This is a genomic window from Brevundimonas sp. DC300-4 (assembly GCF_049897365.1).
In the GTDB taxonomy this organism is placed as follows: domain Bacteria; phylum Pseudomonadota; class Alphaproteobacteria; order Caulobacterales; family Caulobacteraceae; genus Brevundimonas.
In genome coordinates this window covers 386,880-442,129 of sequence record NZ_JAFCWC010000002.1, presented here as the reverse complement: position 1 = coordinate 442,129, position 55,250 = coordinate 386,880, and the positions used below count along the sequence as shown (strand labels likewise).

The window sequence follows — 55,250 nt, the reverse complement described above, 5'->3', positions numbered from 1 at the left end:
GGGCGACATCGTCCGTCACCCGCTGGTTGCGAGCATGATCGGGGTCCTCTGACCTCACCGACCGGACAAGGAAAAGGCCGGCGGATCGCAGGATCCGCCGGCCTTCTTCATTTTAGACTGCCGTTCAGCGCTTCTTCACGCCGTCCAGGCTCCAGGCGCCGGGGCCCGAGGTGACGAGGTAGAGGAAGATGAAGCTGAACAGGATGGCCGCGTCACCACCGTTGACGGCGGGAAGCCGAACAGTTTGATGACGCCATGGGCGAGGAAGGTCAGACCCGTGACGATGCGGAGGATCGCCAGGCCTTCGGGTTGCCAGCGGGAGGCGCCGTTGAAAAAGTTCATGTGTTTCATGCCTGTCTGTTCAGGAACGCTTTGAAACACGCGGTCCGTATAGCAACGCTACGCCAAACGGACCGTCGGACAAGTCAGCCCTTGGTATTAGGCCGCGTCGACCAGGACGATCTCTGCGTCGTTGACGGCCGTGACCGTGATCGTCGCCTCGTTCGAGATGGCGGCGCCGTCGCGAGCGTTCAGACGAACGCCGTTGACCTCGACCTCGCCGATCGCCGGCACCAGATAGCCGCGACGGGTCTCCCCCAGCGGATAGGTCGCGGTCTCGCCGGCCTTCAGGGTCGCGCCGACGATGCGGGCGTCGGTCCGGATCGGCAGGGCGTCACCGTCGCCCTCGAAGCCGGAAGCCAGGACGACAAACTGACCGGCGCGGTCACCCTTGGGGAAGGGTTTGGCGCCCCAGGCCGGGGCTTGGCCGCGTTTTGTGGGCTCGATCCAGATCTGGAAGATGCGGGTCAGGGTCGGCTCGGCATTGTACTCGGCGTGACGGATGCCGGTGCCGGCGCTCATCACCTGAACGTCGCCCGCCTCGGTGCGGCCCTTGTTGCCCAGGCTGTCCTCGTGGGTGATCGCGCCTTCGCGGACGTAGGTGATGATCTCCATGTCCGAGTGCGGATGGGGCGGGAACCCCGAGCCGGCCGCGATCTCGTCGTCGTTCCAGACGCGCAGATTGCCCCAGTTCATACGCGAGGGGTCATAGTAGTTGGCGAAGGAGAAATGGTGTTTGGCGTTCAGCCAGCCGTGGTTGGCGCCGCCCAGGCTCTCGAACGGTCTGCGCTCGATCATTGAAGTCTCTCCGGCCGCAGGACGTCCCGCAGCGCTGTTGCTAGGACGCTAACATAGGGGGTCGGAAGAGAACTGCAACAGTTGTAGTATCAGAAAAGATCTCTTCCTCTCCCGGTGGGAGAGGGAGAGCGCGCACGGCGGCGATAGCCGCCGTCCTGGCGCGGTCGGGTGAGGGGCGTGAGTCGCCGGGAACGCACGACCCTCACCCTTTCGGCTTCGCGCATCGCTGCGCTCCGCGAGCCTCAAGCCCTCTCCCGACGGGAGAGGGTTCAGTCCTTACCGACCCAGATCATACGTCCCGGTGATGTCGATCCGTACGGTCATCTCGCCAGCCGCGACCGGGGTCGAGGCGCTGTCGGCCATCTGCATACGGGCCGCGTACATCGGCATCGGCGGCTGGGCCGTGTAGCCGCCGCCTTCGTTCAGGGAGCGGATGGCGCCCAGTTCGACGCCCAGGGCCTGGGCGTAGAGGCTTGCCTTGTCCTGCAGGGCGCGTACGGCCAGGACGCGCGCCTGGTCCTCGGCGGCCTTGGGATCCTTCAGGCCGAAGGCGATACCGTTGATCTGGTTGACGCCGGCGGAGACCACGGCGTCGGCCGTGGCACCGACCTTCGTCAGGTCGTTGATGATCACCGTGACCTGATTGGAGGCCTGGTAGCCGCGCAGACGGGGCGGCTGGTTCTCGACGTAGTCGTACTGGGCCGCCAGGTTCAGGCCCGAGGTCTGGATATCGCGGTCGGCGATGCCGGCGCGGCTCAGGGCGGCGAAGACCTCCTGCATGCGGCGTGCGTTGTCAGCCATGGCGGCCTGGGCAGTCGTCCCCTCCGTCGTGGCGCCGAAGGTGATGGTGGCCATGTCCGGCGCGACCCGGACCTCGCCATAGGCGGACAGGTTGAGAGCCGGTTGAGCAGCCATCGCATGCACCTGCATCGGAGTGGCCCCTCCCGACGAAGATTGGGCGAAGGCGGCGGGGGCGGCGAACGCGGTCAGCGCCGTGGCGGCCATCAGGGCCTTGAGCGTGCGGGTCATGGAAGAAATCCTCATCGAGAACGAAACCTGGGACGGCCCCCGTTCTCTGCGGAGGCCGTGGTGGAACCTTGGCCTTGAACGCCTGAACGGCGGGAGCGGCCGCATCGGCAGAAACCGTTCATCGGGATGAAATCGCCGACAGGGTCCGGGCTCTTTCCCGGCGCGGCCTCCCCTGCTAGGCCGGTTGCCCGCCCCAGGTCCTGCGGTTTGGGGGCGCGTAGCTCAATGGTTAGAGCCGACCGCTCATAACGGTCTGGTTGGGGGTTCGAGTCCCTCCGCGCCTACCACCCTCGCCTATCTGCGCCAGCGATCCTCGCCCCGGACCCGGCCGCCGTCGACATAGCGGCCGTTGGAATCGTACCAGCCGTCGCCTTGCTGGAAGCGGCCGTAGTTGTCAGGCATGTAGGAATATGACTCGTAGGGATCGCCGTAGGCGCCGTCCATCTCGTCCCACCAGTCGCGGGGATAGGCGGTGAACTGGCACTCGTAGCCCTGATCCGGGCTCTGGTACCACTGGGGCGCATAGCGATCGCGGTAGCGCGGCTCCCAGCGCGGCCGGCACAGTTCATCGGACCAGACACGGTTGCCCGAGGCGTCCAGAGTGGCCCGGTACTCCCGATCGAAGACCTTGCGCATGCCTACGAAGGTGTTGTTGGTGACAATGGCCCGGCCGGACTGGACCGCCACGCCGACCGAGCCGGCGCGGACGCGGCTGTCGGTCAGGGTCAGTTCGCCGTTGTAGAGGACCGCGCCCTTGTCGGCCCGGCAGATCTTGGAGCCCGAGACCGTGACCGAGGCCCCCTCGACCGCCACGCCCTCGGAGAAGCCGCATATCCTGGTGTTGACGACCTCCACCCGGCCGTAGTCACGGCGCGACCGCACCGCCAGGCCGATGGAGCGCGGGCCGAAGTTGTTGGGCGTCTCGGTCCCGCTGAGGGTCACCGAATCGATGCGCGACGGATCGGCGTTGCCGGGCACGATCTCGATGCCAGACTGGGAACCGGAGATGACCGTCTCCCACAGGTTCAGGGTCGCGCCGTCGGCGACGATGGCCGGGGCGATGGTCTGGGCGTCAATGATCGTGTCGCGCAGGTCGACCGCGCCGCCGTCGGCATAGATGGCCGCCTCGTCGCCTGCATGACGAATGCCGAGACGGTTGGCGACGATCTGACCGCCGTAGCTGACGATACAGGCCGCGTCCCCGCCGCGCGGCGAGGCCAGGACGACATCGCGCAGCTCCAGCCGCACGCCGGACGCTACGGTGATGCAGGGCAGGCCGTCAGGGGCCTGAAGGGTGATGGCCGAGCCTTCGTTCCAGCGGCGCGGATCGAAGCCGCCCTCCCCGATAATGGTCATGGGCTTGTCGACGTTTAGCCAGCCGACGCAGGCCCCGCCCCGCGCGCGGATGACAAGAGTGCCGCCGGGGCGCACGCGCTGGACTGCCGCCTCGACGCCGCCTGTGCCCGGATTACCGCCGCAGTCGACCAGGACGATCTCCTCGCCGCCGGGAATGATCGGGCCGCCGTAGGGGGGCTGATGGCCCGGCCGCCAGTCGGGGCGGTGCGTGTCGTAGTTCCAGCGGCGCGGCCGGTGCTGACGCCGGCTCTGGCTCGCTGGCGGATCCAGCAGCAGGCCAAAGTTCGGGCGGGTCTGGCTTTCGACCCGCGCGGCCGTCTGGGCCTGTGCGTCAGGGGCCGCGACCGTCAGGCCGGCGGCGATGGCCAGGGCGGAAACGGCGATGGTCAGCGTCTTCATCGGATCAGCCCCTCCTTAGCGGCGCTGCGAACGGGAAACCTGGGCCAGGACGGCCTGCAGGCGAGAGGCGGACGGGCCGAAGCCGGCCAGCGCAGAATCGATGCGGGCGGCGACCGCCTCCGCCTTGTCCTGATCCGCGACCCCGGCGACGCCGAGGGCGAAATAGGTCGAGATGGCGAACTTCGCTTCGGGGCTGCCCTGTTTGTCGGCCTGGGAATACCAGTGGAAGGCACGGGCGTAGTCGGGAGGGACGCCGATGCCTTCGGAATACATCACCGCCAGGACCAGCTGGGCCTCGGACGAGCCGTTGACCGCCGCCAACTGGATGGCGCGCACCATCTCCAGATACGACAGCCGCGATTCCATGTTGTGGCCGAGCATCGCCTCCAGCGTCTGGATCTGGCGCGCCGACAGGTCGTTCGGCGCGTTCGCCACGGCCTCGGTCACGCCGAGATAGCGCAGGGCCCGCCCGACGTGGACGAACGGCAACTCCGTCATCCGGCCGAGCGCATATTCGTAGGCGTCGCCGCGCGGACGGCTCTCGTCCGAGAAGGGCACGCCCGAGGCCGGGGCCTGGTTCGGATAGAATTCGTAGGGCGGCACCCACTGGCGCGCCTTGGCCTCGACGAAGGCGCCGTAGCGCGACCGGCCGGGCGAGGACCGTTCGAAATCCTTCAGCAGGACATAGGCCCCGACGTCGCCCGTCTGAACCGCGAGGTAGTTGTAGAGATAGGCGTCGACGTCGTTGCGGGGGAACAGGCTGACGGCCGCATAATAGCCGGTGCGACGGCGATCAGTCTGGCCTCCCGAATTACGGCCCCAGGCCTCGCGCGCCTGGGCGTTGTCCTGGGGCTCGCCGAACGGTCCATAGAGGGCGTCGTGCAGGCGAGCCAGGGCGCGGAACCCCTCCGCATCCTGGGTCGACAGGACGTAGATGATGCGGTTCCGGACCTCGGACTGCTCCTCCATCGTCATGCGGGACAACTGGTTGTCCAGCCGCTCATAGGCGACGTGGCGTTCCCAGGCCCGGCAATCATCGTAGCGCGACACATTGCGCAGGCCGCCGAAAAAGCCCCCACGATCCGTCCGGTTTATCGGGGCGTAGCCCTCATCATTGGCCAGGGCCATGCCGGTCCAGACCGCGCTCTCGATCGGGTCCTCGATATTCTTGTCGGTGGCTCGCAGCGCCGCATAGCGCGCGCCGAGCTCCAGCTGGGCGAAGAAGTCGCCGCGGAAGGCCGCCCGTCGCAGCTGGCGCATGCCGGCTTCCTGGGCGTTGAACTCGGAGCCGGTGACGGACTGGGGCCGGGGGCAGGCGTTGGCGGTCGCGTTGTCATCCTTGCGCCAGAAAGCCACACCCGGGTCACTGCAACTGGCGACGGTGCCGGCGGTCACGGCCAGGGCGACGATAACGGCGACGGCCGTGATCGGCCCCCGCAGGCGCGAGCCTCGCGAGCGGTCGTCATCTCTGGCGTCGCGTTCGCGCATCCCTCACCCCGTTCCCACGCAGCCGTACAGCGGCTTGGCGTTAACCATTTCCCAAACCATCGGTTTGGTCCAGTGAACTTCCGACCATGGTTAACGCTGTTTTGCGACAAAGCGTTGCCGCAACGGGGACAGAATCCCGTGCGCTCACAGTTAGTTCAAAGACAACATCGACTTACGCCTGATTGGCAGACTCTCCCTCGCGCTCGCCTACCCCGCGGCCTATATGCCGTGCCCGCCCATCGCACCCGCTGGAGCCCGCATGTCCCACGTCGCCCGCGACGACCGCCCCGCCGACAAGGCCGCACGTTATGCCGAGGTCGAGGCCGAGATCCTGGCGGTGCTGGATGGCGAGCCGAACACAACCGCTCGGATGGCCACCGTGGGGTCGATGCTGGCCGACGCCTTCGAGGACTATTTCTGGGCCGGATTCTATGTCGTCGACCCGACGAAGGCGCGGGAGCTGGTGGTCGGGCCGTATCAGGGGACGTTGGGTTGTCTGCGAATCGCATTTGGACGTGGGGTCTGCGGGACGGCGGCAGAGACGCGCCAGACCCAGCTGGTTGAGGACGTCCACGCCTTCCCCGGCCATATCGCCTGCGACGGGCGGTCGGAAAGCGAGATCGTGGTGCCCGTGATCGACCGTTCGGGCGAACTGATCGCCGTGTTCGACGTCGATGCGACTCGCAAGGCGGCGTTCGACGCGACGGACGCCGAGGCTCTGGAACGGTTGCTGGGGAAGGTGTTCGGCTGACAGTCCCTCTCCTTCCGGCAGAGGGTTCTGGTAGATGAGTCCCATGCGTATCGGGATCGACTTCGGCGGAACCAAGATCGAGGCGGTGGGCCTGGGCGCTGAGGGCGCGATCCTGGCCCGGAAACGCGTGCCCAATCCCGGAGCCTATGACGCCGCCATCGACGCGGTCGCCGGGCTGGTCGCCTTCATCGAGAGCGAGAGCGGGCGCACCGGCACCATCGGCATGGGAACCCCGGGCTCGAGGTCGCCTCGCACCGGGCTGATGCGGAATTCCAACTCCACCTATCTGAACGGGCGGCGGTTCGGCGACGACCTGGAAGCCCGGCTGGGGCGGCCGGTTCGTCTGGCCAACGACGCCAACTGCCTGGCCCTGTCGGAGGCGACCGACGGCGCGGCGGCGGGGGCCAAGGTCGCCTTCGCCATCATTATCGGCACCGGCTGCGGCGGCGGGCTGGTGGTCGACGGATCGCTGGTACAGGGCGTGGGCGGGGTCGCGGCCGAGATCGGCCACATCGGCCTGCCCTGGCCGAGCGCCGAAGAGGCGCCTGGGCCGAAATGCTGGTGCGGCCTACACGGGTGCCTCGAGACCTGGGTTTCAGGATCGGGCCTTCAGCGGGATCATCTCGAGCGGACGGGCCAGGCGCTGGATGCGCCGGGGATCGTGGCGGCCGTGCGTTTGGGCGAGGCGGCGTCGGTGGAGAGTCTGGACCGCTACGTCGATCGGCTGGGCCGGGCGATCGCCATGGTCACCAACCTTGTCGATCCCGATGTGTTCGTGCTGGGCGGGGGAATGTCGAACGTCACCGAGCTGTACGAGCGGCTTCCGGCGGTCGTGGAGCGCTACGCCTTTTCCGATCAGTGGGCCGGGCGGATCGCGCCGGCGGTCTGGGGCGATGCCTCCGGCGTGCGCGGGGCGGCGCGGTTGTGGGCGCTCTGATTTCCCTCTCCCGGTGGGAGAGGGGGCGCGCTAAGTCACCTCCAGGGAGACACTCATGACCAACCGCACCCTCGTCGTCACCGGCGGCCACGGAATTCTGGGCAGGGCCGTCGTCGAGGCCGCGCTGGCCCAGGGGCTGAACGTCGCCCTGATCGACCACGCCGCGGGCAAGGCGCCGGACGGGGCGCTGGAGATCGGCGGGGTCGACCTGACCGACGCGGGTGCGACCGGCGCGGCGATCGCAAAGGTCGTGGAGCGGTTCGGCGGCATCGACGCCCTGCTCAACATCGCGGGCGGCTTCGTCTGGCAGACCACCGACGACGCCCATCCGGCCTGGGACAGGATGTTCGCCCTGAACCTGACCACCGCACTGAACGCTTCGCGGGCCGCCCTGCCCCATCTGAAGGCGTCGGCGGAGGGCCGGATCGTCAATGTCGGGGCCAACGGCGCGCTCAAGGCGGCGGCGGGAATGGGCGCCTACGGGGCGTCGAAGTCGGCGGTACACCGGCTGACCGAGGCCTTGGCCGAAGAGCTGAAGTCGACCTCGGTCACCGTCAACGCCGTCCTGCCCTCGATCCTCGACACGCCGCAGAACCGCGCGGACATGCCCGACGCCAATCCGGCGAACTGGGTTCAACCCTCCGATCTGGCCGAGGTGATGCTGTTCCTCGCCTCGCCCGCCTCACGCGCCATGACCGGCGCGCTGGTGCCTGTCACCGGCCGGGTCTGAGCGTGGACGCCCCCCGCAGCCTGCTGTTCCTGCCCGCTTCCAATCCGCGCGCCGTCAAGAAGGCGCGCGGCCTGAGCTGTGATCTGGCGGTTCTGGACCTGGAGGATGCGGTCGCGCCGGAGATGAAGGCCGAGGCGCGGGCCGCTGCGGTCGCCGCCGTGAAGGCCGGCGGCTTCAAGGGCGCGGTCGGGGTGCGGGTCAATGCGCTGGGGACCGACTGGGGCGAGACCGATCTGGAGGCTCTGGCCGGGCTCCCTCTGGACTGGATCATCGCACCCAAGGTCGAGGAGCCGGGCCTGATCGACGCCTATGACGCGCGCATGGATGAAGGCGTGCGGCTGTGCGCCATGATCGAAACGCCCCGGGCGCTGCTGAATTTCGCGCACATCGCGGCGGCGGGAGGGCCATTGAAGGCGCTGATGCTGGGGGCCAACGACCTCGCGGCGACGCTGGGGACCGGGCCTTCGCAGGATCGCGAACCCCTGAAGCCCTGGCTGGCGGCGACGGTGGCGGCGGCGAGGGCCAACGGGCTGGCGGCGATCGACGGGGTGTTCAACGGTCTGAGCGACCCGGAGGGGCTGGCGGCCGAGTGCGCTCAGGGCCGCCTGTATGGTTTCGACGGCAAGAGCCTGATCCACCCGAACCAGATCGAAGCGGCCAACGCGGCCTTTGCTCCGAGCCCGGACGAGATTACGCAGGCGCAGGCTATCGTCGATGCCTTCGCCGCTCCGGGGGCGGAGGGATCGGGCGCGATCCGCCTCGCCGACGCCATGGTCGAGCGCCTTCATCTCGCCCGCGCACAGGCGCTGCTGGCGCGCGCCGCCGCGAGCCGATAGAGCGATAGCCGAGCTCGGCGAAAGCGTAACGGTTGCAACACCCTGTCCCCCTCAGCACTGACGCACGCGGCGGTTCGCCCCGGCGGGCCTGGGTCTGTTCTCCGGGCATCCTTGACGTTCCATTCCTGCGGACCTTCCTGCCTGAGCTCGATCTGAAGGCCAGCCCGTTCGCGGCCGTAGACGCCATCGTGGGCTGGGGCCTGAAGCCGACGTCGACCGTCGGCCGCAAGCGGGCCGAGAGCCGGAACCTGCCCTATCTGGCGCTCGAGGACGGGTTCCTGCGCTCCATCGGCCTGGGCGAGACCGGGGCGGCGTCACTGAGCCTGATCGCCGACGACATCGGGGTCTATTACGATGCGACCCGGCCCTCGCGACTGGAACGGCTGATTGAGACGGCGCCGGAGTGGTGCGACGCCGGGATGCGCGCGCGGTCGGCGGCGCTGATCTACAAGGTGGTGGCCTCAGGCCTGTCCAAAACCAACATGGGCGGCCCGCTGGACCGGTCGATTCTGAAGCCCGGGCCCCGTATCCTGCTCGTCGATCAGACGGCGGGCGATGCCTCGATCGGCTATGGGCTGGCGGGGCCGCAGAGCTTCGCCGACATGGTGCGAACGGCCAGGACGGAACGGCCCGACGCCCAGCTGATCGTCAAGCGTCACCCCGCCGTGGCGGCGGGAAAGAAGAAGGGCTGTATCGCCGAAGCGGACCTGACCGGCGTGACCTTGCTGGATACAGACGTTCGGCCGGTTGAGCTTCTGGCCGAGGTGGATGAGGTCTGGTGCGTGACCTCCGCATTGGGATTCGAGGCCCTGTTGCGGCGCCTGCCTGTCCGCTGTTTCGGCGCCCCCTTCTATTCGGGATGGGGGCTGACGACCGATGAGGTCCAGACCGGACGACGCGGGGTCGCGCGCGACCTGGAGACCGTCGCCGCCGCCGCCCTGATCGCCTACCCCCGCTACGTCGACCCCGTGACTGGCCGACGCTGCGAGGCCGAGGCCGCGGTGGATCGGCTGATTTCGTTGCGGGACCGGGCCGAGCGGCTGGCGGGCTACTGGGCGGGGGTCGGTTTCTCGCCGGCCAAACGCCCGCCGATCCGGCGGCTGCTGAACGGCCCGCGCACGACGATGAAGTATTTCTCCTCCGCCAGCAGAGCGGCGGCGAAGGCCGAGGAGAACGGCGGGCGGCTGATCTACTGGGCGGGCAAGGAGACGCCGGAGATCGCGGGTGTCGCAGAGACCACGACCGCGCCCGTCGTGCGGATGGAGGATGGTTTCATCCGCTCGCGCGGGCTGGGCTCGGACTTCTTCGGGGCGCTCAGCGTCGCCCTGGATGACGAGGGCGTCTACTACGACCCGAGCCGGCGCTCGCGGCTGGAGAGCCTGATCGAGGCTGGCGCGCAGTCGCCCGTTCTGGAGGCGCGCGCGGCCGCCCTGCGCCGGCGCGTCGTCGAGGCCGGCCTGTCGAAATACAATCTCGCGGGCGGTTCTGCGCGGCCGGACTGGCCGAAGGACCGTCGCAAGGTGCTGGTCGTCGGCCAGGTCGAGAACGACAAGTCGATCCTCAAGGGCTGCGGCGACATCCGCACCAACTCCGGCCTGGCCGAGGCGGCGCGGGCGGACTTCCCTGACGCCTTCCTGATCTATCGCAACCATCCCGACGTCATGAGCGGCAACCGGCCCGGAATGCTGGAAGCCTCAGCCATCCATGCCGTGGACGCGACGGCGGACGGCTTCGACATCATCGACTGTCTGGAAGCCTGCGACGTGCTGGCGACCCTGACGTCCCTGTCGGGGTTCGAGGCCCTGCTGCGCGGCAAGACCGTGGCGACCTATGGCCGACCCTTCTACGGCGGCTGGGGACTGACGCAGGATCGGATGACCTACGAGCGCCGGACGCGCCTGGCGAGCCTGGACGCACTCGTGGCCGCCGCCCTGATCGAGTACCCGATCTATGTCACGCCGGAGGGCTGGCCCTGCGAGGCCGAGGATCTGGTGACCGCCTTGATCGCCGCCCGAAACGACCCTCCGCCAGAGGCGCCGCCGCACCAGATCGCGCGCTGGTGGAAGGGCATCCTCGCCAGTCTCGACCGACGCCCCCCACCGGCCTATTGAAGGTTCACGCAGAGGCCCAATCTACATTGGGTCCCTTCTCACCGTGCACCCCGGCGAAGGCCGGGGTCCAGATGGCATTCCCGGTTCCAGGGTCAGTGTTTCCAATGCTGCTCCAACCGTTCGAGCCTGTGATCTGGACCCCGGCCTTCGCCGGGGTGCACGGGGGGATGAAACAGGAAACGCACCACTCGTGACCCACGCCGTCATCGCCGCCACCGGCCTGTTCACTCCTGAACAGTCGATCTCGAACGCCGAACTGGTCGAGGCCTACAACGCCTGGGCCCAGCGCTGGAACAGGGATCATGCCCTGCAGATTGCCGAGGGCGATGTCGCCGCCCTGACGCCCTCCTCGGTCGAGTTCATAGAGAAGGCGTCCGGGATCAAGAGCCGGTTCGTCCTCGACAAGACCGGCGTACTCGACCCCGAACGGATGGCGCCGCGCATCCCCGAGCGTGGCAACGACGAACTGTCGATCATGGCCGAAATGGCCGTCAAGGCCGCGCGTCAGGCGATCGAGGCCTGGGGCAAGCCGGTCTCGGAGATCGGCGCGGTCCTGTGCGCCGCCTCCAACATGCCCCGCCCCTATCCGGCCCTGGCGGTCGAGGTGCAGCAGGCACTGGGCATCGAGGGCTTCGGCTTCGATATGAACGTGGCCTGCAGTTCGGCGACCTTCGGCATCAAGACGGCGGCGGACTTCATAGCCGGCGGCTCGGTCAAGGCCGTCCTGATGGTCAACCCCGAGGTCTGTTCGGCGCACCTGAACTTCACCGACCGCGACAGCCACTTCATCTTCGGCGATGTCTGCACCGCCGTAATCGTAGAGAGCTCGGACACCGCCGGGCCCGGCGGCTGGGACGTTCTGGGCACGCGGCTGAAGACCGTCTTCTCAAACAACATCCGCAATAATTTCGGCTTCCTGAACCGCTGGGCGCTGGAGACGGGCGCCGCTTCTGGGGGCGACCGGACCGCCGGCCAGCAGGACGACAAGCTGTTCATCCAGCAAGGCCGTAAGGTCTTCAAGGACGTGGTGCCGATGGTCTCGGAGATGATCATCGACCACGCGGGAGACCTGGGCATCGAGCCCACCGGCCTGAAGCGGATGTGGCTGCACCAGGCCAACATCAACATGAACCAGATGATCGGCCGCAAGGTCCTGGGCCGCGACCCCGCCGAGGACGAGAACATCATCATCCTGGACGAATACGCCAACACCTCCTCGGCGGGATCGATCATCGCCTTCCACCTGCATCACGACGGGATCGCGGCGGGGGAGACGGGACTGATCTGCAGCTTCGGCGCGGGCTATTCGGCCGGGACCGTGTTCGTCAGGAAGCGCTGATCACGAAGTGATGACCCGGCGAACATCGGCATAGCTTGCGCCTGCTGCGGGAGTCTGGGAGGTATTCGCAACCAGACGCCGAGCGGCACGGAGTCCCCGATGAGCCAAGCGCCCGCCAAACCCAATTTCCTGGAAGCCCTCGCACGAGACGTCGCGATGGTGCTGAAATCGCTCGGCGGTTCGGCGCACCAGAACGTCGTCATAGACTGTGTCGCGGCCCTGAAGCGTCAGCGCGGCGAACCCGTGACCCAGGACCTGAGGCAGGCGGTGGTCGAGGCCTTCGAACGTTATTCGGAATGGTTCACCCGGCCGTTTGGCGACGGGTCGATGCGCTGGGCGCTGATCGCAGAGCCAGGCTGACGCCGATTGTCTCCTCCCTGTCGCGCAGCGATGGAGAGGTGGCAGCGAGCCCCTTGCGAGCTGACGGAGGGGTTCTTCGCACCGCAAGATCCCCTCCGCCTCTCCGCTTCGCTGCGAGCCACCTCCCCACGCCTTCGGCGCAGGGAGGAGACGGCCTTTTATTAGAAGCGACGCACGTAGCTGACGCCGTAGGTGTCGATTTCGCCGCCGTTGTCGTCGGTGAAGTCGCGGCGGGTCCAGTCGGCGCGCAGGCCGTTCTGGGCGTTCAGATAGTAGGTGCCGCCGACGCCGTAGTTGACGCTTTCGCCGTCTTCCTGGGCGCTGACGCCGGCGATGTCGGCCTTGATCGAGGTGGTGCCGTAGCCGACCCGGCCGAACAGTTCGAAGTTCGGGCTCACCGGCACGACGCCCACGGCATAGAGGGCGGCGTCATAGTCATGTTCCACCGAGCCGTTCACGCCGGCCACGGTGATGTCGTCGTCCTTGACGCCGATGGAGGCTTCGCCTTCGACGGCGAAGTTCGGGTGCAGACGGGCGGTGGCCCGACCCGTGATCGCGCCGAGATCGACGTTGTCGCCGTCCAGCGCGGTGTATCCGACCGAACCCGACCACTGAGGCGAGGAAACGGTCTGGGCCATTGCCGGAACAGAGAACAGTGAAATGGCGGCGGTTGCGAGAAGAATGTTACGCATAGTTTCTTTAACTCCGAGATGCGGGACTGTTGTCCCGGCCCCATCCAGCGAGAGCTCAAGTATGTATAGAGCAGGGCCGTTCCAAGGCCCGCTCATTACACGATGGCAACTGTGCGCGCCGAAGCACAGACGGCGTTATACTGGCCGCTTTGCTGCCCTATTTCGTCGCTGACAGCAGGGTCGCGGCCATGGCGTTCAACGGAGCGGGGATGCCATGCGCCGCGCCCAGACGGGCAATGACGCCGTTGCGGGCGTCCCACTCCATCGGCCGACCCGCCAGACGATCGCCGAGCAGGGAGTTCACGGAGTCCGGCGGGGAGGTCTCGGCCCGCTCGACGACCCAGTCGGGAATATGGTCGCCCAGATCCGCCCCGACCGCCCGACCGACCAGGACGCATTCGCGCACCATGGCCCGGATGAGGTCGGCGACGCCCGCCTCGCGCACCACCCCGCCCGGCAGACCGGTCAGGGCGTTGACCGCGCCGGCGCAGTTCAGGGCCAGCTTGGTCCATGCGACGGTGGTGAAGTCGTCGGTGGTCGAGGCGGCAATGACGCTTTCGGCAAACAGGGCGGCGAAGGCCTCGCCCGCCTCCCCGGCCGGGACGACGATCGTTCCGTCGCGGCGGTGCTGGATGCGGCCAGGGGCGCTGCGCTCGGCCGGAATATCGACGACGACGGGCACGATCCGGTCGGCGGCGATGAACGGGGCGAACCGTTCGACGTGTTCGACGCCGTTCTGGAGCACGGCGACATGGGTGTCGGGGCCGACCAGCGGAGCCAGCCAGCGTGAGGCGGCGGCGACGTCATAGGTCTTGGTGGCGACCATGACCCAATCGACGGGGGCGACAATTTCAGAGGGTTTGATGACGACGCGGGGGCTGGCCTCGATCAGGCGCCCGTCGGGGGCCTCGACCACCAGCCGGTCGAGCGGGGTGCGGGCGCACAGGGTGACCGACGAGACGAACGGGCTGTGAGACAGCCAGGCCGCGACCGTGCCGCCGATGGCGCCCGGGCCGACGACGGCGATTCTCACGCTTCCTTCTCCCCTTGCGGGAGAAGGTGGCAGCCGAAGGCTGACGGATGAAGGGTCACACAGACGGTCGGGATGGGATTTGGCAACTCTGACCTCCAGTGTTGGAGTGACCCCTCATCCGACCTCGCTGCGCTCGGCCACCTTCTCCCGCAAGGGGAGAAGGAAGCGTCTACCGATCCTTTTCGCGGGCCTCGGCGCCGCGCGCGACCAGGGCCGCCTGGGCCGCCGCCAGACGCGCGATCGGCACGCGATAGGGCGAACAGCTGACGTAGTCGAGGCCGACGGTCTCGCAGAAGGCGATCGAGGACGGGTCGCCGCCGTGCTCGCCGCAGATCCCCATCTTGATGCCCGGACGCGCCGCCCCGCCCCGCTCGGCGGCGATACGGATCAGGTCGCCGACCCCGTCCTGGTCGAGGCGGACGAAGGGATCGGTCTCGAAGATGCCCTTGTCCATATAGGCCTGCAGGAAGCGGCCGGAGTCGTCCCGGCTGATGCCGAAGGTCGTCTGGGTCAGGTCGTTGGTGCCGAAGGAGAAGAACTCGGCGTGTTCGGCCAGGTCCCCGGCGCGCAGGGCCGCGCGGGGCAGTTCGATCATGGTGCCGACCAGATAGTCGACGCTGTCGCCGGCCTTGGCGAAGACATCGCGGGCCACACGGTCAGTCAGCTCGCGGAGATATTTCATCTCCAGACCCATGGCGACCAGCGGGTGCATGATCTCCGGGATCGGGGCCTCGGCGGCGGTCTTCTTCACCTCCAGCGCGGCCTCGAGGATGGCCCGCACCTGCATCTCGTAGATCTCGGGATAGGCGACGCCCAGACGGCAGCCGCGGTGGCCGAGCATCGGATTGGTCTCGTGCAGTTCGCGGGCGCGGCGCTTCAGCTTGGCGGCGTCGATGCCCGAGGTCGCCGCCAGGGCGTCGATGTCCTCGTCCGTGTGCGGGATGAACTCGTGCAGCGGCGGGTCGAGCAGGCGCACGGTGACCGGCAGGCCGGCCATGATGGTGAACAGCTCGACGAAGTCCGACTTCTGGAACGGCTCGATCTTGTTCAGCGCCGTGCGGCGGCCGGCCTCGTCGTCGGCCAGGATCATCTCGCGCACGGCGGCGATCCGGGCCTCGTCGAAGAACATGTGCTCGGTCCGGCACAGGCCGATGCCCTCGGCCCCGAAGCCCCGCGCGGTGCGGGCGTCCAGCGGGGTCTCGGCATTGGCGCGCACCCGCAGGCGACGGACCTTGTCGGCCCAGGCCATTAGGGTCTGGAAATCGCCGGTCAGCTCGGGCTCGATCATGGCCACGGCGCCGTCCAGAACCTCGCCCTTCGACCCGTCGATGGTGATGATCTCACCCGCCTTGAAGACGCGACCGCGCGCAGTGAAGGTCTGGGCCTTCTCGTCGATGTGGATCTCGCCGGCGCCGGAGACGCAGGGGCGGCCCATGCCGCGAGCGACCACAGCCGCGTGGCTGGTCATGCCGCCGCGCGCCGTGACGATCCCGCGCGCTGCATGCATGCCGTGAATGTCCTCCGGCGAGGTCTCCTCACGCACCAGAATCACGGCGTCGCCGAGCTGGTTCAGCCGTTCGGCCTCGTCGGCGTCGAAACAGACCTTGCCGGTGGCGGCCCCCGGGCTGGCAGGCAGACCAGCGGCCACGACGTGGCGGGTCGCGTTGGGATCGAGCGTCGGGTGCAGCAGCTGGTCGAGCGCCGAGGGCTCGACCCGGCTGATGGCCTCTTCCTGGGAAATCACCCCCTCGGCAGCGAGGTCGACGGCGATCTTTAGCGCCGACTTGGCGGTGCGCTTGCCGTTGCGGGTCTGCAGCATCCACAGCCGGCCCTGTTCGACCGTGAACTCGATGTCCTGCATGTCGCGATAGTGGCGTTCCAGGGTGCCGACCACATCCACGAACTGGGCGAAGACCACGGGCATGGCCTCTTCCATCGAGGGGGCGGTCTCGCCCATTTCCTCGCGGCCGGCGGTGGTCAGGGACTGGGGCGTGCGGATGCCGGCGACGACGTCCTCGCCCTGGGCATTGATCAGGAACTCGCCGTAGAGTTTCGATTCGCCGGTCGAGGGGTTACGGGTGAAGGCGACGCCTGTGGCCGAGGTCTCGCCCATATTGCCGAACACCATCGACTGGATGTTGACGGCCGTGCCCCAGCTTTCGGGGATGTCGTGCATGCGGCGATAGAATTTCGCCCGGTCGTTCATCCAGCTGGCGAAGACGGCCGAGACCGCGCCCCACAGCTGTTCGTGCGGGTCCTGCGGGAACGGCTTGCCCAGCTCGCGTTCGACGACGATCTTGTATTCGGCGACGACCTTTTCCCAGTCGGCGGCCGACAGGTCGGTGTCGACGGTGACGCCCAGACGGTCCTTGTGGTCGTCCAGAACCTCCTCGAAATCGTCGTGGGACAGGCCGAGGACCACGTTCGAATACATGGCGATGAAGCGGCGATAGGAGTCGAAGGCGAAGCGGCGATCGCCCGACAATCTGGCCAGGCCCTCGACCGTCTCGTCATTGAGGCCGAGGTTCAGGACCGTGTCCATCATCCCCGGCATGGAGGCGCGGGCGCCGGAGCGGACCGAGACCAGCAGCGGGTTCGAGGCATCGCCGAAGGTCTTTCCGACCACCGATTCTACGGTCTTCAGACCGGCGGCGACCTGTTCGGCGAGATCGGCGGGATAGGCATTGGCGTTCGAGAAATAGTGGACGCAGGCCTCGGTCGTGATGGTGAAGCCCGGCGGCACCGGCAGGCCCAGCCTGGCCATCTCGGCGAGGTTTGCACCCTTGCCGCCGAGCAGGTTCTTCATCGACGCATCGCCGTCGGCGGACCCGCCGCCGAAGCCGTACACCCACTGAGTCATCGGTAGTCCTTTGAAGTCGTGTCGTGACCGGCGGGTTGACCCCGCTCGCGTGCGGCCTTGACTACAATGCTGCGGACGCGAAGGCGAGGCCGGGCTGTAACAAAGGGTGATGGGTTGTTTGGGTTCCGGCGTCTCCCGGGCAAGAGACGCCGGAATCCAACATCAGGCCAGCATGCGGACCTTGGGCTCGCGGTCCCACTGGCGCGTGGCCGCAGGAGCCAGCCAGGCCTCGGCGCCATCCGCCAGATCGACGACGCCGTCGTCCGCCTCCACATTGGCCTTGTCCAGCAGGGCCTGAGCCTCCGCCGTGAACCCGATGGCCTTCAGGTGGCCGAAGGCGTGGGCCACGAAGTCGATGGCGGCCCCCTCCTTCGCCAGTTCGGCGCAACCGGCCTCGGACAGGACCAGAGCCACGGCGTCGAACACCACCGAAGGCGTGCCGGCCAGCTGGCCGTCGGCCTTGAGCTTCTTGCCGCCTTTCAGGGTCACGCCGCCGATCTTGGGGGCCACGATCTTGACCGTCGCGCCCGCGCCTTCGGCCGCTGCCTTGACGGCGTCGATGACTGCGCCGTCCGCGCCGTCGGTGACAAGGATGCCGACTGCACGGCCTTTCAGGGTGTCCGGATATTTGCCGACGATCCGCAGGGCCGGCGAGGCGTCCATGTCATAGGGCGCGCTGGCGGCCGGATTGGCGGCGGGCAGTTTGACGTTCAGGCCGTCGGCGACGCGTTGGGCCAGGGTCGCGTCCACGTTCTGGAGGTTGCCCAGCACCCGGTCGCGGACATGGTCCATCGTCACCTTGGACAGTTCGAACACCAGGGCGCTGGCGAGGTGGGCCTGTTCGATGTCGGTCTGGCTGAGGAAGAACAGCCGCGCCTGCGAATAGTGATCGGCGAAGGTCTCGGCGCGGATTCGGACCTTGGTCCCCTCGACCGGCTGCTCGAACGAGCGGAAGCCGCCCTTCGGATCCTCGCGCGGACCGCCGTCCTCTCCGGCCTGCGACAGACTGTTGGGCTCGTAGTTGGCGCGGCCCTTGGGCACGGCCATCTGCATCTGTCCGTCGCGCTGCATGTTCTGGAACGGGCAGCCCTTGGCCTGATTGATCGGCAGCTGGTGGAAGTTGACCGTTCCCAGACGCGACAGCTGGGTGTCCTGATAGGAGAACAGCCGGCCCTGCAGCAGCGGGTCCTCCGAGAAGTCGATGCCCGGCGGGATGTTGGTGGGCAGGAAGGCGACCTGTTCGGTCTCGGCGAAGAAGTTGTCCGGGTTGCGGTTCAGCGTCATCTTGCCGATGACCCGCAGGGGATACAGTTCCTCGGGGATCAGCTTGGTAGAATCCAGCACGTCGAACGGCAGGGCGTCGGCCTGTTCCTGCGTCAGCAGCTGGACCGCCAGATCCCAGTCGGGGAAGTCGCCCGCGTCGATGGCCTCGAACAGGTCGCGGCGGTGGAAGTCCGGGTCGGCGCCGGCGATCTTGACCGCCTCGTCCCAACAGGTCGACTGCGTGCCGAGACGCGGCCGCCAGTGGAACTTGACCAGGGTCGCCTCGCCCGCCGCATTGACCAGCCGGAAGGTGTGGACGCCGAAGCCCTCGATCATGCGCAAGGATCGCGGAATGGTCCGGTCCGACATGGCCCACATGATCATATGGGTGCTCTCGGGCATCAGGCCGATGAAGTCCCAGAAGGTGTCGTGAGCCGACGCCGCCTGCGGATAGCCCCGGTCGGCCTCCATCTTCACCGCATGGATCAGGTCGGGGAACTTGATGGCGTCCTGAATGAAGAAGACCGGGATGTTGTTGCCGACGAGGTCCCAGTTGCCTTCGGTGGTGTACATCTTGACCGCGAAGCCGCGCACGTCGCGGGGCGTGTCGACCGAACCGGCGCCGCCGGCGACGGTCGAGAAGCGGGTGAACAGCTCGGTCTGCTTGCCGACCTCGGTCAAGATTTTCGCCGTGGTGTAGTCGGCGAGGCTCTCGGTCAGTTCGAACACGCCGTGGGCGGCCGAGCCGCGCGCGTGGACGATCCGCTCGGGGATCCGCTCATGGTCGAAATGCTGGATCTTCTCGCGCAGGACGAAGTCTTCCAGCAGATGCGGCCCGCGCGGACCGGCCGACAGGGTGTTCTGATTGTCGCTGACGGGGACGCCGTGATTGGTCGTAAGCTGGGTCTCCGGCGTCGAGGCGGTCTGATGGGTCTCGCCGGCGGCGCCGGGGATGGTGGAGGTTTTGGTCGTGGGCATGAGGGCGTCCTGACTGCGGGTTGCCGTCGGAACGCGCGGGTATGCTCAAGGTCTCAGCTTGGCCGTGGAAGAGGTCGCTGTGTCTGTTGGGTGACGTTGAGCGCCTACCCCGCCACCTGTCCGAAGTCGGCGACCTTGCCCATCACCGCCCGGACCTGACCCAGCAGCTTCAGGCGGTTGTCGCGCTCCTCGGCCACGTCGGAGTTGACCATCACGTCGGTGAAGAAGGCGTCCACCGGCGCGCGCAGACGGGCGAGCGCCGTCATGGCGGCGGCGAAGTCCTCGGCGTCCAGAGCCGCGTCGACGGCGGTGCGGGCGGCCTCGGTGGCGAAGACGAGTTTGACCTCGGCCTCTGGCTGGTTCGGCAGGCCGGTCTGGACCATGCCGGTCGGGACGGCGCCCTTCTTCTCCTCGGCCTTGAGGATGTTGGAGGCGCGCTTGTAGCCGGCCAGCAGATTGGCGCCGTCGTCGGTCGACAGGAAGGCGTCGAGCGCCTCCACTCGTGCCACCAGTTGGTCGATGAAGATCTCAGTCGTTCCAATCGTAGCAAAGGCGGCCGCTGCGATGTCGTGACGTGAGCCACGTTCACGGAGAAGCACAACGAGCCGCTCTTCCACAAACTGCAGAAGAGCCTCAATCCGATCGACGACGTCCAAGTAGCCAGCGCCGCGCATCCGTTTGGCATGCTCGACTGCGATGAAGTGGAGGTTGATGCGAGCCTTCGCTTCCAGCACCAGCCGGATCACCCCCAGCGCCGCCCGCCTCAGCGCGAATGGGTCCTTCGATCCCGTGGGCTTCTCGTCGATGGCGAAGAAACCAACCAACGTATCCAGCTTGTCGGCCAGGGCGACGGCGACGGTTAGTGGCGCGGTCGGGACCGAGTCGGCCGGGCCCTGCGGTTTGTAGTGGTCGCGGATGGCGTCGGCGATGGCCTCGGGCTCGCCGAAGGCGCGGGCGTAGTAGCCGCCCATGACGCCCTGAAGCTCCGGGAACTCGCCGACCATGCCGGACGCGAGGTCGGCCTTGGCCAGGCGGGCGGCGCGTTCGGCTTGATCCGGATCGGCGCCGACCAGCGGGGCGATCTCGCGAGCCAGGGCGGCGATGCGCATCGTCCGCTCGGCCAGGGTGCCGAGCTTAGCGTGGAAAGTGACGCCGCTCAGTTTCGACAGCCAGGCGTCGAAGCCGACCTTCTTGTCCTCGCCCCAGAAGAAGCGGGCGTCGTTCAGGCGGGCCGAGAGCACGCGGCTGTTGCCGGCGGCAAGCGCCACGCCGCCGTCCGAGGCCTCGACATTGGCGACGACGATGAAGTTGGGGGCCAGCTTGCCGGTCGCCGGGTCGCGCACCGCAAAATACTTCTGGTGCACCTTCATCGACAGACGCACGACCTCGGGCGGCAGGTCGAGGAACTGCGGGTCCATGTCGCCCAGAATCGGCGTCGGCCATTCGGCGAGGCCGGCGACCTCGTCCAGCAGGCCGTCGTCGTCGACCAGTTCCAGGCCGCGCGCATGGCAGGCGGCGCGGGCGGCCTCGAGGATCTTCAGCTTGCGGTCGGCGAAGTCGAGCAGGACGAAATGCTGTTCGAGCTTGGCGCGGTAGTCGGCGAAATCATGGACCGCGAACGGCTTGCCCGCCCCCATGAAACGGTGGCCCTCGGTGACGGCTTCGGCCGGCATGTCGTCGATCTCGAACGGAACCACCCGGCCGTCGAACACGGCGAGGATGCGCTTCAGCGGCCGGACCCAGCGCAGCGTGCCGTCGCCCCAGCGCATCGACTTGGGCCAGGGGAAGCCGCGCACGATCTGTTCGACCATGTCGGCGACAAGATCCGTCGTCTTCTGGCCCGGCTCACGGACGAGACCGTAGAAAAAGCCGTCCCGCTCGGTCAGGTCGGCGCGGGTCAGTTCGGTCTTGCGCAGGAAGCCCTCCAGCGCCTGTTCCGGCGCCGAGGCCCGCGGCCCGCGCACCTCCTCGCTGCGTTCGGGCGTGGCGGCCGGCAGGCCCTCGACCACCAGGGTCAGCCGGCGCGGGCCGGCGTAGGTGGTCAGGGTGTCATACGTCAGCCCGGCGGCCTTCAGCCGTTCGGTCGCCATACGTTCGAGGTCGCGCGCGGCGCCCGACTGCATGCGGGCGGGGATCTCTTCCGAGAACAGTTCGAGGAGGAGTTGGGGCATTACAGGCTCGAATTATATCCGCGCATCCCCGCGAAGGCGGGGATCCAGTTCTGTTGTGAGGCACGGTGCGTGGGATGAGGGTTCGCGCTCTGCCGGTCAGGCCTGTCGCCCAAAGCACTCGGTCCCCGCCTTCGCGGGGATGCACGGAAATGGGGGGCGGTCATGCCGATGCGCGCTCTTGTTCGACATACGCCAGCGCACAGGCCTTACACAGGTCGCGGATGCGGCCGATGTAGCTCTGGCGTTCGGCGACGGCGATGGCGCCGCGGGCGTCCATCAGGTTGAACAGATGTGAGGCCTTCAGGACCTGGTCGTAGGCGGGCAGGACCAGCTGCTGCCCCTGGGGCCCGGTCATGGCGAGGAGACGGGTCGATTCCGCCTCCATATCCTCGAACCGGCGCTTCAGCCCCTCGATGTCATAGCCGTGGAAGTTGGCTTCACTCTGCTGACGCTCGTTCTCGAGGAAGACCTCGCCATAGGTCAGGCCCTCCTTGGTGAACTTCAGGTCATAGACGTTGTCGACGCCCTGGACATACATGGCCAGACGCTCCAGCCCGTAGGTCAGCTCGCCCGAGACGATGTCGACCTCGATGCCGCCGACGCCCTGGAAATAGGTGAACTGGGTCACCTCCATCCCGTCGCACCAGACCTCCCAGCCCAGGCCCCAGGCGCCCACGGTGGGGTTCTCCCAGTCGTCCTCGACGAAGCGGATGTCGTGCAGTTTGGGATCGATGCCGATGGCCCGCAGCGAGCCGAGATAGAGGTCCTGCAGGTCGTCGGGGTTAGGCTTCAGGATGACCTGGAACTGGTAATAGTGCTGGAGCCGGTTGGGGTTCTCGCCATAGCGGCCGTCGCCGGGGCGGCGGCTGGGCTGGACATAGGCGGCCTTCCACGGGCGCGGGCCGAGCGCGCGCAGGACCGTGGCGGGGTGCAGGGTGCCGGCGCCGACCTGTTCGTCATAGGGCTGCAGGATCGCGCAGCCGCGATCGCCCCAGTATTTCTGCAGGGTCAGGATCAGGTCCTGGAAGGCAAGCGGTTCTGTCGGTGCGGCCACGGGGGAGTCTTTTGGGCAAGGAGAAAGGCGGCGGACCCTAGAGTCTGCCGCCTTTCAACTCAACCAACCCGGAAAGAGATTACGACTGCGGACGCGGGGCCGGGGTCGGAGCCTCGTCGGCGTCCTCGTCATCGACCTGACCGTCGGTCGGGTTGGGCACGGTCGGCGAGGCGACGGTCGTCGTGGTCGCGGCCGGCTGGCCGTTCGGCGCGTTCACGCTGGTCGCCGGGCGCGTCGTGGTCGTTGTGGCGACGGGCGGAGTCACCTCGTCGACGGTGTCGTCAGCCGGCGGGATCGCCGCGTCCGCGTCCTCACCGGCGGGAGCGGCTGCAGGAGCCGTCGCCGCCTCTGCGTCGCCGGTGGCGACCAAAGAGTCGGCCGGGTTCAGCACGCGGTCGATGATGAAGATCGAACCGTTGCCGGCATCAATGTCCGCCGTGGTCACCGTGGCGTTGTCGACCTTGATGGCGTCGCCGGTGCCGTCCAGTTGCACTTCGGTGGTGGCGGCGGTCTGGACGCCGCCCCTGGCGCCCTCGATCTGACTCGAGTTCACATCGGCCACGACCACATGGTACAGCAGCACCTGGCGCAGCTCGTTGACGTTGGCGGGGTCCATCAGACGCGTGCGGTCGGCTTCAGGCAGGGCGGCGAAAGCCGCGTCGGTCGGGGCGAAGATCGAGATCGCCGACTGGGTGCTGAGGGTCTCTGTCAGTTGGGCGGCGTCAAGCGCGGCCAGCAGGGTCGTGAACTGGCCGTTGGCACGCAGCACATCCACCACATTGTTTTCCACGACAGCGGCAGTTTGTGTCGAAGCGGCGGCATTCGTCGCGGCCTGGGCTGCGGCGGCGGCCGGCGCCTCGACCGGTTCTTCAGCGGCGACCGGCGGGGTGGCGGCAGGGCCAACCGGCGCCATTGGCGCGGTCTGGGCGAAGGCGGAACCGGCGCCGAACAGGGCCACGGCGGCGGTGGCGGTCAGAAGACGAGTGCGAAGCATGACAGTATCCTTTTCAATGCTGCATAGGCCGCCGAGGAGAATACGCTCGCGGCCCGTTACTCAGTGTTACGAAGCCAGTAAAAGTCTCTCACCCGGCACAGGTTCCACATGGCGTTGCTATTTAGTGGACCAGGACAAAACTTCGGGCGCTCTCACGGCCATCTCTGGGCGACCGTTACGATAATGCCGTTACCTTGCCTTATTGTGCAGATTTCGCCGCATCATCGCCCAACACCGTCGCCTCCACCCACCAATGGCCGTGGTTGCTGCGCAGGTTGGCTGCTGCGCGCCTGGCGCTCTCGCCGTCGTCGAACAGGCCGAAAACGGTCGCGCCCGATCCCGACATGCGGGTCAGGCGGGCGCCGGTCGCGGCCATGGCAGACAAAGCCGCGCCGATTTCGGGCTCAAGGGACACGGCGGGCGACTGAAGGTCATTCCGCTGACGGGCCAGCCAGTCGATCACGGTTGCGGGCGACCAGTCCTCCGGTGGGGCGGGACGGTCAGCGGACCTCGTCGCTCCGGCGTCGTAGGCGCGGTATACCGCCCCGGTCGGGGACGGCCGGCCCGGATTGGCGAGAACCGCGTGCAGCGGCGGAAGCGCGGGCTCGAAGGTCAGCCGGTCGCCGATGTCTTCCGCCCAGGCCGATCTTGCGGCGAGGCACATGGGACCATCCGCGCCGGCGACGCGCGAGATGCGCGCCAGCTCGACCTCGGTCAGGTCGGGGCCCAGCGCTCTGGCGGCCAGCCTCAAGGCGCTGCCGGCGTCCGACGATCCGCCGCCCAGACCGGCCGCGATCGGAAGGCTTTTCTCCAGGGTGATGGCCAGAGACGGCTCGCCGATGCCCGCCACATGTCCCAGTTCGCGCATGACCCGCAGGATCAGGTTGTCGTCGTCGCTCGCCAGGGCTTCCGCGAACGGACCGGTGACCGTCAGGGACAGGCGATCCGCTTGGGTCACCCAGACCCGGTCACCGACGTCGGCGAAGGCCACAAGGCTGGACAAGGGATGGTAACCGTCGGCGCCGGGCACGGCGACATGGAGGAACAGATTGATCTTTGCCGGAGCGAGAGCCGACAGCGTGTCGGGCCGGGGCGTGGTCAGAGCTCCAGCCCCTCGGTCAATTTGCGCTCGACCTCGGCGCGACGTTCGTCGTCGGGGTCCAGGGTCAGGACGCGGTTCCACTGGAAGCCCGCCTCGCGCCGGCGCCCGACCTGCCAGTAGGCGTCGCCGAGGTGGTCGTTGATCTCGGCGTTGGCGGGCTCCTTGGCGACGGCCTGCTCCAGGGTGTCGACGGCGGTGTCGAACTGGCCCTGGCGATACTGGGCCCAGCCGAGGCTGTCCTGGATGTTCCCGTCGTCAGGGTCGGCGGCATGGGCGCGGGCGATCATCTCGGCGCCCTCCGCCACCCGCGTGCCGCTGTCGACCCAGAGGTAGCCGAGATAGTTCAGGTAGGACGGCTCGTTCGGCTCTTGCTGCAAGGCCGCCCACAACTGCGCCTCCGCCTCGGTGATCCGGCCGAGGGATTCATAGGCGGCGCCGCGCATGAAGCGGACGTTGGCGCCCTGGTTCCCCGTATCCAGCAGCGGGCCGTTCAACAGGGCCAGGGCCTCGTCGTACCGCTCCAGCTGCAGCAGCTGGCCGGCGGTGACAAAAGCGATACCAGGATCGGTCGGGTTCGCCTCTCTTGCCGCCTGGAAGGCAGCAAGAGCCTCGTCCAGCCGCTGCTCCTCGGCCAGACTCAGGCCGATGGCGACCTGGGCGCCCGCATAGAGGGGCAGGTCGCTGCGCGGAACCTGGGACAGGGCGTCCCTAGAGGCCGTGTCCAGGTTCGCCTTGGCCAGGGTCTGACCCAGCAGATAAAGGCTGCCCGGCTCGGACTGCAGGTTCAGCGACAGGCGCAGATAGACGACCGCGAACTCGTTGGCGTTCTCGCTGGACGCCTGACGCGCGGCGATGACCAGGGCGCGCGCGGCGCCGTCGCGATAGTCGGGGAGCGCCGGGGGCCGGCCCCGGGCGTCCACACGCGCCTTGGCGGAAACGATGGCGGGATCCTGAGAACCGGCGGCCAGGGTCGTATCGTAGAAGGCCAGGGCGTCGGCGCGCTTGCCGCGACGCTCCAGGAACTCGCCATAGGCGGCGCGGAACAGGGGGGCGGCGCGGGCATCGAAGGCCAGACCCTGGAGTTCGGCCTCGGCTTCGTCGTAGCGACGGCGGTGCTCCAGCAGCTGGGCGCGATGGTAGCGGCCGAACAGGACAGTGATCGGGTCGCCGGTCGGGTTGGGTTCAGCCAGGGCCGTGTCCCAGTCCCCGGCGGCGGCGGCGATCCACGGGCCGATCAGGGCGGCGGCGCGGGCATGGGGCGCCAGGACCGGACGCATCTTGAGCGCCTCATTGCCCACGCGAGCCTCGCCCGCCACCAAGGTCTGGACCACCGACACCAGGGCGCCGGCCTCGCTGAACGCCGCAGGCGTGGCGTCAGAACTCGGCGAGATCCGCGCCGCGACGTCCAGATCCCCGGCCAGGAGGGCGGCGGTGAACGCCTGGTCGCGGACGGCCGGCTGTTCCGGCGTCAGGGCTTCGACGGCGCTCAGATAGGCGGACCCCGTCTCGGCCTCTCCGCGGCTGAGGGCGGACCGGCCGGCGAGGTAGAGACCATAGGCGGTGCGCCCCTGGTCATCGCGCGGCGCGGGGGACCAGACGCGGGGAATGGCCTCGATGGTCGGCGCGGGCGAGTCCGCGTTCTCGCCGACCACGATCATGGGAGCGGGGATCGGCGGCTCGGGCAGGACGTCCCGAATCCGCGGCGCCGGGTCGGCCACCGGCGGCGCCGCCTGGGCGAAAGCGGGGGCCGCCGTCAGGGCGGTGAAGGCGACGAGGATCGAGCGGAGGGAGGCGTGACGCATGTCGCCGACATTCACCGGCTTATGCGGCGACGACAAGGCACACTCCTCCCCCATCGGGGGGCTTGCGGTCGGCTCGTATACGAGCGGATCCTCAAGGCTCGGAGCGAAGCGGAGAGACGGAGGGGGCTCTTCCCGGACTCCGGCGTCTGTGGCTAGCCCCCTCCACCACTTCGTGGTCCCCCTCCCCCGACGGGGGAGGATTCACATGTTCGGATAGTTCGGGCCGCCGCCGCCCTCGGGGGTGGTCCAGACGATGTTTTGCGACGGATCCTTGATGTCGCAGGTTTTGCAGTGGACGCAGTTCTGGGCGTTGATGACGAATTTCGGATCGGTCTTCGCCACCTCGTCGGCATAGATGACCTCATAGACCCCGGCCGGGCAGTAGAGGCGCGCAGGCTCGCCGTATTTGGGCAGGTTGACCCGGATCGGGACGGTCGGGTCGATCAGCTTCAGGTGGGCCGGCTGTTCCTCGGCATGGTTGGTGTTGGAGATGAACACCGACGACAGCTTGTCGAAGCTGAGCTTCCCGTCCGGCTTGGGATAGACGATCGGCTTGTGCTTCGAGGCGAGTTCGGTCGAGGCGGCATCCGTCTTGGCGTGCTTCAGCGTCCCGAACAGCGAGGCGCCGCCGAAGAGGGTGCCGAACCACATGTCGAAGACGCCCAGCGCCCCGCCCAGGGTCGTGCCGAACCTGGTCAGGAAGGGCTTGGCATTGCGGACGCGCTTCAGCTCCTGGAAGACCCAGCTGTTCTCGTAGGCGGCCTGGTATTCGACCAGCTCGTCGCCAGACCGCCCGACCATGACAGCCTCGTAGGCGGCGTCGGCGGCCAGCATGCCGGTCTTCATGGCGTTGTGGCTGCCCTTGATGCGCGGCACGTTCACGAAGCCCGCCGAGCAGCCGATCAGGACGCCGCCGGGGAAGGACAACTTCGGCACCGACTGGAACCCGCCCTCGGTGATCGCGCGCGCGCCGTAGGAGATGCGGGTCCCGCCCTCCAGGTGCTGGGCGATGGCGGGGTGGTGTTTGAAGCGCTGGAACTCGTCGAACGGCGACAGGAAGGGGTTCTTGTAGTTCAGGTGCACGACGTAGCCGATGGCCACGTAGTTGTCCCCGAAGTGGTACATGAAGGAGCCGCCGCCGGTGAACTCGTCCAGCGGCCAGCCGGTCGTGTGCTGGGCCAGGCCCGGCTGGTGCTTTTCGGGGCTGACCTGCCACAGCTCCTTCAGGCCGATGCCGTATTTCTGCGGCGACTTGCCGTCCTGCAACTTGTGGCGGGCGATGATGGTCTTGGCCAGCGATCCGCGCACGCCCTCGGCGATGAAGACATATTTGCCGTGCAGTTCGATGCCGGGCTGGAAGTCGCCGGTGGGCTGGCCATGCTTGTCGATGCCGAAGACGCCCGCGACGACGCCCTTCACCCGGCCCGACGGTTCATCCCAGACGACATGGCTGGCGGCCATGCCGGGATAGACCTCGACGCCCATTCCCTCGGCCTGCTCGCCCAGCCAGCGCGTGACGTTGCCCAAGGAGGCGATGTAGCAGCCGTCGTTGTGCATCATCGGCGGCAGCATCGCCATCGGCAGGCTGACCTGGCCCATCGGACCCAGGACCATGAACCGGTCCCTGGTCACCGGGGTCTCAAGCGGCGCGCCCATAGCCTTCCAGTCGGGGAACAACTCGTTCAGCGCCTTGGGGTCGATCACGGCGCCCGACAGGATGTGGCCGCCGATCTCGGCCGACTTCTCCAGCACGGCGACCGAGATGTCCTTGCCGTCCTTCTCGGCGCGCTGCTTGAGGCGGATGGCGGCGGCGAGGCCGGCCGGGCCGCCCCCGACGATCAGGACGTCGTATTCCATGACCTCGCGCTCGACGCCCGCGAGCGCCTCCAGCGGCGGCAGGTTGTCGAGGACGGCCTCCTGAGCCGCAGTTTCGACGCCGCCTTCGATCGCTTGCTCGGCCATGTCGCTTCTTGTTCCTCGTACGTCGGGTGGGCTTTATTGTTTATGGGCACTTATCGGAAGGTGACGCGAGGGCGGTCAAGGCTTATCCCTGACCCTGCCCTGCCATGAACGCCGAACCCCGAGACATCGCCGCCGTCGAAAGCCTGCTCGCCTTCTGGGCTGATGCGGGGGTGGGCGCCTGTTTCGAGGAGGCGGCGGTCGACCGGACCATCGTCGTCGCACCCGCCCTCAAGGCCGTGACCAGGGCGACGGCGTCGGTCACGCCGGTCGTCGACATGGTCGACGCCACCTCGGACGCGCGACGTCTGGCCCATTGTGCGGACACGATGGAGGCGCTGGCCGAGGCCGCCGCCCGCTTCAAGGGCTGCGAACTGGTCGGGATGGGCGCCAGGGGCTGCGTCTTCGGGCGGGGCGATCCGCATGCCCCGATCCTGATCATCGGCGAGGCGCCTGGAGCGGAGGAAGACGCGGCAGGCGAGCCCTTCGTGGGCAAGGCCGGCAAGCTGCTGGACAAGATGATCGCGGCGGCCGGGCTGACCGGCAAGGTCTACACCACCAACACCGTCTTCTGGCGGCCCCCGGGCAACCGGACCCCGACACCCCAGGAACAGGCCGTTTGCGCGCCGTTCGTGGAGCGGGCCTTCTTCCTGATGAAGCCGAAAGCGGTGCTGCTGCTGGGCGCGGCGGCGGCCAGGGGCGTGCTGAAGACCGACGAGGGCATTATGCGGATGCGCGGCCAGTGGCGCGAATGGCGGCTGGCCGAGGGCGACGTCTCAGCGCCCGTGATGCCGACCCTGCACCCCGCCTTCCTGCTGCATCAGCCCCAGGCCAAGCGTCAGGTCTGGGCGGACATTCTGGAACTGGCCGTCAAACTGGACGGACAGGAAAACGCCTGAAACCACAGTTACAGGGTTCCATGCCGCTGATGTGATTGAGGCATCGACCGCATTGCGGCATACTTCTTGTTTGACGACCGATCGCAGAGCACGCGTCTCCTGAATCGAGACGGGAACGCGAAGCACGAGGGGGCCGCCGCCTTGTTCATTATCCGCCGCCGCGCCTTCCGGGCGCAGACGCTCGCCTTTGTGATGGCCGCCGCGTCGGCCGCCGCACTGCCAGCCCTCGCCGCCCCCGAATCCTATCTGTCGGCCGTCGCCTCAGAGATCGGGGCCGAGGGCGAACAGGGCATCCGCATCAGCACCAACGCCCTCTCCAACGCCGATCGGCTGAGCTACACCACCGCCTTCGACGCCCTGCGTCGCGGCGATCTGGACGCGGCCCGCGCCTCCGCGCTCCAGGCCGGCGACCGCGTCCTGCTGGGCCAGGTCGAGTTCGAGCGGATGTTCCACCCGAACTATACCGCCTCCTATGACGAACTGGCGGCCTGGCTTCAGGACTATGCCGACCTGCCGAGCGCCCAGCGCGTTTACGCCCTGGCCGAGCGTCGTCGCCCGGACGGCGCCGAGGCGCCCCGCCGCCCGACGGGCGCCTATTTCAGCCGCACCTGGGACGCGGTCGCCGCGGGCGGCGGCAACTCTGAGGCCGATCCCGCCAAGGCCGCCCGCGTCGCCCTGAACCGCGACGACCTGCAGGGCGCCGTCAGCCAGGGCGAACAGATCGGCGACTGGTGGGTTGTGGGCCTGGCGGCCTGGCGCACCGGCGACTATCCGCGCGCCTACACCGCCTTCGAACGCGTCGCCGTCGATCCGACCGAGGACGGCTGGACCCGCGCCGGCGCCGCATTCTGGGCCGCACGCGCCGCCGGCCAGATCGGCCGTCAGGACCGGATCCCGGAGTTCCTGCGCCTGGCCACACGCTGGCCCGCCACCTTCTATGGCCAGATCGCCCTGCGTCAGCTCGGCGAAGAGCCGGTCATCCTGAACGGCGACGGCCCCACCCCCTATGAGGCGGTCGCTCGCACCTCGTCGGCCAGCGATGGCCCCGTCGGCGTCAATCAGCGCGAGATGGACGACTTCCTCAACGAAGACCCGCGCGCCCGGCGCACGGTCGCCTTCTTCGAGATTGGCCGCGCCGGCGACGCCCGCGACGAACTGCGCAACGGCCTGCGCACCGCCAGCGATCGCACGCGCCGCCTGTGGACCGGCCTCGCCCGCGTGCTGGGCCCACGCCTCGGAGGCGGCGGCGGCTCCGACGGCAGCCGGATCGACGTCACCAACTATCCGATGCCCGAGATCGCGCCCGAGGGCGGCTGGACCCTGGAACGCTCGCTGGTCTACGCGATCGCCCGCAAGGAAAGCGGCTTCAACGCCGAGGCCCGGTCACCGGTGGGCGCCTATGGCCTGATGCAGGTCATGCCGTCGACGGCGGCCGAGATGACCGGCGACCGCAGCTTCGTCTCGACCCCGCAACGTCTGTTTACCCCGGCGACCAATGTCCGTCTGGGCCAGACCTATGTGAACCGCATGCTGGCGCGTCCCGAGTTCCAGGGCGACCTGCTGCGCGCTGTGGCCAGCTACAACGCCGGACCCGGCCCCATGCTGGGCGCCCTGCGCCGTCTGGGCCCGAACCCCGATCCCCTGCTGCTGATCGAGACGATCGACGTGCCCCAGGCGCGCGAATACGTCGAGAAGGTCGTCGCGGCCTACTGGATCTATCAGCGCATGACGGGCGGGCCTCTGAACACGCTCGACGCCGTGGTGGCGGGCCAGACCCTGGTGCCGATCAGCCTCGACTATGTCGCCCCGCCGCCCGGCCAGGAACCCACGCCGCTGTCGACCGAGCCGGTTCAGGTCGCGTCGATGCAGCCGGTCGGAACGCGCTAGGCCCCAAATCGGTTGGACTCTGTGGACTCGGCTTGTCCGAGTCCACAGAGTCCAAATCTTGACCGCTTAGCTCGGCACACGCCAGCAAGCAGCGGATTTATCAGACCTTTTTGTATAGACCATCTCGACGACGGCCGAACACCCTACAGGATGCTGCCGACCAGCGAGGCGCAGAGGCAGCAACCTACCAGGATGAACACGCCCTAGGTCATCAGCGTCGGGCGGCGCTGGGCCTGCGGCGGAGCGATGTTCGGGGCGGTCGTCAGTTGGGCGGACATGGCGAAGGGTCTCGGGTTCAATCGGTACCGTAACGTCGTTCCCTTAAGGGCCGGTTCGCAGGTCTGATTAATCGGTCGTGACCCTGACCAAAGGCCGAACCGTGACAGCGAGGCCCGCCCATTCGAGGAAGTCCGGCTGCTGTAGCAGCGCGGCAACATATGTGGCCGCCACGCCATCCACGTCCCCGTGGTCCGCCAGATCGATCTGATAGTGACGGAACCGGGCGGCCAGCGGCGTGAAGAAGGCGTCCGGCATCGACCACTCGCCGAACAGGTAGGGCCCGCCCGCGCCGAACCGGGCGCGCATCTCGGTCGCGATGGAGACGAAGCGGCGGACGTCGGCGGCGACCGATTCGCTCGTTGGGGTCGGCGCCCGGTCTGGCCCGACCATGGTGTGGATCACGCCCGCAGCATCCGGACCCATGCCGCATTCGCTCCGCATCGCCCCGAAGCCCGCGTGCATCTCGCAGGCCACCGACCGGGCCAGCCAGCGGGCGTGGGCATCCGACGGCCACAGCTTCGCGTTCGGGAAGCGCTCGGCGGCGAAGACGCAGATCGCCATCGAATCCCAGAGGGTCACCCCGTCGACGTTCAGGACCGGAACCTTGCCGTTGGGCGAATGCTCGGCGAGCGCCGCCGCCGATTCGGGTCCGTACAGGGGGACCTCGCGCACGGTGAACTCGGCGCCGCACCGCTTCAGCACCAGCCAGGGCCGCAGCGACCAGGTCGAGAAGGCCATATTGCCGACGATCAGTTCCACGGTCGCTCTCCCTGTGATTCTTCTTCTACCGTGCACCCCGGCGAAGGCCGGGGTCCAGACGAAGGATTACCTGGGCAAGGTCAGCGAACTCGATGCGACATCCCGGCCACCCTGTCCGTGATGTGGACCCCGGCCTTCGCCGGGGTGCATAGTGAGAGGTTGGAGCCCCGCCGCTTGACTCCGAGGGGCTCGGGACCGACACGCACGGCCCATGATCAGCCGCTATTCCCGCCCCGAAGCCGTCGCCATCTGGTCCTCCGAGACCAAGTACAAGATCTGGTTCGAGATCGAGGCCCATGCCGCCACCAAGATGGCCGAGCTGGGCGTCATTCCGACCGAGGCCGCCGAGGCCATCTGGGCCAAGGGCGAGAACGCCGCCTGGGATTCAGACCGGATCGACGAGATCGAGCGCACGACCAAGCACGACGTCATCGCCTTCCTGACCCATGTGTCGGAGACGGTCGGCGAGGAAGCCCGCTTCCTGCACCAGGGCATGACGTCCTCGGACGTGCTGGACACCTGTTTCGCGGTGCAGCTGGCGCGGGCGTCGGACCTGCTGATCGCCGGCGTCGACCGGGTGCTGACGGCGCTGGAAGCCCGGGCGAAGGAGCATAAATATACTCCAACCGTCGGCCGCAGCCACGGCATCCATGCCGAGCCGGTGACCTTCGGCCTCAAGCTCGCCGGCTATCACGCCGAGTTCCAGCGGGCCAAACGTCGCCTGATCACAGCGAAGGAAGAGATCGCCACCTGCGCCATCTCCGGCGCGGTGGGGACTTTCGCCAACGTTGATCCGGCTGTTGAAGAGTATGTCGCCGAGAAGATGGGCCTCCAGGTCGAGACCGTCTCGACCCAGGTCATCCCACGTGATCGTCACGCGGCCTTCTTTGCGGCCCTCGGCGTCGTCGCCTCCTCGATCGAGCGTCTGGCGGTCGAGATCCGCCACCTGCAGCGCACCGAAGTCCTCGAAGCCGAGGAGTTCTTCGACAAGGGCCAGAAGGGCTCGTCGGCCATGCCGCATAAGCGCAATCCGATCCTGACCGAGAACCTGACCGGCCTGGCCCGGCTCGTCCGCTCGTCAGTGGTCCCGGCGATGGAGAACGTCGCCCTGTGGCACGAGCGGGACATCAGCCACTCCTCGGTCGAACGCGGCATTGGCCCGGACGCGACCATCCACCTGGACTTCGCCCTGAACCGTCTGGCCGGGGTGATGGAGCGTCTGCTGGTCTACCCGGAGAACATGCAGAAGAACCTCGACAAACTCGGAGGCCTCGTCCACTCGCAAAGGGTGCTGCTGGCTCTGACCCAGCTGGGTCAGTCGCGCGAGGACTCCTATGAGGCGGTCCAGCGCAACGCGATGAAGGTCTGGCGTGGCGAGGGGAATTTCCTAGACTTCCTCAAGGAAGACCCGGTGGTGATCGTGCCCGACGCCGAGCTCGAGACCCTGTTCGACCTCGGCTATCACACCAAGCATGTGGACACGGTGTTCAGGCGCGTGTTCGGATAGTGCGTGCCTGAGCCCATCCGCCTGAACCCGGACCTCGATACCCGCGACTTCGCCGGCGCGTTCCAGCGCGACGGCATGGTGCAGGTCCCCGACTTCCTCACGCCCGACAGCGCCGACCGACTCGAAGCGGCGCTGAAGACGGGGACGCCGTGGGGTCTGTCGCTGACCGACGCCGCCGGCAGGGGCGAATGGCTCTCGCCCCAGGCGATCCAGACACTTGGCCGCGAGGGCCTGGCGGCCAAGGCGCGCGAAGCCATGACCGGCGCGCGGACCGGCTTCGCCTTCAGCTTCCTGTCCTATCCCATCATCGACGCCCTGCTGGCCGGGAACGAGCCGGGGCATCCGACCCATGAGCTGGTTCAGCTGCTGAACAGCCCCGAGGCGCGCGACTTCTGCGCCGCCGTGGCGGGCGAAAGGGGGATCACCAAGATCGACGCCCAGGCGACCCTGTTCCGGCCCGGCGACTATCTGACCCTGCACAACGACACGGGCGTCGGCGAACGGCGGGCGGCCTATACGCTGGGGCTGACACGCGACTGGCGGACGGACTGGGGCGGCCAGCTGCTTTTCCACGACGAGGCCGGCGACGTGCCGCGCGGGCTGATGCCGAGGTTCAATGTGCTGACCCTGTTCAAGACGCCGCAATGGCACACGGTGGCGACCGTCGCCCCCTATGCCGGGGCGCCGCGCCTGTCGATCACGGGCTGGCTGCGCGACGACAAGCCCTACGCCGAACAGGGGCGGTGACGGTCAAACGGGCCTTCGCGCCCCTCGCCGACCACTGGACCCGCGTTCTGGTCCTGGGCAGTCTTCCCGGCGACGCCTCGCTGAAGGCCGCCCAGTACTATGCCCACCCGCAGAACGGCTTCTGGCGGCTGATCGGCGTGGCCATCGGTCGCGACCTGCAGGCCATGGCCTGTCCCGACCGCGTCGAGGCTCTAAGAGTCTCCGGCGTCGGCCTCTGGGATGTGATCGCATCGGCGGAACGGACGGGAAGTCTGGATGCCGCGATCCGGTCGCCCGAGGCGGCGGACCTGCGCGGCCTGATCGCCGGACTGCCGAGCCTTAAAGCCGTCGCCTTCAACGGCGCAACGGCGGCGAGGGGCGGGCGCAAGGTTCTGGCCGACATCGAGGGGCTGACGTTGATCGACCTGCCCTCGTCCAGCCCGGCCCATGCATCCCGGACCCTCGCGGAAAAGGCGGAACGCTGGGCCATCCTGAAAGACTTCCTCGCCGAGGACGCCTGAAGGCAGGCGACGCCTGCGGCGTTTTGGCCGTTATGCATCCTTTCGGGCTCCCACCCGTCTTTACGTGCGACGCCGCCGATCACAGGCGGTTCTCAGGAGAGAAGCCATGAACACCCGTCTGCTCACCATTACCGTCGCCTCAGCCGCCCTGCTGGGCCTGGCCGCCTGCAACAGCGGCGCCGAGACTGACAACACCGCCACCGACGCCGCGCCGGCAGATGCCATGGCCCCCGCCACGACCGACCCTGTCGTGGGCGGCACCTCGATGAGCCCCAACGACACGATCGTCGCCAACGCCGCCAAGGCCTCGAACCTGACCACCCTGGTCAGCGCCGTGCAGGCCGCCGGTCTGGCCGAGACCCTGTCGGGCCCCGGTCCGTTCACGGTCTTCGCGCCGGACAACGCCGCCTTCGAAAAGGTACCGGTCGCAACGCGCGAAGCCCTGCTGGCGCCCGCGGGCAAGGCTGACCTGACCAAGATCCTGACCTATCACGTCGTGCCTGGCCGTCTGACCGCCGCCGATCTGGCCACCCAGGCCCAGGCCAACGCCGGCAAGGTCGAACTGACCACCGTTGAAGGCGACACCCTGACGGTCAATGTGAACCCGGACGGTTCGGTCACCCTGACCGACGAGAACGGCGGAACCTCGCGCGTGACACAGGCCGACGTCCTGCAATCGAACGGTGTGGTTCACGTCATCGACACCGTCGTGATGCCGGCCTGAATTTCTCGGTGAACCCTTTGGGTCTTGCTGCATTTCACTGAGGCGCAAGACGCAATAGACATCGGGTGAGGCTATCCCCCAGCCCCCGATCAAGGAAGGGCCGCAGCTCCCCCCCGCTGCGGCCCTTTTTTGTTGTCCGGAATTGAGCACCGACCCAGGAGGCCGGCGGCGGGGATTACTCCCCGGCGCGGACCTGGTCGCGGGCCATGGATGCCAGTTCGTCCATCTTGGAGCGGATCTCGCCCTCGGACACGCTCAGGCCGGAGCCCTTGAAGTCGCCGGCGATCTTGCGGAACACGTCTTCGTCGCCCGGCTGTTCGAAGTCGGCACGGACGACGGCCTTGCCGTATTCCTCGGCCGAATCGGGGCTCAGGCCCATCTTCTCGGCCGCCCACAGACCCAGCAGCTTGTTGCGCCGGGCCATGGCCTTGAATTCCTGCTCCTGATCGAGCGCGAACTTGGACTCGAAGCCCTTTTCCCGATCATTGAAGGTCGTCATCAGTCGTCAGTCCATTCGTCGCGGGCCAGAGAATGAGACGGCGCCGCCGGGGTGGTCTATCGCTCCAGACCCCTGCAACGCAACGGATAACGGCTCGCATGCGGCGTCCCGTTCACGGACGATACCCACCTGTGGCGCCGGAGTCCGCACATGGGTTCGTTTGTGTCGCACGGCAGTTTCCGCTAAGGACCGCGCGACCCATTTCCCGCACAGCTCGAGACCGGATCGCGCCGCCCAGACGAGTTTTCTGGCCGCGCGATTTTCGTTTTCGGGCGATGCGCCATCCCGTCTGGGACCAAGATGATGAATTCGAAGCGCAAGAAGATCTACGAAGGCAAGGCCAAGATCCTTTACGAAGGACCGGAGCCCGGCACCCTGATCCAGTATTTCAAGGACGACGCCACGGCCTTCAATGCCCAGAAGAAGGCGACGCTGGAAGGCAAGGGCGTCATCAACAACCGCATCAGCGAGTTCGTGATGACGCGCCTGAACGGCATCGGCGTCACCAACCACTTCATCAAGCGACTGAACCTGCGCGAGCAGCTGATCCGCGAAGTCGAGATCATTCCGCTCGAGGTGGTGTGCCGCAACATCGTGGCCGGTTCGCTGGCGACGCGCCTGGGCCAGGAGGAGGGCACGCCCCTGCCCCGTTCGATCATCGAATTCTATTACAAGAAGGATGAGCTGAACGACCCGATGGTGACGGAAGAGCACATCACGGCGTTCAACTGGGCCTCGACCCAGGAGATCGACGACATCCTGGCCATGACCCTGCGCGTGAACGACTACCTGTCGGGCATGTTCGGCGCGGTCGGGATCACCCTGGTGGACTTCAAGATCGAGTTCGGCCGCGTGTGGGAAAACGACTTCAGCCGCGTCATCCTGGCCGACGAGATCAGCCCGGACAGTTGCCGCCTGTGGGACACGGCGACCGGCGAGAAGATGGACAAGGACCGGTTCCGCCGCGACCTGGGCAATGTCATCGAGAGCTATACCGAGGTCGCCAAACGCCTCGGCATCATGAAGGACATGCCGACCGTGATTCAGGGGGGACTGCACTGATGGCCAAGGTCAAGGTTCACGTTTTCCTGAAGCCCGGCGTTCTGGACGTCCAGGGCAAGGCCGTCGAAGGCGCCCTGAAGGGTCTGGGCTGGGCCGGCGTCGCCAATGCCCGTGTCGGCAAGCTGATCGAGTTCGATCTCGATGGCGTTGAAGACCCTGCCGCCGAGGCGGGGAAGATGTGCGAGACCCTGCTGGCCAATACGGTGATCGAGAGCTACCGGATCGAACTCGCGTAGCAACCGCCACAGATGGCGGTCGTTTCAGACTCCTCACGCAAGGCGCGACCCATGACCTTCAGCCTGACCTCCAACGACATCACCGACGGCGGGACGCTGAAGGACGACCAGGTCCAGGCCAAGGGCAACACCTCGCCGCATCTGGCTTGGTCGGGGGCGCCAGAGGGCACGAAGTCCTATGCCATTACCGTGTTCGATCCGGACGCGCCGACGGGGTCGGGCTTCTGGCACTGGACGGTGGCCAACATCCCCGCCGGGATCCGCGAGATCCCGACCGGCGGTCCTGTGCCGGCCGGCGCGGTCGAGGGTCGAACCGACTACGGCGAGCCCGGCTTCGGCGGGGCCGCTCCGCCTCCGGGCCATGGTCCGCACCGCTACATCTTCACAGTCTTCGCTGTCGATGTGGACGGCCTGCCTGTGAAGCCCGAGGATTCGGGCGCCAAATACGGCTTCAACCTGCACTTTCATACCCTGGCCAAGGCGTCGATCACGGCGACCTACGAGAACAAGGGCTGAGTTGGAGGCCACTGCGAACCCTGATAGGTTTCGTCTCAGGCCGATGCGACAAACGACCTGATCTTTGAGGTGCTCAAGGCGGTGCAAAGGGATGTATCCGCCGTCCGCTCCGACATGTCCGATCTGAAGCAGCAGATGACCGCCGTTCGAGGCCACCTTGTCGCGATTCAGCAGGATGTGGGCGATATCTACAATCGCTTGGGCCATATGTAAGACCGCGTGGATCGCATAGAGGTGCGTCTCGGACTCGTCGAACCTGCGCACTGACAAGCCGGACAATCCCTGCTAAACGCCCGCGCCATGAGCGCAGCCGTCATCGTCTTTCCCGGGTCCAACTGTGATCGCGACTGCAAGGTCGCCATCGAACGCTCCACCAATGAGCGGGTCGAGATGGTCTGGCATCAGGAGACCGAATTGCCTTCGGGCCTCGACCTGATCGTGTTGCCGGGTGGCTTTTCCTACGGCGACTACCTGCGTTGCGGGGCGATGGCGGCGCAGTCGCCGGTGATGCAGGCGGTGAAGAAGGCGGCGGACGACGGGGTCGTTGTCGTCGGCATCTGCAACGGCTTCCAGATCCTCTGCGAGGCCGGGATGCTGCCGGGCGCACTGCTGCGCAACGCCGGGCTGAAATACGTCTGCAAGCCGATCTCGCTGGAAGTGACCAATGGCCAGACCCGCTTCACCGCCGGCTACCAAGGCCAGCGCGAGGTCGACATGACCCAGGGCAATGGCGACGGGAATTATTTCGCCGACGCCGACACCCTCGCCCGGATCGAGGGCGAGGGTCAGGTCGTGTTCCGCTATGTCGACAATCCGAACGGCTCGGTCGGCGATATCGCCGGGTTGCAGAACGCGCGTGGCAATGTGCTGGGGATGATGCCCCATCCGGACCGCGCCTTCGAGGCCGAGCTTGGCTCTGCAGACGGCGCGACCCTGTTCCGGTCGATCTACGCGGCTGCCTAGGCTTCGTCGGAATTCTCGTCGCGTTCCAGGGTGCCATCGGCGCCGGATTCGCCGATCGAGGCCAGTTCTCTGGCGCCGACGCCCAGACCCTGTTCCAATGCAATATTGGTCTCGACTTCTTCGGTGTCGGGGTCAGGCGATTCGGCGGGAATTTTGGGATCGATCATGGTCGGCTCTCCTGTTCGGGGGATGTGCAAGAGATAGCGTATCGCCGAACAGCCGGTTCCGGCTGAACTTTGATACGTGATGTGCGTAGTGTCGGGTATGAGCACCTCGCCCCATCCGACTCTCGTTGCCGCCGACCCGGCACGGCAGACCCGAAGGCTGGCTGTCTTCGCCTGCATGGTCTTCGCGCTTGCTACCGGCCAACTGCAACAACTGGTGAACCTCGGGCAATCGCCGGCCGAGTTCGCTGCTGACAGCGATGCGACCCTGCGGGTCGTCGGCTGGGCCTTCGCCATCTGGGGGCCGATCTATCTGGGGCTGATCACCTACGCCGTCCGCCAGTTGCTGCCGAAGACACATGAGACCGAGATGCTGCGCGCGTTCGGCTGGCCATCGGTGCTCGCGCTGCTCGGTATCGGCTGGTGGATCATTGCGGCAGCGTGGGATCTGGAAGTCGCCACGATCGTACTGATCTTCGGGTCGCTGATCGTGCTGCTCATTCCGCTGGTGCAGAAAGCAGACGCCATCCGAAGGCTCGGAAAGGGCGACCGAGACCGATGGATGACGATCTGGCCGCTCGCTGCGCTGGCGGGATGGCTGACCGTGGCGGCGCCGGTGAACCTTTTGACCGTCGCAACAGGCAACGGCGACCTGCCGGCCATCCTTCCTCCGACCGCGTGGGCGCTGGTCGCTGTAGTCATCGCGGCGGCGCTCGGCCTGTTCGTCACCTTGCGGACGCGGGTGCTGGCCTACCCCCTACCGGTCGCCTGGGGGTTGTTGGGCGTATTCGTGGCCGAGCAGGAGAGGGGCAATGCCGTCCTGGCGTTCGGGTCCCTGGCGGCATCGCTGGTGGTGTTGGGGGGCGGCCTGATCATCGTGCTCGGACTGAGACGGGTCGCGACCTGAGGTCAGCGGTCCAGTTCAGGCGGGTGCTTGGGTTCACGCGAGAGTCCCGCTATGAGGCGCGGCCATGAGCGTTCCTGAAAAGACCATGGCCGAACTGGCCGCCGAATACGGCCTGAACCCCGCCGAGTATCAGGTCGTCCTCGACCGACTGGGCCGCGAGCCGAATCAGCTGGAGCTGGGCGTCTTCTCGGTGATGTGGTCGGAGCACTGCTCCTACAAATCGTCGAAGATCCATCTGGGAAAATTCCCGACCAAGGGGCCGCGCGTGATTTGCGGCCCGGGCGAGAACGCGGGCGTCATCGACATCGATGACGGGGATGCATGCATCTTCAAGATGGAGAGCCACAACCACCCCTCCTACATCGAACCCTATCAGGGCGCGGCGACGGGCGTGGGCGGGATCATGCGCGACGTCTTCACCATGGGCGCGCGCCCGGTTGCCCTGCTGAACGCCCTGCGCTTCGGCGATATCGGGCATGAGAAGACCAGGCGGCTGGTGAAGGGCGTGGTGTCGGGCATCGGCGGTTACGGCAACTGCGTCGGCGTGCCCACGGTGGCGGGCGAGACCAACTTCCATTCCGGCTACAACGGCAACATCCTGGTCAACGCCATGTGCGTGGGCCTGGCGAAGTCGGACGCGATCTTCTACTCGGCCGCGCCGGGACCGAACATGTCGGTGGTCTATTTCGGCTCCAAGACCGGCCGCGACGGCATCCACGGCGCGACCATGGCCTCGGCCGAGTTCGACGAGGATTCCGACGAGAAGCGCCCGACGGTCCAGGTCGGCGATCCCTTCGCCGAGAAGCTGCTGATCGAGGCGACGCTGGAGCTGATGGCCTCTGGCGCGGTCGCAGCGATCCAGGACATGGGCGCGGCGGGCCTGACGTCTTCGTCGGTCGAGATGGCCGGCAAGGGCGGCGTGGGGATCGAACTCAACATGGATGCCGTCCCCCAACGGGAAACCGGCATGTCCGCCTATGAGATGATGCTGTCCGAGAGCCAGGAACGGATGCTGGCCGTGCTGAAGCCGGGCCGCGAACAGGATGGACACCGCATCTTCGAGAAGTGGGGCCTGGACGCCGCCGTCATCGGCATGACGACAGAGACCGGCCGGTTGGTGCTGAACCACCACGGCGAGGTGGTCTGCGACGTGCCTCTGGCGCCGCTGTTCGACGATGCGCCGCTGTATGACCGGCCGTGGGTTCAGCCCGCGCTGCATCCGCGCCTGTCGCCGGGCGAGGTTCCGGCGCCGACGGTGTGGGAAGACGCGGTGCTGAAGGTGCTGGCCTGTCCCGACATGGCATCGAAGCGCTGGATCTGGGAACAGTACGACCGCCATGTGATGGCCGACACCCTGCAGGATTCGGCCACCGGCGCCGACGCCGGCGTGGTGCGGGTGCACGGCACGGACAAGGGTCTGGCCATGACCTCGGACTGCACGCCTCGCTACGTCCAGAACGACCCCTACGAGGGCGGCAAACAGTGCGTCGCCGAGGCGTGGCGCAACCTGACGGCCGTCGGCTCCCTGCCCATCGCCATCACCGACAATCTGAACTTCGGCAATCCGCAGCGGCCCGAGATCATGGGTCAGATCGTCCGCGCCATCGACGGCATGGCCGAGGCCTGCCGCGAACTGGACTTCCCGGTCGTGAGCGGAAACGTCAGCCTGTACAACGAGACCAACGGCGTCGCGATCCCGCCGACCCCGACCGTCGGCGCCGTCGGCCTGCTGACCAACTATGACATCGTGACCGGCTTCTCGACCATGGAGGCCGGAGACTCGCTGGTCCTGATCGGCGAGACGCAAGGCGAGCTGGGCGCTTCGATCTATCTGCGCGAGGTGCTGGGCCGCGAGGACGGGGCGCCGCCGCCGGTGGACCTGAAACTGGAGCGCAAGACCGGCGACTTCGTGCGCGCGATGATCGAGGGCGGTCGCCTGACCTGCGTGCACGACCTTTCAGACGGCGGCCTGATCGGCGCGGCTGCGGATCTGGCGCTGGCCTCCGATGTCGGGGTGGTGCTGGACGCCTCAAGCGCGACCCACGCCCACGTTCTGCTCTTCGCGGAAGACCAGGCCCGCTACCTGGTCGCCGTTCCGAACCCGCAGGACGTTCTGGCGGCGGCGCGCGAGGCGGGTCTGCACGCCTCTGTCGTCGGCCACGCCATGGGCGATGCCTTCGCCTCGACGGACCTGTTCAGCATCCCGCTGAAGCATCTGCGGGAAATCCACGAGGGCTGGATGCCCGGCTGGATCGAGGGCTAACATAAAGAAAAGCCGGACCGCCTCGAAGACGGCCCGGCGAACGCTGAGCCAATCGATTGGAGCCTCAGTTCGACTCGGAGATCAGCAAGGTCGAGGACGAAGCCTCGCCGACGGCGCCGACCCAGACATCGTAGGCGCCGCTCCGCGGACGGCTGAAGTTGACGATCGGGTTTAGGCCCTGGGCGTCGTCGTTACAGTACCAGCGGCCGTCGGGTCCGTTGATGACGAGGCTGGTGTCACCGTTGGAGACGACCCCGAAGCTCAGCGGGAACGAGCCGGCCGTATAGGTGAACTCATAGTCCGGCGCGCTGGCGATCATGCCGACGCAGGAACCGCGCAGGCGCGAGGCGTCAATCGACCCGCCTGAATAGATGCTGACACGGATGGGATCCGGGGTGAAACCGGCGCGGGCGCGGGTGGCGCCCGATGTAGCGGCGGCGCTGGGATTCTGGGCGACGGCCGACGTGGCGGCGGCCATCAGAGCGGCGGCGATGGCTGAGGCGAGAAGTACAGTACGCATGGGTTGGTTTCCTCTGGTTTGAAAGGGTGTTGGACCGACGCGGCGCGGGGCTCCGACAGAGCCTGGACCCGAAGACGAGGCCCGGCATCATCAGTCCGGATGAAAGCTTCAGTAGTCGAGGCTGCCTTCGGTAATGACCAGGGTCGCGGGACCCGCATCGCCGACGGCGCCGACCCAGATGTCGTACTGGCCGCTGGGCGCCCGTCCCCAGACCAGACCCGGATTGAGGCCGCTGTTGTCATCGTTGCAATAGAAGCGGCCGTCGGGCCCGTTGATCACCAGGCTGGTGTCGGTTCCGGCCAGGACGCCGATGGCGAGACGACCGCCGGCCGAGCTGAAGTTCAGCACGACGTCGGGGCTGATTCCGACCGTCCCCACGCAGGAACGTCCCAGATCGGAGGCCTGATTGCCGCCGCCCGAATAGAGTTCGACCGTCACTGGATCGGGAACGAAACCTGCGGACAGGGACACGCTCTGCTGCGCTGATGCGCCCGTAACAAAAATGGCCGCTACACAGAGCGACACCGTGAAAATCACTGTTTTCAATCTCAGCCCCTACCCTGGTCAGACAGCCCCCTGTCGTCGCATAACATGACTCCCTAAAGCACGACCTTTCAACCTTCTTGTTTCTGACGACATCGTGCGTCCTGTCACACAGGTGCAGTATGCGGATCCGCGCTTCGGAGTTCGCCATGTCCCTGTTCCTGTCTCGCCGCCTGCTCCTGACCGGACTCGGCGCCGGTTCTGCGGCCGTCACCCTGCCTCGCGAGGGCCTGGCCCAGGCGGTGTTCGATGAGAACCCTTTCCAGCTGGGCGTCGCCGCCGGCGATCCCCTGCCCGACGGGTTCGTCATCTGGACGCGGCTGGCGCCGCGGCCGATGGAGCCCGGTTACGGGATGCCACGTCAGGCGATGGCCGTGACCTGGGAGGTCGCCGCCGACGTCGGTTTCGGCACGATCGTGCGTTCCGGCGAGGCCGTAGCCCGCCCGGAACTGGGGCATTCGGTCCATGTCGAGGTCGAGGGGCTGGAGCCCGGCCGGCCTTATTTCTATCGCTTCCGCGTCGGCAGTGAACGTTCTGGCGTCGGCCGCGCCAAGACCACGCCGGTCGTGGGCGCGCCTCTGGCCCAGGTGAAGTTCGGCGTCGCCGGCTGTCAGGCGATCGAGAGCGGATATTACACCGCCCACCGCAAGATGGCCGCAGAAGACCTGGATTTCGTCTTCTTCTATGGGGACTACATCTACGAGGGACGCGGCAACCGCACCTACGGCGGGACATCGACCCAGGAGAACCTGCGCGTCCATCAGGGCGGGGAGGTCTATTCCGTCGATGACTATCGGCGCCGGTACGCCCAGTACACGATGGATTCCGACCTTCAGTCCGCGCGCCAGTCGGCGGCCTGGTTCGTGGTCTGGGACGACCACGAGATCGACAACAACTGGGTCTCCGACATCGATCAGGAGGGATCGCCGGCCGAGGTCTTCGCCCTGCGCAAGGCGGCCGCGATGCAGGCCTTCTATGAGCATATGCCGCTGCGCCGGTCGTCCTTCCCGCGCGGCTCCCAGATGCAACTGTATCGCAAGGCGACCTATGGCGACCTGCTGGACGTACATCTGCTCGACACGCGCCAGTACCGCTCGGACCAGCCCTGCGGAGACCGGTTCAACTCGAGTTGCGAAGCCATCGATGCGCGTGAGGCCGAGGTCCTGGGCGAGGCGCAGCAGGCCTGGCTGTTCGACGGGCTGAACCGCTCGCAGGCGAAATGGCAATCGCTCGCCCAGCAGATCATGGTCATGGACCTGGATCGCAACCCGGGCGACGACTATGGCGTCAACCCGGACAGCTGGGCGGGATATCGCGTACCGCGTGCGAGATTGCTGAACCATATCAAGGAACGTCGCATCGACAACGTCGTCGTCCTGACGGGCGACGAGCATCAGAACTATGCGGGCGAACTGTTCATCGACGGCCGCAATCCGGAAGGCGAGCCGATCGCGACCGAGTTCGTCGCCACCTCCATCAGCTCCGGCGGCGACGGGGTCGACCAGCGGCCCGACATGGCGGCGATCCAGTCGGTGAACCCGCAGCTGAAATTCAACAACTCGCAGCGTGGCTATGTCGTCTGCGAGGTGACGCCCGAGCGCTGGCGCACCGACTTCAAGGTGCTGGACCAGGTTCACGACCGGACGGGCGTGCTGTCGACGCGCAAGTCGATGGTCGTCGAGGGCGGCAGCGCGCGGCTTCACGACGCCTGACGGATCGCGGCCGGAAACCGGACTCCGGAAAGCGGAGTCCAGATAGTCCGTTGAGTCCGGATCGACCTGAACGAAATCAGAAGGTTGAGATTTTGACCGTAGTGGAATTCGACTATCTTGAAGGATAGGCGATCACGCTGTCAGCGGCTGGATGAGACGATTTCAAAGACCTCCACGCGACGTGGGGAGCGGGCAGCGGAGAGCAAGACCCGGCGAGGATTTTATTCTCTTGTCGGCTTCGCCTGCGGCGCCGTGATGCGAGACGGCAGCCGGGTTTTGCAGCAAGCTGGCGACGACAGAACCAAGCAAAGGCCATCCATGATCCGTCATCCGCTCATCGTCGCAGCCGCCCTCCCCCTGTTGCTCGCCGCCTGTGACGGCGGCGGCGATCCGGTGCAGCAGGCGATGCGCGAAACCGCGACCGTCAACCAGGCCGCGACGGTGACGGCCGGCGAGGTCTCTGGACCTCATGACGGAGATCATGGGACGGCGGGGAATCAGGCCTTTGCAGCCTCCGAGGCGGAGATGCACCGGTTGATGTCGGCGGCGTCGGGCGAGACGGTCGATCAGGCCTATATCGCCAAGATGATCGCCCACCATCAGGGCGCGGTGGCGATGGCCGAGATCGCCCTTCGCGAGAGCCGCGACCCCGAGGTGCGGCGCATGGCCCAGATGGTCATCGCTGCCCAGACGCGAGAGATCGCCGAGATGCAGGCCTGGCGACCGGCCGCGAGCTGAGCGTCAGGCCTCGTCGAGGAAGACCCTGAGTGCGTCTCGGCGGCCCTCGAACAGGCGGTCGACGAGCGTGTCGACCTCCCCGGCCAGATAGTCCCGCCTCTCGATCGCGGCGTGATAGCGCTGTCGGCCGTCGTCGCGTTGGGAGCGGACCGCGCCCTTGCGCATCAGACGGCCGAGCAGCGTCTTGATGGTGGCGTCGCCCCAGGCATTGTCGGCCTTCACCGCCTCGATCAGGGAGGTGAACGACAGGGGGCCGTGATGCCAAAGGGCGGCCAGGATCGCGCTCTCCGCCTCGGTGACGGCGATGCGCGTCACGTCAGGCCCGCAGGACTGCGCGATCGACCCGGGCTTCGACGACCCAGTGGCAAATCACGCCGACCACGCCGACGAGCAGGCCCATCACCACCAGGAAGGTCGCCTCGGCCAGGCCGGGGGCCAAGACGTTGATCGGCTGGGGTCCGAACTTCGCCAGGGCGCCGAACATCATCAGGCCGTTGAAGGCGGCGCCAAGCAGGCCGAGCAGGGGCGCGCCAAGTCGTAGCGCCGACAGATAGGCCGAACCGCCCGACAGGTGCGGACCCGAGGCGACCTTCTTGACCGTCACAACGACGGCGGCGATGGCGGCGACGATCAGGGCGACGACGATGGCCTGAACAGGCACGGCGGCGTCAAAGAAGATGGTGACAGGCGTCATGGACGGCTCCTTGGACTACATGTGTAGACCAAGACGATTACACACGTAATCTTTACAGTCAACGGCGCCGTTTCAGGCGGCTGTCGGGATGTGCTGGCTGAGGCGGCCGCCGACGCGGATGGGTTCGATTCGGGTCGCGAGGCCGGTCTTGTCGTCGGTCTCGACATAGACGCCGCAGATGGTCGCCGGGCCGCTGGCGGGGTTGTAGCGGCCGCCGGAAATCCGAGTGGTGAAGCGCCGCAGGGGCTCTTCCTTCTCGTTGCCGATGACAGAGTCATAGTCGCAGCACCCGCCGGCGTCGGTCTGATAGGCCGTGCCGCCGGGCAAAATCTGGCAGTCGGCGGTCGGGACATGGGTGTGGGTGCCGATGACCAGGCTGGCGCGACCGTCGCAGAAGTGACCCATGGCCATCTTCTCGGAGGTCGCCTCTGCGTGCATGTCGACGATGACGGCGTCGGCGACGTGACCCAGGGGGGCGGCGTTCAACTCTCGGTCCACGGCGCTGAACGGATCGTCGTTGGGGTCCATGTGGATGCGGCCCAGCACGTTCATGACCAGCACCGTCCGGCCGCTGTCAGTCTCGAACAGATTAGCGCCGGCGCCCGGCGCATCCATCAGCCGGGGATAGTTGGCGGGGCGGATCAGGCGCGGCTCCCGCACGATATAGGTCAGGGCCTCGCGCTGGTCCCAGGAGTGGTTGCCCAGCGTCAGGCAGTCAGCGCCGGCCATGAACAGCTCTTTCGCCGTGTTCTCGGTGATTCCGAAGCCGCCGGCGGCGTTCTCCGCATTGACCACCACGAAGTCGAGCTTCAGCACCCGCTTGAGGCCGGGCAGGTGGTCGGACAGGCCGTCGCGACCGGACTTGCCGATCACGTCGCCAAAGAAGGCAAGTCTCATGGAGGATTAGACCTTTCGGGCGGCGGTATAGCCGACCTCGGTCAGAACGCCATGCAGAGGGATGTCGTGCGACTCCATGGGCAGTCTCGCGGACCTCTGGCCCGCGAAGGCGAAGCCGATGCGAATCGCGTGGGGCCGCGCGGCGAAGGTCCGATCGTAGTAGCCGCCGCCCTGCCCCAGCCGCCCGCCGAAATCGTCGAAGGCCAGCAGCGGGGTGATGATCAGGTCGGGATCGACGACCTCGGCCAGAGGCAGGGGCGCAGGGCATCCGGCGGCGTCCACCTCCAGCGGGTCGCCTGGGGTCCAGCGGCGGAAGATCATCGGGGCATCGCGCTCCAGCGCCACCGGCAGACAGGCGGCGGCTCCAGCCGCGATCAAGGCGCGGGCCAGCGGCTCGGGATCGAGTTCGGATCCGATGGCGCGATAGAAGGCGACGAGGTCGGCGGAGGGAAGTTCAGCGGCATGGGACGCGACGCGCTCGGCCGCCAGCGGCTCGACCGAGGCCAACCGGCGTCGGGCTGCGCGGGCTTCGGCGCGAAGGGCTGGCTTGTCCGGGTGGGTCAGACGGACGTCCGGGCGTTCTTGTCGTAGGTCAGGAGGATCACGGCCAGAAAGATAGCGATCTCGGCCAGCATCAGCGCCCAGACCCAGGAAACATCCCGGAGCAGATTGCCGGTCAACAACATGGCGAGGATGAAGACGCCCGTTGAGGCCCAGCCTTCCCAACTCGCCGGAGATGCGCCCCAGCCGAGGCGCTTTGGACCGAACCAGCCGCGTTTCATGGCGTCATCCCCGCGCGCGACCTGGGTCAGCGCCGACCGGCGCTCGAGCAGCGAGCGACCGCGTCGCGAGCGGTAGCGCCCAAAAGAGAGGCAGGTTGGCGGCGCCGTAAGAGCCGTGAAGGACGGTTTAAATCCTCTCGAGCCTGGGTAGCCAGGTGGGCTCCGCGTATCCGACCCCACGAGGTCAGACAGGGGCAGATCCCTTCGAGTGAATTAAGGCCGCGAGGATGTGTTGCCTTCGACGAGAGCCACAGCATGACCCGCCACCGATCAAGATAGTCCTTCACCGGGGGCTGAACAATGGGCGACTACAGCAGCGATGCAATCTTCTCGATGCGGGCGGCGACGGCGTTCAGGGCCTCAGCGACGCCGGTGTCGGAAAGCGGGGTCGAGGCAGCGTCGGCGGAGACCGGGCCGGTCCCACCGCTCATCCGCACCTCATGCAGTTCGTCGGCCAGCACCAGGGCGGCCATCAGGAACAGGCGGATGTCGCCGACGTGGCCCACGTCGCCCGCGACCTGGCGCACATGAACGTCGAACTGCTTGGCGAGGATGCGGACCCGCTCCTCCTGTCCGTCGGCGCAGCCCACGGCATAGGGGCGTCCATTGATCTCGACCGTGACCGTCGCCATCAGGCGTCGTCCCGGGCGAGGATGTCGCGCACGGCTATGGCGGCGGCGGCGAGGGCAGCTGAGGCGTCACGCCCGGCGGCCTCGAGTTCGGCGATGCGGCGATGCTCGTCCGGTCCGGCGGGCGAAGGGATGGCGAACAGATCGTCATCGGCCACGCGCGGCGCGATGGCGGGACGCGCCTTCAGCTCCAGCACCTTGCGTTCCAGCAAGGCGAGGGCCCGGTCGATCCTGTCGCGCGCAGCTGTCGAGGCGTCGGCCATCGTTTCCTCCAGATTTCGTATAGAACCCGCCGTGACGCCGGGGTAAAGCGGCGCGCCTCCCTTTTCCGCACCAAGACGAAAGGTCCATTCGTGGCCCGCCCCTCAGACGCACCCGAAAAAGCGACCCCGAAGATGATGGCGGACGCCATACGCGTCCTGGCGATGGACGGGGTTGAGAAGGCCAACAGCGGCCACCCGGGCATGCCGATGGGCATGGCCGATGTGGCGACGGTGCTGTTCTCGAAATTCCTGAAGTTCGATGCGAGCCGTCCCGACTGGGCCGACCGCGACCGCTTCATCCTGTCGGCCGGTCACGGCTCGATGCTGATCTACGCCCTGCTGCACCTGACCGGCTACAAGGCGGCGACGACCGAACAGCTGTCGAACTTCCGCCAGTGGGGATCGAAGACGGCCGGCCACCCCGAGTACGGGCACATGCCGGGCATCGAGACGACGACCGGCCCGCTGGGTCAGGGCCTGGCCAACTCGATCGGCTTCGCCATGGCCGAGCGGCATCTGGCGGCGAAATACGGCGACGACCTGGTCGACCACCGCACCTGGGTCATCGCCGGTGACGGCTGCCTGATGGAAGGCGTGTCGCAGGAAGCGATCGCGCTCGCCGGCCGCTACAGGCTGAACAAGCTGACTGTCCTTTGGGACGACAACGAGATCACCATCGACGGCAAGGTCAGCCTGTCGGACGCGGTCGATCAGAAGGCGCGCTTCAAGGCCTGCGGCTGGGCCGTCAAGGCCGTCGACGGCCATGACATGAAGGCGATCAAGTCGGCGCTGCAGTGGGCGACGAAGCAGGACAAGCCGACCCTGATCGCCTGCAAGACCAAAATCGGGCGCGGCGCCGCCACCATGGAAGGCAGCCACAAGACCCACGGCGCCGCCCTGGGCGCGGCCGAGATCGCGGCGACGCGTCTGGGCCTGGCCTGGAACCACGAGCCTTTCGTGATCCCCGAGACCATCGACAAGGCCTGGAAGAAGGTCGGCAAACAGGGATCCAAGGCCCGCAAGGCGTGGGAGGCGCGCCTCGCCGCCTCGTCGCAGGCCGCAGACTTCACCCGCGCCATGAAAGGCGACCTGCCGGAGAGCGCGTTCGACGCCCTGAACGACGGCATCGCCCGACTGATCGTGGACCAGCCGGCCCAGGCGACGCGCCAGGCCTCGGGCGCTGCGCTCGACGCCCTCTTCGGCGCCGTGCCGGAACTGATCGGCGGTTCCGCCGACCTGACCGGCTCGAACAACACCTTCGTCAAGGGCACGCCGATCCTGGACGCGCCGACCTATGAGGGTCGCTACGTCAACTGGGGCATCCGCGAGTTCGGCATGGCGGCGGCCATGACCGGGATGGCGCTGCACGGCGGGGTCATCCCCTACGGCGGCACCTTCATGGTGTTCTCGGACTACAGCCGTTCGGCGATCCGCATGGCGGCCCTGATGGGCATCCGCGTGATCCACGTCCTGACCCACGATTCCATCGGCCTGGGCGAGGACGGCCCGACGCACCAGCCGGTCGAGCACCTGGCGGCGCTGCGGGCGATCCCGAACCTGCTGGTCTTCCGGCCCGCCGATACGGTCGAGGCCTTCGAATGCTGGCAGCTAGCCCTGCAGCACAAGTCGACGCCCTCGGCGATGGCCCTGTCGCGGCAGAAGACGGCGGCGGTGCGTGTGACGGCCTCCGACGAGAACCTGTCGGCCCGCGGCGCCTATGAACTGCGTGCCTCGAACGGCGAGGCCCGGGTTACCCTGTTCGCCACGGGCACCGAGATGCCGCTGGCGCTGAAGGCGGCCGAAACGCTGGAGGCCGGGGGCACGCCGACGCGGGTCGTCTCGGTCCCCTGCTTCGAACTGTTCGAGCAGCAGGACGCCGCCTATCAGGCCTCGGTCATCGGCCGGGGCACGGTGCGCGTCGCCTGCGAGGCGGCGATCAAACAGGGCTGGGAACGGTTCATCGGCGAGGACGGTGCCTTCATCGGCATGACCGGCTTCGGCGCCTCTGCCCCGGCGGAGGTGCTGTACCGCGAGTTCGGCATCACGGCGGATGCGATCGTGGCGGCGGCCAAGGCTCGCCTGTAGTGAGCCGGATCGGCGCGGTCAGCCTGCTGGTCCGCGACTATGACGAGGCCATCGCCTTCTATGTCGGCACGCTGGGCTTCGACCTCAGCGAGGACACCGACATGGGCGACGGCAAGCGCTGGGTGCGGGTCACACCGACAGGCGGCCAGACCTCCCTGCTGCTGGCCTGCGCGACGACCGAGGCGCAGGTCGCCCGGATCGGCGATCAGGCCGGCGGCCGGGTCTGGCTGTTCCTGGAAACCGACGACCTGATGCGCGACCACGCCGCCTGGCTGGCCGCCGGGGTCACGTTCCGTGAGGCCCCAAGGTCCGAATCCTATGGCAAGGTGGTGGTCTTCGAGGATCTGCACGGCAACGCCTGGGATCTGATCGAACCGGCAAACTGAGGGGCGGCTGAGATGAAGATGATCACGAGTGCGGCGATGGTCGCCCTGATGCTGGGACTGGCCGCATGCGGTCAGGGCACGACCTCCCGGGCGGAGGGCCTCGCCGGTGCGGCGGGCGACCCGATCCTGGTCGAGAAGCCCAGGCTGTCCGCCGATATCGAGGCCATGCCCCGGCTGTCCGGCGACAGCCCGGCCATCGTGCGCATCAATGCCGAACTGGACCGCCTGGACGCCACAGCCGTGGCGGATGCAGGCGAATGCGGGCGGATGGCCGACAGCCAGGAGGGCGACGGCCGGACCCGAACCATCACGCGACCGATGACGGGTCCGGCCTATCTGACCCTGCGCGAGCATCTCGAAATCTTTTGCGGCGGCGCCTATCCCTCGACCTCGCAGACCCCGATCACCTGGGACCTTTCAACCGGCGAGCGCGTGAACTGGGTCGCCCTGCTCCCGGGCCTGGGCCTGGTTCAGGACCAGGCCGAGGAAGGGATACCGACCGACTACGTCTACAACGTCCGCTCGCCCCGGCTGGAGACGCTGTACGAGCGCAAGATGCTGGCGGAGGCGACCGACGCCGAACGGCGGGAAGCGTGCCAGGACGTGTGGAAACCCCTGACCGACGATGAGCTGGGTCAGGGCTTCCGCGTCTGGGCCGATGCCGAGCACGGCGGCGTGGCGATCGACGCCGACTATGCGCACGTGGTTCAGGCCTGTGGCGGAACCGTCTATCTCACCGCTGACGAGATGCGGGAGGCAGGCGCGCCTGCGGCGCTGATCGACGCCCTCGCCGCCGGCAAGACCGCCGGAAACTGGGCGCCCAGGGAAGATGCCGAAGCGGCTGAATAAGGACCATCTGATGAAACTCGGCACCCCTCTTTCCGACACCGCCGTCCGGGTGATGCTTCTGGGCGGCGGCGAACTGGGCAAGGAGGTCGCGATCGAGCTGCAGCGGCTGGGCTGCGAGGTGATCGTCGTCGATCGCTACGCCAACGCGCCCGCCATGCAGGTGGCGCATCGCAGTCACGTGATCCCGATGACGGACCCGCAGGTGCTGAATGGCGTCATCATGGCCGAGGCGCCGCACATCATCGTGCCGGAGATCGAGGCCATCGCCACCGAGGTGCTGGCCGACATAGAGGCGGCGGGGATGGCGCGCGTCATTCCGACCGCGCGCGCGACCCAGCTGACCATGAACCGCGAGGGCATCCGCCGGCTGGCGGCGGAGGAGCTGGGTTTGCCGACCAGCCCCTATGCCTTCGCCGGGTCGGCGGCGGAACTGGCGGCGGCCGCGCACGAGATCGGCCTGCCGGTCTTCGTCAAGCCGGTGATGTCCTCGTCGGGCAAGGGCCAGTCCTTCATCGACGCCTATGAGGACGCAGCCAACGCCTGGGCCTATGCGCAGTCGGGCGGCCGGGTCGAGACGGCGCGGGTCATCGTCGAGGGGCGGATCGACTTCGATTTCGAGATCACCCTGCTGACCGTTCGCTCGATGCGCGACGGCGCGGTGGTCACCGACTTCTGCGCCCCCATCGGCCACCGTCAGGTCAGGGGCGACTACGTCGAGAGCTGGCAGCCCCAGGCCATGAGCGCGGCCTCTCTGGCGACCGCGCAGGACATCGCGGGCAAGGTGACGGAGGCTCTGGGCGGGCTCGGGGTCTTCGGCGTCGAGCTGTTCGTGAAGGGCGACGCGGTCTGGTTCTCGGAGGTTTCGCCGCGCCCGCACGACACTGGGCTGGTGACACTGGCCACGCAGACACAGAGCGAGTTCGCCCTGCATGCGAGGGCGATCCTCGGTCTGCCGGTGGACGTCAGCCAGCGCGAGATCGGCGCCAGCGCGGTCATCTATGGCGGCATGGATGGGGTGGGGATCGCCTACGAGGGCGTGGCCGAGGCCCTGTCGGTCCCGACCGCCGACCTGCGCCTGTTCGGCAAGCCGGAAGCGTTCGAGCGGCGACGCATGGGCGTGGCCCTGGCGCGGGGCGAGACCACGGATCAGGCGCGCGAACGGGCGACCCTGGCCGCGAGCAGGGTCAGGCCGGTGGCGGGGTAGCCGGCCGCTCCGCCGCTTCCGCCCTTAGTCGCTCGATCTGGGCCACGGCGATCGTCAGACCCGGATCGCGACCGGCCCGGATTTCGCTCCAGTCGGTGTCCAGCACGATGTCCGGCGTGACCCCCGTCTTCTCCAGGCGGATTCCTGCGGGCGTGGTCATGTCGGTCATTCCGATCCGGATCCCGCCCCCGTCCGGCAGCTCGACCAGGCGTGATGCGATGACCGCGCCGCGTGTCGGCTCTCCGACGATCACGGCCCGGTCCAGTTCACGCGCCACCGCCGGATAGAGTTCGCCGCCGCTCGCTGAGGCGGAGCCGACGAGGATCACCACCGGCCCGAGATAGGGTCGTTCCGGCGGCTCGACATTGTAGATGCGGTTGATGAAACGGCCCTGTGTGACCGCAAAGTCGATCCGTCGATCAAACAGGTAGGACAGCATCAGGCCGGTCAGGTTCAGGCTGCCGCCGCCATTGGAGCGCAGGTCCACGATCAGCCCGGCGGGCGGCGCTTGCGCCAGCGCGTCGAACTCACCCTTGTACCAGTCGAAGGTCTCGCGGTCGAAATCGTCAAAGCGGATGTGGGCGATGTCCCCCTCGAGTCGCCGGGCTTCCATGCGCGGCAGGGGGTCCATCAGGACACCGGTCAGTTCGATCTGGTGACGCTCGCCGACCTCGTCGAGGAAGACGAACCGGTCGGCCCGGTCCTCGCGCGCGACCGAACCCAGGTGCGGACTGGCCCCGTTGATGCTCTCGATCTTCCAGCCCGGCATCACCCCGGCCTCCGCCGCCGGACTGTCGGGACGTACGCGGAGCACCCAGCGTTCATCGCCGCGCGGCAGAATGACAACGCCGTAGGCCGGCCGTTGGGCGCCCGCGTCATTCGCGGCCAGACGCTCGCGGCGGGTGGGGCTGAGGGTCTGGGTGTGATCGTCGCCGAGAACCTCGACCAGTTGCTCCAGCCGGGCGTAAAAATCGAGCTCCGTCGGTTGCGCAACGGCCTCTGCGCGACGGGACGCAGCCTCGGCGGCGAAGTTCGTTCCGTGGAAGTCGCGGCTGTAGAACAGCCGTTCGACATAGCGGACCGCCTGGTCGTAGACACGCGCGTTCAGGGCCGCGCGTTCGGCCGAACCGTCGGCGACCTGAACCGCCGGAGGCAGGCCCCCCGGACGCTCGTAAGGGATGGTCTGGCAGGCGGACAGCGCCAGGGCGGCAGCGACAAGGCTCGAACGCAACCAGCGCAGGGCCGTCGTCGCGATCATGGTCTCAGAGGCCTTCGGAGCTGATGGCCGGGACGACCGTCACCCTTGCCGTGTCCTGACGGGCCAGGGCCGCGATGGCCGCATCGAGCGCCGGGTCGAGACCCGCGCGGCGTTCCTCGGCCGTGCGGACCACGACGATGTCGGGCTCAACGCCGCGCTTCTCCAGCCGCACGCCGCCGGCAGTGATGTAGTCGGCGCGGCTGAGGGTCAGACGGCCGCCGTCCGGCAATGGACTGTCCTGCGAGATCAGAACGGCCCCGGCGGTGTGTTCGCCGACGACGAGGGCGCGGCCGGATTCCTGCAAGGCGGCCGGGGTCAGTTCGGCGGCGCTGCGGCTCGATCCATCGACAAGAAGGGCCACGTCGTTGGCCACGGGGCCGGACAGGGTCCCGCAGCC

At 67.5% G+C, this 55,250-nt stretch carries 55 protein-coding genes, 1 tRNA gene and 1 other RNA gene (2 of these 57 cut by a window edge); 27 read left to right on the top strand and 30 right to left on the bottom strand.

Annotated elements, in window-relative coordinates:
* Positions 1-52: the 3' portion of a PhoH family protein gene (locus ACP7AZ_RS05660; protein WP_426036928.1), read on the top strand. 737 nt of this gene lie to the left of the window's left edge; the window shows 52 of its 789 coding nt (coding positions 738-789); its start codon lies off the left edge, out of view; it ends in the stop codon at positions 50-52.
* Positions 53-135: 83 nt separating this feature from the next.
* On the opposite strand, the gene ACP7AZ_RS05655 is transcribed toward ACP7AZ_RS05660, so the two are convergent.
* The 3 genes from ACP7AZ_RS05655 to ACP7AZ_RS05645 form a co-directional block, all read right to left on the bottom strand.
* Positions 136-342, bottom strand: a complete 207-nt coding sequence (locus ACP7AZ_RS05655; protein WP_426036876.1) for a DoxX family membrane protein — start codon at positions 340-342, stop codon at positions 136-138.
* A gap of 96 nt (positions 343-438) precedes the next feature.
* A complete protein-coding gene (locus tag ACP7AZ_RS05650) occupies positions 439-1,137 on the bottom strand; it encodes a pirin family protein (RefSeq protein WP_426036874.1) in 699 nt (232 codons plus the stop codon).
* Positions 1,138-1,413: 276 nt separating this feature from the next.
* Entirely contained in the window at positions 1,414-2,166 is a 753-nt protein-coding gene (locus ACP7AZ_RS05645; RefSeq protein WP_426036872.1) for an SIMPL domain-containing protein, read from the bottom strand.
* Positions 2,167-2,377: 211 nt separating this feature from the next.
* Between ACP7AZ_RS05645 and ACP7AZ_RS05640 the strand changes: the two genes are divergently transcribed.
* Positions 2,378-2,453, top strand: a tRNA-Ile gene (locus tag ACP7AZ_RS05640).
* A 7-nt stretch (positions 2,454-2,460) separates the two neighbouring features.
* Here the strand turns inward: ACP7AZ_RS05640 and ACP7AZ_RS05635 are convergent.
* Together ACP7AZ_RS05635 and ACP7AZ_RS05630 are read right to left on the bottom strand one after the other, a co-directional pair.
* The gene (locus tag ACP7AZ_RS05635; protein ID WP_426036870.1) at positions 2,461-3,921 is read right to left on the bottom strand and encodes a hypothetical protein; all 1,461 of its coding nucleotides are present in this window, start codon (positions 3,919-3,921) and stop codon (positions 2,461-2,463) included.
* 15 nt (positions 3,922-3,936) lie between these two features.
* Positions 3,937-5,409, bottom strand: a complete 1,473-nt coding sequence (locus ACP7AZ_RS05630; protein ID WP_426036868.1) for a tetratricopeptide repeat protein — start codon at positions 5,407-5,409, stop codon at positions 3,937-3,939.
* A 259-nt stretch (positions 5,410-5,668) separates the two neighbouring features.
* On the opposite strand from ACP7AZ_RS05630, the gene ACP7AZ_RS05625 reads away from it, so the two are divergent.
* The 7 genes from ACP7AZ_RS05625 (at position 5,669) to ACP7AZ_RS05595 (ending at position 12,473) form a co-directional block, all read left to right on the top strand.
* Positions 5,669-6,160, top strand: a complete 492-nt coding sequence (locus ACP7AZ_RS05625; protein ID WP_426036866.1) for a GAF domain-containing protein — start codon at positions 5,669-5,671, stop codon at positions 6,158-6,160.
* 43 nt (positions 6,161-6,203) lie between these two features.
* A complete protein-coding gene (locus ACP7AZ_RS05620; RefSeq protein WP_426036864.1) occupies positions 6,204-7,097 on the top strand; it encodes an ROK family protein in 894 nt (297 codons plus the stop codon).
* 55 nt (positions 7,098-7,152) lie between these two features.
* Positions 7,153-7,827 (top strand): SDR family NAD(P)-dependent oxidoreductase, encoded by a 675-nt coding sequence (locus ACP7AZ_RS05615; RefSeq protein WP_426036862.1) that lies wholly within the window; start codon positions 7,153-7,155, stop codon positions 7,825-7,827.
* Positions 7,828-7,829: 2 nt separating this feature from the next.
* Positions 7,830-8,663 carry an HpcH/HpaI aldolase/citrate lyase family protein gene (locus ACP7AZ_RS05610; protein WP_426036860.1) on the top strand — a complete coding sequence of 278 codons (834 nt, stop codon included), beginning with the start codon at positions 7,830-7,832 and terminating at the stop codon, positions 8,661-8,663.
* 32 nt (positions 8,664-8,695) lie between these two features.
* Entirely contained in the window at positions 8,696-10,774 is a 2,079-nt protein-coding gene (locus ACP7AZ_RS05605; protein WP_426036858.1) for a capsular polysaccharide biosynthesis protein, read from the top strand.
* 190 nt (positions 10,775-10,964) lie between these two features.
* Complete coding sequence (locus tag ACP7AZ_RS05600) at positions 10,965-12,113, top strand: beta-ketoacyl-ACP synthase III (RefSeq protein WP_426036856.1); 1,149 nt, start codon at positions 10,965-10,967, stop codon at positions 12,111-12,113.
* 99 nt (positions 12,114-12,212) lie between these two features.
* Entirely contained in the window at positions 12,213-12,473 is a 261-nt protein-coding gene (locus ACP7AZ_RS05595) for a hypothetical protein (protein ID WP_303695313.1), read from the top strand.
* A 161-nt stretch (positions 12,474-12,634) separates the two neighbouring features.
* Here ACP7AZ_RS05595 and ACP7AZ_RS05590 read toward each other — a convergent pair whose 3' ends face one another.
* The 10 genes from ACP7AZ_RS05590 to ACP7AZ_RS05545 form a co-directional block, all read right to left on the bottom strand.
* Positions 12,635-13,165 (bottom strand): porin family protein, encoded by a 531-nt coding sequence (locus ACP7AZ_RS05590; RefSeq protein ID WP_426036854.1) that lies wholly within the window; start codon positions 13,163-13,165, stop codon positions 12,635-12,637.
* Positions 13,166-13,322: 157 nt separating this feature from the next.
* Complete coding sequence (locus ACP7AZ_RS05585; RefSeq protein ID WP_426036852.1) at positions 13,323-14,198, bottom strand: 2-dehydropantoate 2-reductase; 876 nt, start codon at positions 14,196-14,198, stop codon at positions 13,323-13,325.
* 169 nt (positions 14,199-14,367) lie between these two features.
* Positions 14,368-17,058: a pyruvate, phosphate dikinase gene (gene ppdK / locus ACP7AZ_RS05580; protein WP_426036850.1), complete on the bottom strand. Its 2,691-nt coding sequence runs from the start codon at positions 17,056-17,058 to the stop codon at positions 14,368-14,370.
* Between the two features lie 162 nt (positions 17,059-17,220).
* The gene (locus tag ACP7AZ_RS05575) at positions 17,221-19,299 is read right to left on the bottom strand and encodes a catalase (RefSeq protein WP_426036848.1); all 2,079 of its coding nucleotides are present in this window, start codon (positions 19,297-19,299) and stop codon (positions 17,221-17,223) included.
* 104 nt (positions 19,300-19,403) lie between these two features.
* Positions 19,404-21,470 carry a glycine--tRNA ligase subunit beta gene (gene glyS / locus ACP7AZ_RS05570; RefSeq protein ID WP_426036846.1) on the bottom strand — a complete coding sequence of 689 codons (2,067 nt, stop codon included), beginning with the start codon at positions 21,468-21,470 and terminating at the stop codon, positions 19,404-19,406.
* 160 nt (positions 21,471-21,630) lie between these two features.
* The gene (locus ACP7AZ_RS05565; protein WP_426036844.1) at positions 21,631-22,524 is read right to left on the bottom strand and encodes a glycine--tRNA ligase subunit alpha; all 894 of its coding nucleotides are present in this window, start codon (positions 22,522-22,524) and stop codon (positions 21,631-21,633) included.
* 79 nt (positions 22,525-22,603) lie between these two features.
* A complete protein-coding gene (locus ACP7AZ_RS05560) occupies positions 22,604-23,518 on the bottom strand; it encodes a fasciclin domain-containing protein (RefSeq protein WP_426036842.1) in 915 nt (304 codons plus the stop codon).
* A gap of 199 nt (positions 23,519-23,717) precedes the next feature.
* On the bottom strand, positions 23,718-24,596 hold the full coding sequence (locus tag ACP7AZ_RS05555; RefSeq protein WP_426036926.1) for a 4-(cytidine 5'-diphospho)-2-C-methyl-D-erythritol kinase: 879 nt from the start codon (positions 24,594-24,596) through the stop codon (positions 23,718-23,720).
* Between the two features lie 20 nt (positions 24,597-24,616).
* Positions 24,617-26,458: a tetratricopeptide repeat protein gene (locus tag ACP7AZ_RS05550; protein WP_426036840.1), complete on the bottom strand. Its 1,842-nt coding sequence runs from the start codon at positions 26,456-26,458 to the stop codon at positions 24,617-24,619.
* Between the two features lie 165 nt (positions 26,459-26,623).
* Positions 26,624-28,279 (bottom strand): electron transfer flavoprotein-ubiquinone oxidoreductase, encoded by a 1,656-nt coding sequence (locus tag ACP7AZ_RS05545; protein ID WP_426036924.1) that lies wholly within the window; start codon positions 28,277-28,279, stop codon positions 26,624-26,626.
* A gap of 209 nt (positions 28,280-28,488) precedes the next feature.
* On the opposite strand from ACP7AZ_RS05545, the gene ACP7AZ_RS05540 reads away from it, so the two are divergent.
* A complete protein-coding gene (locus ACP7AZ_RS05540) occupies positions 28,489-29,280 on the top strand; it encodes a uracil-DNA glycosylase (protein ID WP_426036838.1) in 792 nt (263 codons plus the stop codon).
* Positions 29,281-29,421: 141 nt separating this feature from the next.
* On the top strand, positions 29,422-31,167 hold the full coding sequence (locus ACP7AZ_RS05535; RefSeq protein ID WP_426036836.1) for a lytic transglycosylase domain-containing protein: 1,746 nt from the start codon (positions 29,422-29,424) through the stop codon (positions 31,165-31,167).
* Between the two features lie 345 nt (positions 31,168-31,512).
* On the opposite strand, the gene ACP7AZ_RS05530 is transcribed toward ACP7AZ_RS05535, so the two are convergent.
* Positions 31,513-32,205: a glutathione S-transferase family protein gene (locus ACP7AZ_RS05530; RefSeq protein WP_426036834.1), complete on the bottom strand. Its 693-nt coding sequence runs from the start codon at positions 32,203-32,205 to the stop codon at positions 31,513-31,515.
* A gap of 211 nt (positions 32,206-32,416) precedes the next feature.
* Here ACP7AZ_RS05530 and purB point away from each other — a divergent pair, with 211 nt between their 5' ends.
* The 4 genes from purB to ACP7AZ_RS05510 all read left to right on the top strand — a co-directional run bounded on the left by purB (position 32,417) and on the right by ACP7AZ_RS05510 (position 35,683).
* Entirely contained in the window at positions 32,417-33,712 is a 1,296-nt protein-coding gene (gene purB / locus ACP7AZ_RS05525; protein ID WP_426036832.1) for an adenylosuccinate lyase, read from the top strand.
* Between the two features lie 3 nt (positions 33,713-33,715).
* On the top strand, positions 33,716-34,459 hold the full coding sequence (locus ACP7AZ_RS05520) for a 2OG-Fe(II) oxygenase (protein ID WP_426036830.1): 744 nt from the start codon (positions 33,716-33,718) through the stop codon (positions 34,457-34,459).
* Positions 34,456-34,959 carry a DNA-deoxyinosine glycosylase gene (locus ACP7AZ_RS05515; protein WP_426036828.1) on the top strand — a complete coding sequence of 168 codons (504 nt, stop codon included), beginning with the start codon at positions 34,456-34,458 and terminating at the stop codon, positions 34,957-34,959. The genes ACP7AZ_RS05520 and ACP7AZ_RS05515 overlap by 4 nt, the downstream gene beginning before the upstream one ends.
* 106 nt (positions 34,960-35,065) lie before the next feature.
* Positions 35,066-35,683 carry a fasciclin domain-containing protein gene (locus ACP7AZ_RS05510; RefSeq protein WP_426036826.1) on the top strand — a complete coding sequence of 206 codons (618 nt, stop codon included), beginning with the start codon at positions 35,066-35,068 and terminating at the stop codon, positions 35,681-35,683.
* Positions 35,684-35,858: 175 nt separating this feature from the next.
* On the opposite strand, the gene ACP7AZ_RS05505 is transcribed toward ACP7AZ_RS05510, so the two are convergent.
* Positions 35,859-36,182: a DUF1476 domain-containing protein gene (locus tag ACP7AZ_RS05505; protein WP_303695295.1), complete on the bottom strand. Its 324-nt coding sequence runs from the start codon at positions 36,180-36,182 to the stop codon at positions 35,859-35,861.
* A gap of 303 nt (positions 36,183-36,485) precedes the next feature.
* Between ACP7AZ_RS05505 and purC the strand changes: the two genes are divergently transcribed.
* From purC to purQ, 4 genes are all read left to right on the top strand, one after another.
* Positions 36,486-37,244, top strand: coding sequence for a phosphoribosylaminoimidazolesuccinocarboxamide synthase (purC, locus tag ACP7AZ_RS05500; protein ID WP_303695343.1), 759 nt, complete (start codon positions 36,486-36,488; stop codon positions 37,242-37,244).
* A complete protein-coding gene (purS, locus tag ACP7AZ_RS05495) occupies positions 37,244-37,480 on the top strand; it encodes a phosphoribosylformylglycinamidine synthase subunit PurS (protein WP_426036824.1) in 237 nt (78 codons plus the stop codon). The genes purC and purS overlap by 1 nt, the downstream gene beginning before the upstream one ends.
* Before the next feature lie 51 nt (positions 37,481-37,531).
* Positions 37,532-37,996, top strand: coding sequence for a YbhB/YbcL family Raf kinase inhibitor-like protein (locus ACP7AZ_RS05490; RefSeq protein WP_426036822.1), 465 nt, complete (start codon positions 37,532-37,534; stop codon positions 37,994-37,996).
* A 300-nt stretch (positions 37,997-38,296) separates the two neighbouring features.
* Positions 38,297-38,959, top strand: a complete 663-nt coding sequence (gene purQ / locus ACP7AZ_RS05485; protein ID WP_426036820.1) for a phosphoribosylformylglycinamidine synthase subunit PurQ — start codon at positions 38,297-38,299, stop codon at positions 38,957-38,959.
* Here the strand turns inward: purQ and ACP7AZ_RS05480 are convergent.
* On the bottom strand, positions 38,956-39,126 hold the full coding sequence (locus ACP7AZ_RS05480) for a hypothetical protein (RefSeq protein WP_426036818.1): 171 nt from the start codon (positions 39,124-39,126) through the stop codon (positions 38,956-38,958). The two genes, purQ and ACP7AZ_RS05480, sit on opposite strands and share 4 nt — an antisense overlap.
* A gap of 97 nt (positions 39,127-39,223) precedes the next feature.
* On the opposite strand from ACP7AZ_RS05480, the gene ACP7AZ_RS05475 reads away from it, so the two are divergent.
* Both ACP7AZ_RS05475 and purL read left to right on the top strand, forming a co-directional pair.
* The gene (locus tag ACP7AZ_RS05475; RefSeq protein WP_426036816.1) at positions 39,224-40,030 is read left to right on the top strand and encodes a hypothetical protein; all 807 of its coding nucleotides are present in this window, start codon (positions 39,224-39,226) and stop codon (positions 40,028-40,030) included.
* 64 nt (positions 40,031-40,094) lie between these two features.
* Positions 40,095-42,293 carry a phosphoribosylformylglycinamidine synthase subunit PurL gene (purL, locus tag ACP7AZ_RS05470; protein ID WP_426036814.1) on the top strand — a complete coding sequence of 733 codons (2,199 nt, stop codon included), beginning with the start codon at positions 40,095-40,097 and terminating at the stop codon, positions 42,291-42,293.
* A 64-nt stretch (positions 42,294-42,357) separates the two neighbouring features.
* On the opposite strand, the gene ACP7AZ_RS05465 is transcribed toward purL, so the two are convergent.
* Both ACP7AZ_RS05465 and ACP7AZ_RS05460 read right to left on the bottom strand, forming a co-directional pair.
* The gene (locus tag ACP7AZ_RS05465) at positions 42,358-42,813 is read right to left on the bottom strand and encodes a peptidase S1 (protein ID WP_426036812.1); all 456 of its coding nucleotides are present in this window, start codon (positions 42,811-42,813) and stop codon (positions 42,358-42,360) included.
* Positions 42,814-42,921: 108 nt separating this feature from the next.
* Positions 42,922-43,350 (bottom strand): peptidase S1, encoded by a 429-nt coding sequence (locus tag ACP7AZ_RS05460; RefSeq protein ID WP_426036922.1) that lies wholly within the window; start codon positions 43,348-43,350, stop codon positions 42,922-42,924.
* 155 nt (positions 43,351-43,505) lie between these two features.
* Between ACP7AZ_RS05460 and ACP7AZ_RS05455 the strand changes: the two genes are divergently transcribed.
* Positions 43,506-45,068, top strand: coding sequence for an alkaline phosphatase D family protein (locus ACP7AZ_RS05455; RefSeq protein WP_426036810.1), 1,563 nt, complete (start codon positions 43,506-43,508; stop codon positions 45,066-45,068).
* 318 nt (positions 45,069-45,386) lie between these two features.
* Positions 45,387-45,806, top strand: a complete 420-nt coding sequence (locus tag ACP7AZ_RS05450; protein ID WP_426036808.1) for a DUF305 domain-containing protein — start codon at positions 45,387-45,389, stop codon at positions 45,804-45,806.
* Positions 45,807-45,809: 3 nt separating this feature from the next.
* Here ACP7AZ_RS05450 and ACP7AZ_RS05445 read toward each other — a convergent pair whose 3' ends face one another.
* The 8 genes from ACP7AZ_RS05445 to ACP7AZ_RS05410 all read right to left on the bottom strand — a co-directional run bounded on the left by ACP7AZ_RS05445 (position 45,810) and on the right by ACP7AZ_RS05410 (position 49,071).
* Positions 45,810-46,121 (bottom strand): BlaI/MecI/CopY family transcriptional regulator, encoded by a 312-nt coding sequence (locus ACP7AZ_RS05445; protein WP_426036806.1) that lies wholly within the window; start codon positions 46,119-46,121, stop codon positions 45,810-45,812.
* Between the two features lies 1 nt (position 46,122).
* Positions 46,123-46,500 (bottom strand): MotA/TolQ/ExbB proton channel family protein, encoded by a 378-nt coding sequence (locus ACP7AZ_RS05440; protein WP_426036804.1) that lies wholly within the window; start codon positions 46,498-46,500, stop codon positions 46,123-46,125.
* A gap of 72 nt (positions 46,501-46,572) precedes the next feature.
* Positions 46,573-47,397 (bottom strand): TIGR00282 family metallophosphoesterase, encoded by an 825-nt coding sequence (locus tag ACP7AZ_RS05435; RefSeq protein ID WP_303695282.1) that lies wholly within the window; start codon positions 47,395-47,397, stop codon positions 46,573-46,575.
* Between the two features lie 6 nt (positions 47,398-47,403).
* Positions 47,404-47,961, bottom strand: a complete 558-nt coding sequence (locus ACP7AZ_RS05430) for a 5-formyltetrahydrofolate cyclo-ligase (RefSeq protein ID WP_426036920.1) — start codon at positions 47,959-47,961, stop codon at positions 47,404-47,406.
* Complete coding sequence (locus ACP7AZ_RS05425) at positions 47,958-48,179, bottom strand: hypothetical protein (RefSeq protein WP_426036930.1); 222 nt, start codon at positions 48,177-48,179, stop codon at positions 47,958-47,960. The genes ACP7AZ_RS05430 and ACP7AZ_RS05425 overlap by 4 nt, the downstream gene beginning before the upstream one ends.
* A 97-nt stretch (positions 48,180-48,276) precedes the next feature.
* Positions 48,277-48,439: non-coding RNA, 6S RNA (gene ssrS, locus ACP7AZ_RS05420), on the bottom strand.
* A gap of 48 nt (positions 48,440-48,487) precedes the next feature.
* Positions 48,488-48,811, bottom strand: a complete 324-nt coding sequence (locus ACP7AZ_RS05415; RefSeq protein ID WP_303695281.1) for a cell division protein ZapA — start codon at positions 48,809-48,811, stop codon at positions 48,488-48,490.
* A complete protein-coding gene (locus tag ACP7AZ_RS05410) occupies positions 48,811-49,071 on the bottom strand; it encodes a hypothetical protein (RefSeq protein ID WP_426036802.1) in 261 nt (86 codons plus the stop codon). The genes ACP7AZ_RS05415 and ACP7AZ_RS05410 overlap by 1 nt, the downstream gene beginning before the upstream one ends.
* Positions 49,072-49,206: 135 nt before the next feature.
* Here ACP7AZ_RS05410 and tkt point away from each other — a divergent pair, with 135 nt between their 5' ends.
* From tkt to purT, 4 genes are read left to right on the top strand one after another with little or no spacing between them, the layout of a single operon-like run.
* The gene (tkt, locus tag ACP7AZ_RS05405; protein ID WP_426036918.1) at positions 49,207-51,156 is read left to right on the top strand and encodes a transketolase; all 1,950 of its coding nucleotides are present in this window, start codon (positions 49,207-49,209) and stop codon (positions 51,154-51,156) included.
* Entirely contained in the window at positions 51,156-51,542 is a 387-nt protein-coding gene (locus ACP7AZ_RS05400; RefSeq protein WP_426036800.1) for a VOC family protein, read from the top strand. Before tkt ends, ACP7AZ_RS05400 begins: the two co-directional genes overlap by 1 nt.
* A 12-nt stretch (positions 51,543-51,554) precedes the next feature.
* Positions 51,555-52,391 carry a hypothetical protein gene (locus ACP7AZ_RS05395; RefSeq protein ID WP_426036798.1) on the top strand — a complete coding sequence of 279 codons (837 nt, stop codon included), beginning with the start codon at positions 51,555-51,557 and terminating at the stop codon, positions 52,389-52,391.
* Positions 52,392-52,401: 10 nt separating this feature from the next.
* A complete protein-coding gene (gene purT / locus ACP7AZ_RS05390; RefSeq protein ID WP_426036796.1) occupies positions 52,402-53,595 on the top strand; it encodes a formate-dependent phosphoribosylglycinamide formyltransferase in 1,194 nt (397 codons plus the stop codon).
* On the opposite strand, the gene ACP7AZ_RS05385 is transcribed toward purT, so the two are convergent.
* Together ACP7AZ_RS05385 and ACP7AZ_RS05380 are read right to left on the bottom strand one after the other, a co-directional pair.
* On the bottom strand, positions 53,576-54,853 hold the full coding sequence (locus ACP7AZ_RS05385) for a S41 family peptidase (protein ID WP_426036794.1): 1,278 nt from the start codon (positions 54,851-54,853) through the stop codon (positions 53,576-53,578). The two genes, purT and ACP7AZ_RS05385, sit on opposite strands and share 20 nt — an antisense overlap.
* Before the next feature lie 4 nt (positions 54,854-54,857).
* Positions 54,858-55,250, bottom strand: the 3' portion of a protein-coding gene (locus ACP7AZ_RS05380) for a S41 family peptidase (protein ID WP_426036792.1). 894 nt of this gene lie beyond the right edge of the window; 393 of the gene's 1,287 nt are visible here — the last part of the coding sequence; its start codon lies off the right edge, out of view — the gene reads right to left on this strand; it ends in the stop codon at positions 54,858-54,860.

What these genes read in the sequence shown, in the direction of transcription:
- ACP7AZ_RS05615 (WP_426036862.1), top strand. Translation starts at nt 7,153, where the DNA reads ATGACCAACCGCACCCTCGTCGTCACCGGCGGCCACGGAATTCTGGGC.
- ACP7AZ_RS05505 (WP_303695295.1), bottom strand. Translation starts at nt 36,182, where the DNA reads ATGACGACCTTCAATGATCGGGAAAAGGGCTTCGAGTCCAAGTTCGCG.
- ACP7AZ_RS05425 (WP_426036930.1), bottom strand. Translation starts at nt 48,179, where the DNA reads ATGAAACGCGGCTGGTTCGGTCCAAAGCGCCTCGGCTGGGGCGCATCT.
- ACP7AZ_RS05490 (WP_426036822.1), top strand. Translation starts at nt 37,532, where the DNA reads ATGACCTTCAGCCTGACCTCCAACGACATCACCGACGGCGGGACGCTG.
- ACP7AZ_RS05545 (WP_426036924.1), bottom strand. Translation starts at nt 28,279, where the DNA reads ATGGAATACGACGTCCTGATCGTCGGGGGCGGCCCGGCCGGCCTCGCC.
- purS (WP_426036824.1), top strand. Translation starts at nt 37,244, where the DNA reads ATGGCCAAGGTCAAGGTTCACGTTTTCCTGAAGCCCGGCGTTCTGGAC.
- ACP7AZ_RS05455 (WP_426036810.1), top strand. Translation starts at nt 43,506, where the DNA reads ATGTCCCTGTTCCTGTCTCGCCGCCTGCTCCTGACCGGACTCGGCGCC.
- ACP7AZ_RS05595 (WP_303695313.1), top strand. Translation starts at nt 12,213, where the DNA reads ATGAGCCAAGCGCCCGCCAAACCCAATTTCCTGGAAGCCCTCGCACGA.
- ACP7AZ_RS05655 (WP_426036876.1), bottom strand. Translation starts at nt 342, where the DNA reads ATGAACTTTTTCAACGGCGCCTCCCGCTGGCAACCCGAAGGCCTGGCG.
- ACP7AZ_RS05510 (WP_426036826.1), top strand. Translation starts at nt 35,066, where the DNA reads ATGAACACCCGTCTGCTCACCATTACCGTCGCCTCAGCCGCCCTGCTG.
- ACP7AZ_RS05560 (WP_426036842.1), bottom strand. Translation starts at nt 23,518, where the DNA reads ATGCTTCGCACTCGTCTTCTGACCGCCACCGCCGCCGTGGCCCTGTTC.
- ACP7AZ_RS05395 (WP_426036798.1), top strand. Translation starts at nt 51,555, where the DNA reads ATGAAGATGATCACGAGTGCGGCGATGGTCGCCCTGATGCTGGGACTG.
- ACP7AZ_RS05645 (WP_426036872.1), bottom strand. Translation starts at nt 2,166, where the DNA reads ATGACCCGCACGCTCAAGGCCCTGATGGCCGCCACGGCGCTGACCGCG.
- ACP7AZ_RS05415 (WP_303695281.1), bottom strand. Translation starts at nt 48,811, where the DNA reads ATGGCGACGGTCACGGTCGAGATCAATGGACGCCCCTATGCCGTGGGC.
- glyS (WP_426036846.1), bottom strand. Translation starts at nt 21,470, where the DNA reads ATGCCCCAACTCCTCCTCGAACTGTTCTCGGAAGAGATCCCCGCCCGC.
- ACP7AZ_RS05630 (WP_426036868.1), bottom strand. Translation starts at nt 5,409, where the DNA reads ATGCGCGAACGCGACGCCAGAGATGACGACCGCTCGCGAGGCTCGCGC.
- purQ (WP_426036820.1), top strand. Translation starts at nt 38,297, where the DNA reads ATGAGCGCAGCCGTCATCGTCTTTCCCGGGTCCAACTGTGATCGCGAC.
- purT (WP_426036796.1), top strand. Translation starts at nt 52,402, where the DNA reads ATGAAACTCGGCACCCCTCTTTCCGACACCGCCGTCCGGGTGATGCTT.
- ACP7AZ_RS05440 (WP_426036804.1), bottom strand. Translation starts at nt 46,500, where the DNA reads ATGACGCCTGTCACCATCTTCTTTGACGCCGCCGTGCCTGTTCAGGCC.
- ACP7AZ_RS05465 (WP_426036812.1), bottom strand. Translation starts at nt 42,813, where the DNA reads ATGCGTACTGTACTTCTCGCCTCAGCCATCGCCGCCGCTCTGATGGCC.
- ACP7AZ_RS05625 (WP_426036866.1), top strand. Translation starts at nt 5,669, where the DNA reads ATGTCCCACGTCGCCCGCGACGACCGCCCCGCCGACAAGGCCGCACGT.
- ACP7AZ_RS05620 (WP_426036864.1), top strand. Translation starts at nt 6,204, where the DNA reads ATGCGTATCGGGATCGACTTCGGCGGAACCAAGATCGAGGCGGTGGGC.
- ACP7AZ_RS05635 (WP_426036870.1), bottom strand. Translation starts at nt 3,921, where the DNA reads ATGAAGACGCTGACCATCGCCGTTTCCGCCCTGGCCATCGCCGCCGGC.
- purB (WP_426036832.1), top strand. Translation starts at nt 32,417, where the DNA reads ATGATCAGCCGCTATTCCCGCCCCGAAGCCGTCGCCATCTGGTCCTCC.
- ACP7AZ_RS05475 (WP_426036816.1), top strand. Translation starts at nt 39,224, where the DNA reads ATGAGCACCTCGCCCCATCCGACTCTCGTTGCCGCCGACCCGGCACGG.
- ACP7AZ_RS05435 (WP_303695282.1), bottom strand. Translation starts at nt 47,397, where the DNA reads ATGAGACTTGCCTTCTTTGGCGACGTGATCGGCAAGTCCGGTCGCGAC.
- purL (WP_426036814.1), top strand. Translation starts at nt 40,095, where the DNA reads ATGAGCGTTCCTGAAAAGACCATGGCCGAACTGGCCGCCGAATACGGC.
- tkt (WP_426036918.1), top strand. Translation starts at nt 49,207, where the DNA reads ATGGCGGACGCCATACGCGTCCTGGCGATGGACGGGGTTGAGAAGGCC.
- ACP7AZ_RS05590 (WP_426036854.1), bottom strand. Translation starts at nt 13,165, where the DNA reads ATGCGTAACATTCTTCTCGCAACCGCCGCCATTTCACTGTTCTCTGTT.
- purC (WP_303695343.1), top strand. Translation starts at nt 36,486, where the DNA reads ATGAATTCGAAGCGCAAGAAGATCTACGAAGGCAAGGCCAAGATCCTT.
- ACP7AZ_RS05540 (WP_426036838.1), top strand. Translation starts at nt 28,489, where the DNA reads ATGAACGCCGAACCCCGAGACATCGCCGCCGTCGAAAGCCTGCTCGCC.
- ACP7AZ_RS05480 (WP_426036818.1), bottom strand. Translation starts at nt 39,126, where the DNA reads ATGATCGATCCCAAAATTCCCGCCGAATCGCCTGACCCCGACACCGAA.
- ACP7AZ_RS05385 (WP_426036794.1), bottom strand. Translation starts at nt 54,853, where the DNA reads ATGATCGCGACGACGGCCCTGCGCTGGTTGCGTTCGAGCCTTGTCGCT.
- ACP7AZ_RS05650 (WP_426036874.1), bottom strand. Translation starts at nt 1,137, where the DNA reads ATGATCGAGCGCAGACCGTTCGAGAGCCTGGGCGGCGCCAACCACGGC.
- ACP7AZ_RS05575 (WP_426036848.1), bottom strand. Translation starts at nt 19,299, where the DNA reads ATGCCCACGACCAAAACCTCCACCATCCCCGGCGCCGCCGGCGAGACC.
- ACP7AZ_RS05410 (WP_426036802.1), bottom strand. Translation starts at nt 49,071, where the DNA reads ATGGCCGACGCCTCGACAGCTGCGCGCGACAGGATCGACCGGGCCCTC.
- ppdK (WP_426036850.1), bottom strand. Translation starts at nt 17,058, where the DNA reads ATGACTCAGTGGGTGTACGGCTTCGGCGGCGGGTCCGCCGACGGCGAT.
- ACP7AZ_RS05450 (WP_426036808.1), top strand. Translation starts at nt 45,387, where the DNA reads ATGATCCGTCATCCGCTCATCGTCGCAGCCGCCCTCCCCCTGTTGCTC.